Annotated in this window: 39 protein-coding genes; 15 read left to right on the top strand and 24 right to left on the bottom strand. The window is 36.8% G+C overall.

Going from position 1 to position 51,936, the window contains the following annotated elements:
- Positions 1 to 977 precede the first annotated feature (977 nt).
- Positions 978 to 3,884, top strand: coding sequence for an FAD-binding and (Fe-S)-binding domain-containing protein (locus tag GJU43_RS17700; RefSeq protein WP_154342452.1), 2,907 nt, complete (start codon positions 978 to 980; stop codon positions 3,882 to 3,884).
- 618 nt (positions 3,885 to 4,502) lie between these two features.
- Here GJU43_RS17700 and GJU43_RS17695 read toward each other — a convergent pair.
- Positions 4,503 to 5,660: a Gfo/Idh/MocA family protein gene (locus GJU43_RS17695; protein ID WP_154342449.1), complete on the bottom strand. Its 1,158-nt coding sequence runs from the start codon at positions 5,658 to 5,660 to the stop codon at positions 4,503 to 4,505.
- A gap of 456 nt (positions 5,661 to 6,116) precedes the next feature.
- Here GJU43_RS17695 and GJU43_RS17690 point away from each other — a divergent pair, with 456 nt between their 5' ends.
- On the top strand, positions 6,117 to 8,060 hold the full coding sequence (locus GJU43_RS17690) for an amino acid permease (RefSeq protein ID WP_154342448.1): 1,944 nt from the start codon (positions 6,117 to 6,119) through the stop codon (positions 8,058 to 8,060).
- 135 nt (positions 8,061 to 8,195) lie between these two features.
- Entirely contained in the window at positions 8,196 to 9,281 is a 1,086-nt protein-coding gene (locus tag GJU43_RS17685; RefSeq protein WP_154342446.1) for a DUF695 domain-containing protein, read from the top strand.
- Between the two features lie 207 nt (positions 9,282 to 9,488).
- On the opposite strand, the gene GJU43_RS17680 is transcribed toward GJU43_RS17685, so the two are convergent.
- Positions 9,489 to 10,691: an aminotransferase class I/II-fold pyridoxal phosphate-dependent enzyme gene (locus tag GJU43_RS17680; protein WP_154342444.1), complete on the bottom strand. Its 1,203-nt coding sequence runs from the start codon at positions 10,689 to 10,691 to the stop codon at positions 9,489 to 9,491.
- A gap of 355 nt (positions 10,692 to 11,046) precedes the next feature.
- Here GJU43_RS17680 and GJU43_RS17675 point away from each other — a divergent pair, with 355 nt between their 5' ends.
- The 5 genes from GJU43_RS17675 (at position 11,047) to GJU43_RS17655 (ending at position 15,132) form a co-directional block, all read left to right on the top strand.
- Positions 11,047 to 11,502, top strand: a complete 456-nt coding sequence (locus GJU43_RS17675) for an Lrp/AsnC family transcriptional regulator (RefSeq protein ID WP_154342442.1) — start codon at positions 11,047 to 11,049, stop codon at positions 11,500 to 11,502.
- 520 nt (positions 11,503 to 12,022) lie between these two features.
- Positions 12,023 to 12,268, top strand: a complete 246-nt coding sequence (locus GJU43_RS17670) for a hypothetical protein (RefSeq protein WP_154342440.1) — start codon at positions 12,023 to 12,025, stop codon at positions 12,266 to 12,268.
- The gene (locus GJU43_RS17665; RefSeq protein WP_154342438.1) at positions 12,258 to 12,548 is read left to right on the top strand and encodes a type II toxin-antitoxin system RelE/ParE family toxin; all 291 of its coding nucleotides are present in this window, start codon (positions 12,258 to 12,260) and stop codon (positions 12,546 to 12,548) included. The genes GJU43_RS17670 and GJU43_RS17665 overlap by 11 nt, the downstream gene beginning before the upstream one ends.
- Positions 12,549 to 13,021: 473 nt before the next feature.
- Positions 13,022 to 14,425 (top strand): dihydrolipoyl dehydrogenase, encoded by a 1,404-nt coding sequence (gene lpdA, locus GJU43_RS17660; protein WP_154342436.1) that lies wholly within the window; start codon positions 13,022 to 13,024, stop codon positions 14,423 to 14,425.
- Positions 14,426 to 14,589: 164 nt separating this feature from the next.
- Complete coding sequence (locus GJU43_RS17655; RefSeq protein ID WP_154342434.1) at positions 14,590 to 15,132, top strand: lipocalin family protein; 543 nt, start codon at positions 14,590 to 14,592, stop codon at positions 15,130 to 15,132.
- Between the two features lie 59 nt (positions 15,133 to 15,191).
- Here GJU43_RS17655 and GJU43_RS17650 read toward each other — a convergent pair whose 3' ends face one another.
- Complete coding sequence (locus tag GJU43_RS17650) at positions 15,192 to 15,569, bottom strand: DoxX family membrane protein (protein WP_154342432.1); 378 nt, start codon at positions 15,567 to 15,569, stop codon at positions 15,192 to 15,194.
- Between the two features lie 208 nt (positions 15,570 to 15,777).
- A complete protein-coding gene (locus GJU43_RS17645; protein ID WP_154342430.1) occupies positions 15,778 to 16,677 on the bottom strand; it encodes a DUF4349 domain-containing protein in 900 nt (299 codons plus the stop codon).
- Between the two features lie 205 nt (positions 16,678 to 16,882).
- Between GJU43_RS17645 and GJU43_RS17640 the strand changes: the two genes are divergently transcribed.
- The 3 genes from GJU43_RS17640 to GJU43_RS17630 all read left to right on the top strand — a co-directional run bounded on the left by GJU43_RS17640 (position 16,883) and on the right by GJU43_RS17630 (position 21,831).
- Positions 16,883 to 18,169 carry an anthranilate synthase component I family protein gene (locus GJU43_RS17640; protein WP_154342428.1) on the top strand — a complete coding sequence of 429 codons (1,287 nt, stop codon included), beginning with the start codon at positions 16,883 to 16,885 and terminating at the stop codon, positions 18,167 to 18,169.
- A gap of 258 nt (positions 18,170 to 18,427) precedes the next feature.
- Positions 18,428 to 19,738: a tRNA lysidine(34) synthetase TilS gene (gene tilS / locus GJU43_RS17635; protein WP_154342427.1), complete on the top strand. Its 1,311-nt coding sequence runs from the start codon at positions 18,428 to 18,430 to the stop codon at positions 19,736 to 19,738.
- Positions 19,738 to 21,831 carry a cytochrome c biogenesis protein CcdA gene (locus GJU43_RS17630; RefSeq protein ID WP_154342425.1) on the top strand — a complete coding sequence of 698 codons (2,094 nt, stop codon included), beginning with the start codon at positions 19,738 to 19,740 and terminating at the stop codon, positions 21,829 to 21,831. Before tilS ends, GJU43_RS17630 begins: the two co-directional genes overlap by 1 nt.
- A gap of 182 nt (positions 21,832 to 22,013) precedes the next feature.
- Here the strand turns inward: GJU43_RS17630 and GJU43_RS17625 are convergent, their stop codons facing one another.
- The 3 genes from GJU43_RS17625 to GJU43_RS17615 form a co-directional block, all read right to left on the bottom strand.
- Positions 22,014 to 23,330, bottom strand: coding sequence for an ammonium transporter (locus GJU43_RS17625; protein ID WP_154342423.1), 1,317 nt, complete (start codon positions 23,328 to 23,330; stop codon positions 22,014 to 22,016).
- A 339-nt stretch (positions 23,331 to 23,669) separates the two neighbouring features.
- The gene (locus GJU43_RS17620) at positions 23,670 to 24,977 is read right to left on the bottom strand and encodes an amidohydrolase family protein (protein WP_154342421.1); all 1,308 of its coding nucleotides are present in this window, start codon (positions 24,975 to 24,977) and stop codon (positions 23,670 to 23,672) included.
- Positions 24,978 to 25,022: 45 nt separating this feature from the next.
- Positions 25,023 to 28,019 carry an amidohydrolase family protein gene (locus GJU43_RS17615; RefSeq protein WP_154342419.1) on the bottom strand — a complete coding sequence of 999 codons (2,997 nt, stop codon included), beginning with the start codon at positions 28,017 to 28,019 and terminating at the stop codon, positions 25,023 to 25,025.
- 129 nt (positions 28,020 to 28,148) lie between these two features.
- Between GJU43_RS17615 and GJU43_RS17610 the strand changes: the two genes are divergently transcribed.
- Complete coding sequence (locus GJU43_RS17610; RefSeq protein WP_154342417.1) at positions 28,149 to 29,123, top strand: Gfo/Idh/MocA family protein; 975 nt, start codon at positions 28,149 to 28,151, stop codon at positions 29,121 to 29,123.
- A 77-nt stretch (positions 29,124 to 29,200) separates the two neighbouring features.
- Positions 29,201 to 30,736, top strand: a complete 1,536-nt coding sequence (locus tag GJU43_RS17605) for a YifB family Mg chelatase-like AAA ATPase (RefSeq protein ID WP_154342415.1) — start codon at positions 29,201 to 29,203, stop codon at positions 30,734 to 30,736.
- Positions 30,737 to 30,946: 210 nt separating this feature from the next.
- Here the strand turns inward: GJU43_RS17605 and GJU43_RS17600 are convergent, their stop codons facing one another.
- From GJU43_RS17600 to GJU43_RS17555, 10 genes are all read right to left on the bottom strand, one after another.
- Positions 30,947 to 31,621, bottom strand: a complete 675-nt coding sequence (locus GJU43_RS17600) for a GNAT family N-acetyltransferase (protein WP_154342413.1) — start codon at positions 31,619 to 31,621, stop codon at positions 30,947 to 30,949.
- 25 nt (positions 31,622 to 31,646) lie between these two features.
- Complete coding sequence (locus GJU43_RS17595) at positions 31,647 to 32,492, bottom strand: alpha/beta hydrolase (RefSeq protein ID WP_154342411.1); 846 nt, start codon at positions 32,490 to 32,492, stop codon at positions 31,647 to 31,649.
- Positions 32,493 to 32,502: 10 nt separating this feature from the next.
- The gene (locus GJU43_RS17590; protein ID WP_154342409.1) at positions 32,503 to 33,030 is read right to left on the bottom strand and encodes a hypothetical protein; all 528 of its coding nucleotides are present in this window, start codon (positions 33,028 to 33,030) and stop codon (positions 32,503 to 32,505) included.
- 415 nt (positions 33,031 to 33,445) lie between these two features.
- A complete protein-coding gene (locus GJU43_RS17585) occupies positions 33,446 to 33,946 on the bottom strand; it encodes an SRPBCC domain-containing protein (protein WP_154342407.1) in 501 nt (166 codons plus the stop codon).
- A 53-nt stretch (positions 33,947 to 33,999) separates the two neighbouring features.
- Complete coding sequence (locus tag GJU43_RS17580; RefSeq protein WP_154342405.1) at positions 34,000 to 34,503, bottom strand: SRPBCC domain-containing protein; 504 nt, start codon at positions 34,501 to 34,503, stop codon at positions 34,000 to 34,002.
- Entirely contained in the window at positions 34,493 to 34,819 is a 327-nt protein-coding gene (locus tag GJU43_RS17575) for a helix-turn-helix transcriptional regulator (protein ID WP_154342403.1), read from the bottom strand. Before GJU43_RS17575 ends, GJU43_RS17580 begins: the two co-directional genes overlap by 11 nt.
- A 147-nt stretch (positions 34,820 to 34,966) precedes the next feature.
- A complete protein-coding gene (locus GJU43_RS17570; RefSeq protein WP_154342401.1) occupies positions 34,967 to 36,148 on the bottom strand; it encodes a hypothetical protein in 1,182 nt (393 codons plus the stop codon).
- A gap of 374 nt (positions 36,149 to 36,522) precedes the next feature.
- Positions 36,523 to 36,846 carry a GIY-YIG nuclease family protein gene (locus GJU43_RS17565; protein WP_154342399.1) on the bottom strand — a complete coding sequence of 108 codons (324 nt, stop codon included), beginning with the start codon at positions 36,844 to 36,846 and terminating at the stop codon, positions 36,523 to 36,525.
- A 234-nt stretch (positions 36,847 to 37,080) separates the two neighbouring features.
- Positions 37,081 to 37,440 (bottom strand): hypothetical protein, encoded by a 360-nt coding sequence (locus GJU43_RS17560; protein WP_154342398.1) that lies wholly within the window; start codon positions 37,438 to 37,440, stop codon positions 37,081 to 37,083.
- A 106-nt stretch (positions 37,441 to 37,546) separates the two neighbouring features.
- A complete protein-coding gene (locus GJU43_RS17555) occupies positions 37,547 to 37,948 on the bottom strand; it encodes a helix-turn-helix domain-containing protein (protein ID WP_154342396.1) in 402 nt (133 codons plus the stop codon).
- A gap of 617 nt (positions 37,949 to 38,565) precedes the next feature.
- Between GJU43_RS17555 and GJU43_RS17550 the strand changes: the two genes are divergently transcribed.
- Positions 38,566 to 39,825 carry a hypothetical protein gene (locus GJU43_RS17550; protein WP_154342394.1) on the top strand — a complete coding sequence of 420 codons (1,260 nt, stop codon included), beginning with the start codon at positions 38,566 to 38,568 and terminating at the stop codon, positions 39,823 to 39,825.
- Between the two features lie 7 nt (positions 39,826 to 39,832).
- Positions 39,833 to 40,276: a hypothetical protein gene (locus GJU43_RS17545; RefSeq protein ID WP_154342392.1), complete on the top strand. Its 444-nt coding sequence runs from the start codon at positions 39,833 to 39,835 to the stop codon at positions 40,274 to 40,276.
- An 87-nt stretch (positions 40,277 to 40,363) separates the two neighbouring features.
- Here the strand turns inward: GJU43_RS17545 and GJU43_RS17540 are convergent, their stop codons facing one another.
- From GJU43_RS17540 to gltB, 7 genes are all read right to left on the bottom strand, one after another.
- Entirely contained in the window at positions 40,364 to 40,711 is a 348-nt protein-coding gene (locus GJU43_RS17540; protein ID WP_154342390.1) for a hypothetical protein, read from the bottom strand.
- A gap of 26 nt (positions 40,712 to 40,737) precedes the next feature.
- Positions 40,738 to 41,187, bottom strand: a complete 450-nt coding sequence (locus tag GJU43_RS17535) for a hypothetical protein (protein WP_154342388.1) — start codon at positions 41,185 to 41,187, stop codon at positions 40,738 to 40,740.
- A gap of 222 nt (positions 41,188 to 41,409) precedes the next feature.
- Complete coding sequence (locus GJU43_RS17530; protein WP_154342386.1) at positions 41,410 to 42,105, bottom strand: hypothetical protein; 696 nt, start codon at positions 42,103 to 42,105, stop codon at positions 41,410 to 41,412.
- Positions 42,077 to 42,346: a hypothetical protein gene (locus GJU43_RS17525; RefSeq protein ID WP_154342384.1), complete on the bottom strand. Its 270-nt coding sequence runs from the start codon at positions 42,344 to 42,346 to the stop codon at positions 42,077 to 42,079. Before GJU43_RS17525 ends, GJU43_RS17530 begins: the two co-directional genes overlap by 29 nt.
- A 646-nt stretch (positions 42,347 to 42,992) precedes the next feature.
- Complete coding sequence (gene lysA, locus GJU43_RS17520) at positions 42,993 to 44,216, bottom strand: diaminopimelate decarboxylase (RefSeq protein ID WP_127336861.1); 1,224 nt, start codon at positions 44,214 to 44,216, stop codon at positions 42,993 to 42,995.
- Positions 44,217 to 45,443: 1,227 nt separating this feature from the next.
- Entirely contained in the window at positions 45,444 to 46,898 is a 1,455-nt protein-coding gene (locus GJU43_RS17515) for a glutamate synthase subunit beta (RefSeq protein ID WP_154342382.1), read from the bottom strand.
- A gap of 177 nt (positions 46,899 to 47,075) precedes the next feature.
- A complete protein-coding gene (gltB, locus tag GJU43_RS17510) occupies positions 47,076 to 51,593 on the bottom strand; it encodes a glutamate synthase large subunit (RefSeq protein ID WP_154342380.1) in 4,518 nt (1,505 codons plus the stop codon).
- Positions 51,594 to 51,936: the final 343 nt, after the last annotated feature.

Below are 51,936 nucleotides of genomic sequence, written 5' to 3'. Positions count from 1 at the left end.
TTAAAGTTAAAAAAAAATGATGCTGGTTTTATAACCCCATCATTTTTTAACTTACACAGTTAGTGAGATACTACCTTATACAACAACAATATTTTTCATTTATCTAGTAGCGTTATTATCATTTTACAAAAGTTCGTTTTTTAATTTCAATAAGTTTTCAGTTTTTATTGGCTTAGGCTTATCGATTGCCTTCTACGTAAATTCTCAACAAATTCTCAACAAAAATCAATTTACCCAATTCGCTATTGTAAGTTTGATAACACTCCTTTTTAGCTTGATATTATTAATCTTAACGAGTGGTAACCTTCTAGGTTTCATTATTTCAGGATACCCATTATTATATATTATTTATTTTCGTTTATTATTGTTTTTATTTTTTAAAGACTTTACAGATTGTTATAAAAAACCAACTATTCTTTTTGCGTCAAAAGGTAATTGGACCAATGAGAATAACGAATATGGATATGTTCCTTCCAAAAAAGAAATAATATTTTCTAATATACTTTTTTTCGGTTCTTTCGCATTTGCAGGAGGCCTAGCAGTACTTTTGATTTAAAGAGAACTAAAAATAAGTAGTTTTGAAATGTAATTTGGAATAAAGACAACCAATTGTCACCATAGGAAAATGGTTTTTGTATTTGGAATGTTTTGGCAATTCCTAATAATGGGCTTAATTTAGTCCAAACCCGCTCTAGTACAAGAATGTTAGCTGATGTTTTTTGCAGAATCAAGAATCTAACTTAATTTCCAATTTCTAAATTCCCTCGTGTTCCCGTATGTTAAGGTTTTGTTTTCATAAGCCTTCTCCCGATAGCGATCGGGATCGCAGGTGACAATTCGGTTAAATTCCAATAAAAAAAATCCCAAATCCCAATTCCCAAAAACACTATCACAAAAAAACCTTAGAACCTTAGCATCTGAGCACCTTAGAACCTAAAAAAAAACTATTTTTGTAATTCATTTTCAGGTCATAAATAATGTCAATACTTAAGGATTTAGAACAATTATCAGCATCGTTAGAAGGAACACTTTTATACGATGATCTCCATAAAACACTTTATTCGACTGATGCTTCGGTATACCGGATTAAGCCAAAAGCAGTTGCGGTGCCTAAAACCAATGCGGATATTACCAAACTGATCCGGTTTGCAGCCGCACATGGCCTTTCGATTACGCCCCGAACTGCCGGAACGTCTCTGGCCGGACAAACGGTAGGCGACGGAATTGTGGTCGATGTTTCCAAAAACTTTACCAAAATCCTGAATTTTGATCCCATTCAAAAAACCGTTACGGTACAGCCCGGTGTGATTCGCGACGAACTGAATTTATTCCTGAAACCGCACGGCGTATTTTTTGGTCCTAACACTTCGACTTCCAACCGCTGCATGATTGGCGGAATGGTCGGGAATAATTCTTCGGGAACGACTTCGATCCGATATGGGGTAACGCGCGATAAAATTGTGGAGATTAAAGCGATTTTGAGCGATGGTAGTGAAGTTGTTTTTAAGGAACTGACTTCGGCTCAGTTTATCGAAAAAACCAAAGGCGATACTTTAGAAAATAAAATATACAAAAGCGTTTACGACGAATTGTCGGTAAAAGCAACGCAGGACGAAATTGTAAAGGAGTTTCCGAAACCGGAAATTCACCGCAGAAACACCGGTTATGCCGTTGATATTTTACTGAAATCAGATTTGTTTGGCGGAACCGAACCGACTATAAATCTCGGAAAACTCCTTTGCGGCAGCGAAGGAACACTGGCCTTTACAACCGAAGTAACCCTTAAAGTAGACGATTTACCACCAGTGCATAATATAATGGTGGTGGCCCATTATCACAGTATTCACGAATCTTTGGAGTCGGTTGTGGTCGCTATGAAACACCATTTGTATACCTGCGAAATGATCGACGATACGATTTTGGATTGTACGAAAACGAATCGCGAACACATTAAAAACAGGTTCTTTTTGGTGGGCGAACCCAAAGCGATCATGATGTTTGAGGTGGCTTCGAACGATCCCGAAGATGCCGAAAATCAGGCGAATGCCTTGGTGGCCGATTTAGAAAAAAATAACTTTGGTTACGCACTTGTAAAAATTTACGGAGCCGATATAGATAAAGTAAACGAACTCAGAAAAGCAGGATTAGGGCTTTTAGGAAGTATTGTAGGCGATAATAAAGCAGCCGATTCTATTGAAGATACGGCGGTTGAGGTAAACGACCTGCCCGAATATATTGCGGAGTTTTCGGCAATGATGCTTAGCCACGGTCAGGAAGCGATTTATTATGCGCATGCGGGTGCAGGGGAATTGCACCTGCGTCCGGTTTTGAACCTAAAGAAAACTTCGGACTTAAAATTGTTCAGAACCATTGCGACCGATGTGGCGATTTTGGTTAAAAAATACAGAGGTTCTTTAAGCGGGGAACACGGTGATGGAATTGTGCGTGGTGAATTTATTCCGTTTATGATTGGCGAAACGAATTATGAACTGCTGAAACGAATCAAATTGGCATTTGACCCGAATTCGGTTTTGAATATAGGTAAGATTGTCAACGCCCTGAAAATGGACGAAAACCATCGTGTGGTATCAGGAAGGACAGAGCCGGATATTAAAACGTTTCAGGATTTCTCAGACAGTTTAGGGATTTTACGTGCGGCCGAAAAATGCAACGGTTCAGGCGATTGCCGAAAATTGCCATCGGCAGGAGGAGCGATGTGTCCGAGTTATCGTGCCACAAAAAACGAAAAAGAAACCACGCGTGCCAGAGCCAACGCACTGCGTGAATACCTGACCTATTCGGAGAAAGAAAACAAATTTGACCAGAAAGAACTCTACGAAGTTTTTGAGTTATGCGTAAGCTGTAAAGCCTGTGCCAGCGAATGTCCGAGTAATGTAGACGTCGCCACGCTCAAAGCAGAATTTTTATACCAATACCAAAAAGCAAACGGATTTTCGACCCGAAACAAGATTTTTGCGCACAATGCCAAACTGAATAAAATGGGAAGTATTTTTCCGTCGATCACGAATTTTATTTCGAATCAGTCGCTGGTGAAGAAAAGTATGGGTATTGCGGCGGAAAGACAGGTTCCGTTGCTGGCTAAAAAGACTTTTAGAAAATGGTACGATAACCAGAAAAAGCAAAACCATGATTTCCCAAACGGGCAGGTGTATTTGTTTAATGATGAATTTACGAATTACTATGATGTCAACATCGGTATTGATGCTTTCGAACTGTTGACAAAATTAGGCTACGAAGTTTTGGTTGTGGATCACGAAGAAAGCGGCAGAACCTATTTGTCGAAAGGATTTCTGGAAGAAGCCAAAAAGATTGCCAATACCAATGTGGGTATTTTTAAGGATTTGGTTTCCGCAAAAGCACCTTTGATCGGAATCGAACCATCGGCAATTCTGACTTTCAGGGACGAATACCTGCGCCTGGCGGATGATAAGGACGCGGCTGAGAAGTTGTCTCACAGTGCTTTGACCATCGAAGAATTCTTTAAAAGAGAAATTCTTGACGGTAAGATTACACCCGATTCGTTTTCGGAAGAAAAGAGAGAAATTAAAATTCACGGACACTGCCACCAGAAATCGCTGAGTTCTGTAGAAGCGACTTTTGCCATGCTGAATTTACCAACAAACAATTTGGTTACCATTTACAATTCAGGATGTTGCGGAATGGCAGGTTCTTTCGGATATGAAAAAGAGCATTATCAGGTCAGCATGCAAATGGGAGAGGACACCTTATTTCCTAAAGTACGTGCGACTGCCGAAAATGTAAAAATCGCTGCAGCCGGAACCAGCTGCCGTCATCAGATTTTTGACGGTACCAGCAGGGAAGCCCAGCATCCGGTAAGTATTCTGAAAAGCTGTCTGAAGTAGCATAATGACCACGGATAAAGCGGGTCAAACGGATTAATACGGATTTTTTATCAGCTGAATCTGCCAAATCTGCGGGAGTCTATTTCATTTAAGGCAAAAAAAAGATCATTGCAGATCAGTTTAATCCGTGCCATCAGCGTGTAAAAAAAAGTTTAACGACTCCCAATAGTTATCCCGATAAACGAATCAAACGGATTAATACGGATTTTTTATCGGCTGAATCTGCAAAATCTGCGGGAGTTTTATTCCTAAATAGCTATCCTGATACAGGATGTAAAAGATTAAAATGAAAGTAAATCTTTTTAATCAGTAGCAAAAATAATTCGTGCAAATTCGTGCAAATTCGTGCCATTTGTGGCATAAAAAATAACCATTCCAATAGTTATTCCGATAAACTGATCAAATAGATTAACACGGCTTTTTTATCAGCTGAATCTGCCAAATCTGCGGGAGTTTTATTCCTAATAGCTATCCTGATACAGGATGTAAAAGATTAAAATGAAAGTAAATCTTTTTAATCAGTAGCAAAAAATAATTCGTGCAAATTCGTGGCATAAAAAATAACCACTCCCGCAATAGCGCCAAAGAAAAAACGGTAAACAAAAAAATCAGCCGTTTTTATTTTAAGAAAACTTTCTTTCCGGTTTCGGCAGCTTTATAGATCGCATTAATAACTTTAATGTCTTTAAGCCCTTCTTCTCCGGTAATATGATTGGGAAGTTTCTTATTTTCTAAGAGTAACTTGGCAATTTCATCCATTTGCGTTTGCTGTTGATTGATAGCAGCGAATTTTAAAGGGCCGTTAGATGATTTTCCCTCATATGGGCCATAACTCAATGAAGGACTTAATTCAAATGAACCCTCATCGGCAGTAGCGTAAATCCGGTCAATATTATACCCACAGGAAGTATTACAGTTGGCCATTGCGCCACTCGGAAATTCCATCTGCCAGGAGATACTCTCCTCAGTCTCTGAAAATCTGTCTTTATTATTTACAGTACCAAACTGAGCAGTAACAGCAACAGGCTCTTCCCCCAGAATATAACGGCTGGCCTGGATACAATAAATCCCTAAATCCATTAACGGACCGCCACCGGATAATTGCTTGTTGAGTCTCCATTGTGTGGGACTGTTTTTGTCAACAATTGTTTTGGTATCAAGCGTGTCGTATGTTTTATATCCCAATGAAGTTTCTATATAACGGATTTTCCCAAAGACTTTCTCTTGTCCCAATCGTTTAATTTCTAAATGAGTAGGTTCGTAATGTAAACGATAGCCGACTGCCAATTGAACATTATGATCCGCACAGGCTTTTATCATCTCCTCGCAATCCTGCGCAGAAACGGCCATAGGTTTTTCAGTAATAACATGTTTGCCAGCTTTTGCAGCACGGATCACAAAATCTTTGTGCAGGCTATTCGGCAGCACAACATATACTAAGTCAATGTCCTTATTTTTTATAATTTCATCGAAATTCTGGTAATTGTATATGTTTTTTTCAGGTATATTATATTGCGCTTTCCATTTAGCTGCTTTTGATGGTGTTCCTGTAACTATTCCTGCAAGAGTGCAGTATTCAGATACCTGTATTCCTTCTGCTAACTTTAAGGCATAAATTCCCAAACCGCAAAGCGCAACATTTAATTTTTTTCCGGTATAGGGATCTTTATTCTTTTCCGGTGCGGCTAAGAACGAGGGAAGTGTTGAAATAATGACTGAAGCGCCAACTCCCATTCCAAATTTATTTACAAATGTACGTCTTGAAATTTTTCCCATAAAACTTACCTTTAGATTAAATACTAATTTAGTAAACTATTTTTGTAAAATGCTGATTAATATTTAATTAAAAATGAATTGTGCTGAAAAAGTTTGGCCGCTGCCTTTAGCTATCGAGAGCATCAAAAAATAATTGGTGATACTTGGTAGAAGTATGGCAGCAAAAAATCAGCACAAATCTTTTAATCAGTGGCAAAAAACAGGCAGACCGTTTTAATCTGTAAAAATCGCGTGCCAAAAAAGGGACAGAAAAAATAATTCGAGAAAATTGCTTCGCCTATTAAATTCGCTCGGGTCGTAATATAAAAAACTTTACGTTTTATAATGTTCCGGTAAAAATAATTTACAATAAAACAAAATCGTTTTATATATTTGAAATCAGGATAATTTTTGCATTATTTGCAAAATAAAACCACAAAGACTTAAATATATTAATTTATAAAAGCAAAACTACATATGGCATTTTCAAGTTTATTTCGAAAAAAAACCGTACAGGATATCCTGAAGCAAGTTGCAAAAAATGAGGCAGACGGTCATAATGCGTTAGGGAAACACCTGACAGCACGTGATTTAACTGCTTTTGGTATTGCTGCAATTGTTGGAGCAGGAATTTTTAGTACAATCGGTAAAGCCAGTGCCGACGGAGGACCAGCAGTAATCTTTTTGTTCCTTTTTACAGCGGTTGCCTGTAGTTTTGCGGCATTTGCTTATGCAGAATTTGCTTCGATGGTGCCGGTTTCAGGAAGTGCTTATACCTATTCGTATGTGGCTTTTGGAGAAATAATAGCCTGGGTGATTGGCTGGGCGCTGATTATGGAATATTCGGTCGGTAACATAACCGTCGCCATATCGTGGAGTGATTATTTTACGGGACTGCTCGCCAGTGGAGGCATTCAGCTCCCGCAATGGGTTCAGATGGATTACTTAACCGCTTCAAACGGATTTGATAACGCAACAGCCTTAATGCACAGCGGAAAAGCATTCGCAAATTTAGAGCCCGCTTTACAAGCGGCTTATACCGCCTGGACGACTTCACCGGTATTGTTTGGCAGATTTCACTTTGTAGCCGATCTTCCGGCTTTACTAATCATTATCTTAATTACCGCATTGATCTACCGCGGAATGAAAGAATCGCGTAACGCCAGTAACGTAATGGTGGTCGTGAAACTTTGTATTGTACTTTTGGTAATTGCAGTGGGGGTATTTTATGTAGATACAGCCAATTGGGATCCGTTTGCACCAAACGGAGTAAGTGGAGTATTGAAAGGAGTTTCAGCCGTATTTTTTGCTTATATCGGTTTTGATGCTATTTCTACCACGGCAGAAGAATGTAAAAATCCGCAAAGAGATTTACCACGCGGAATGATGTGGGCTATTATCATATGTACTATTTTATATATTGCCATTGCTTTGGTACTGACCGGAATGGTAAGTTATAACCAATTAAATGTTGGTGACCCGTTAGCCTTTGTGTTCGAAAAATTAGATTTGAAATGGATGTCCGGAATTATTGCCGTAAGTGCTGTAATTGCCATGGCAAGTGTTTTACTGGTTTTCCAGATGGGACAGCCGCGTATCTGGATGAGTATGAGTCGTGACGGATTGTTGCCAAAACGTTTCTCTAAAGTACATCCGAAATTTAAAACGCCGTCTTATGCGACGATCGTAACCGGTTTTGTGGTTGCAGTTCCGGCTTTGTTTTTAAATCTTACTATGGTAACCGATTTATGCAGTATCGGAACTTTGTTTGCCTTCGTTTTAGTTTGTGCGGGAGTTTTGGTTTTACAAAACAAACCCGATATACCAAGAGGAAAATTCAAAACGCCTTATGTCAATTCACAATATATCATGCCCGTCTTATTAATCATCGGATTGGTTTTTGCTTTCGGATACAATAAAAAGGCGACAATGAGTTTTGTGACAAATGAAACTCAAATCAATAGTTCAGCAGATATCATTACTTCGCTGGATAAAAACGATTCTGAAAAAGTATTCCGTTATTTAAAAAGTATAGATGTTCAAAATAAGACTTCTGAAACATCAGATTTAGAACATCTGTTAGCACAGTATCAGTCTGACGATACCAAATATGCTGAGGTAGTAAAAGGGCTGCCAATAGACGATTCGTTAAAATACGAAAGCGGATTCAGCTTATTCAAACACAAAATTCCAATGTGGATTTTCTTATTTGTTCTGGTGGGATTAACCGTTTGGGCTTTTAGACAAAAATTATCATTGATTCCGCTTTTGGGCTTAATCTGCTGTTTGTATATGATGGCTGAATTAAGTGTCTGGAACTGGATTTACTTTACGGTCTGGCTGCTTATCGGTCTTTGTATTTACTTTGGCTTCAGCAGGAAAAACAGTAAGCTGAATTTTATTGAAGAAGCTGGGAGTTAAAAGTTAAAAGTTATACAGGAAAGCCGTTTTGAGTAGATCAGAACGGCTTTTTTGTTTTTTATAAAATACCTATGTAGTAATTGAAGGTTTTTTCTTATTTTTGTCGTATAGAATTTTAATTTAATTTTTTAATACATGAGTTTTTTTGGTAATATACTGGGCAAAAAACAATCTTCAGTAGGGTCGTATAGCGATTTTTGGAATTGGTTTCTGAAAAATGAAAAAGAGTTTTTTAATGTTGTTCAAAGGGGAGAAAACATCCCAAAGGGTTTCTTTGATAAGTTGGGGCCAAAATTGGCAGAAATTCACCCTGAGATTTATTTTTTGGCAGGAATGATTGACGATCAAATAGCTGAATTAGTTTTAACGCCCGACGGAGTGATTAAGAATATTTATATAATAGAAGAGTTAGTAAATGCTGCACCAAGAATTGAAGGTTGGAAATTCACTGCACTTAAACCTGCAAAAAATTTTGGAATAAAGTTTGAAAATATTGAACTCAATGCTGATAATTTAAAATTTTATCCTACGATAAATAAAGACTATCCGGATGAAATTGATCTGACGATCGTTTATGATCATTTTACAGAAGATAAGAAGCAGTTAATAACTAAAGGAGTTTATATTTTCCTGGATAATTATTTAGGTGAATTGCAGTCCGTGACCTTAATAGATAATATGAAAGTGTCCGGAAATGAGGGAATTTCTGAAGAATTGATTCCAATAGAAAAATTAAAGGATTATTTAATCTGGAGAGAAAAAGAGTTTGTGGAGAAATATGAAGGAATCAGGCACAATACTGAAGATGATAATTATTCAGGCTTTGAGGGAAATACAAAAGAAGAAGGTGTTCTCTTGGCTGTTGTGAACACATCTCTTTTAGCATGGGATAAAAAGGCATCGCATCCATGGGTAGTTATTATTACTATTCCGTTTGATGGAAGTAATACTAATGGAATGCCTGATGAAGAAACTTATAAAATATTGGATGAAATTGAAGACGAAATAAGTGCTGACCTAAAAGATTTAGAAGGTTATTTAAATATTGGAAGAGAAACAGCCAACGGAAAAAGAGAGATCTTTTTTGCCTGTAAAGAATTTAGAAAACCACCAAAGGTTTTAGACGCGATCATCAAAAAGTACAGCCAGACTTTTGAAATTAGCTATGACATCTATAAAGACAAGTATTGGCAATCGTTTAGGCATTACGAACAAAACTAAATAATAGAAAGCCGTTCCGGAATTATTCGGAACGGCTTTCTTATTTTGAAACAGAGTTATAGGATTGAATAGGATTTTGATTCATTTAATAAACTCAAAAAGAAAATCGGCTATAAATCTGCGTAAAAAAAACTTTGTGTTTCTTTTTTAGAATAAAAACTTTAGTGAACCTCTGTGAAATCTCTTGTGAATCTTTGTGAAATAGCATTACAAAATCCCAAGCTCTACCATACAAGCCTTCATCATCTCGTAAGTACGCTGGATATCATTATCCAGCCCAATAGAAAAACGAATCAAACCATCGGTCAGTCCCATTGCTGCTTGTTCTTCAAGTGGAATCTCACTGGACGTTGAAGTTCCCGGTGCGCTGAACAACGTTTTGTAGAAACCTAAACTCACCGCCAGGTAGCCAAGATTTCTGGCCTGCATTAGTTCCATCAGTTCGTTGGCTTTATCAAGAGTGCCCACATCAATGGTCATCATACCTCCAAAACCATATTCCGGATTAATCATCGTTTTGTACAATTCATGACTCGGATGGCTTTTTAGTCCAGGGTAAACTGTTTTTAAACCATCGGCTTCAAATTGATCGGCCAGGAAATGAGCATTATGGCTGTGTTGTTTTATACGAATGTGAAGTGTACGAAGATTTTTCATCACACTAGCAGAACGTAAACTGTCCATAGTAGGCCCTAAAAGCATGCTCGCCCCGCTGTTTACATTTTTTAAGGAATTGATAAACTCTTTAGAAGCGCAGGTCACACCGCCCACCGTATCGCTGCTTCCGTTGATGTATTTGGTCAGACTATGAATCACAATATCAGCGCCCAGTTTTGCAGGAGAAACCGATAAAGGCGAAAACGTATTGTCAACCACCAATTTCAGATTATGTTTTTTTGCAATTTTAGCCAGACCGGCAATATCCGCCACTTCCAATAACGGATTACTGACCGTTTCGCAATACAGGACTTTTGTGTTGGGCGTAATGGCAGCTTCTACAACATCTAATTTGGTAATGTCTACAAAACTGGTTTCAATGCCAAAACGAGGCGTAAAATTTTTAAGAAAAGCATACGTTCCGCCGTAAATGGTTCTGCTCGAAACAATATGGTCCCCGGCACCGCACAACTGCAGTAGGGTAGGTGTAATCGCGCCCATTCCCGAGGCTGAAACATTTGCCGTTTCGGTTCCTTCCATAGCCGCCAAAGCCTGGTCGAGGTATAAATTACTGGGTGACGAATGGCGTGAATACAGGTAACAGCCTTCCATGTTGCCTTCAAAAGTATCAAACATGGTTTTAGCAGAAAGAAAAGTATAAGTCGATGAATCTGAAATCGACGGGTTTACACCGCCAAATTCACCAAAATATTGTAAATCCTGAATCTTGTCTGCTGGGTTGAAGTTTTTCATAGTGGTTTTTTGAGTTGCTATTTTATTGTTTTTTGTAATGACATTGGAATTTGGAATTTTGTTTTTGAAATTGCCGTCCTGAGCGAAGTCGAAGGCTAAGAAGCTATTTCCTGCTGTCCGCTATATCTTTTATGGCGAACCCCGCCACAAAAGGATGCCGCTTCCATCAGGGCTAGGGCTCTTGTTTTCAAAAGAAATCCTGTTCAAAATAACAGTTTATCAGAAAATTAATCAACCATGTGTCTTCTAATTAGATTTTAAAACTATAATTGATATTTAATTAAGAATATTTATCTAAATTTGATTGGTAAAGCCCAAATCAATAGATTTTCTTTCATTTCCTAAAACCAGCAAAATGACTTTAGACGCCACCGATAAAAAACTCCTTGTTCTATTACAAACCGACAGTAAAAAGACAACGAAGGAATTGTCCTTAAAACTCAATCTCTCGGTAACGGCAGTTTATGAACGCATCAAAAAGCTGGAACGCGAAGGAATTATCAAGAACTACGTGGCATTAGTAGATAAAACTAAAATTGACAAAGGCTTTGTCGTTTTCTGCCACTTAAAATTGATCCAGCATACCAAAGAGTTTCTGACCAAATTCGAAAGCGAAGTTATTCAGCTCAATGAAGTCCTGGAATGCCATCACGTAAGCGGAGATTACGATTATATTCTTAAAGTACTTGTAAAAGACATGGAAGCTTACCGTGAATTTCTGGTAACGAAACTTACAAGTTTACAACACATTGGCAGTACACAAAGTATGTTTATGATTAGTGAAGTGAAGAATTCGACGGTTATTTTTTAAGGGGCTGAGGTTCTGAGATTCTGAGGGGCTAAGTTTTTAGCGGCAAAGGTTCATAGGTGCAAAGGTTCAAAGTTTTTTGAATAGCCTCCAGCTTTAGCTGGAGGTATACAATTTAGATAGAAAAGGGCTTTAGCCAAATGATGTAGATTCGGCTAAAGCCCCTTTAAATTTACTATATTTTCCATCCGGCTAAAGCTGGACGCTATTCAATCTTAAGTTTTCGAAAAACTTTACACCTTCCTGTTTTGCTGATTTTTTAGGCCCAAAGGTACAGAGAGGCAAAAGATCACAGGTTTTTCATGAATCGTCAGATGTAGAAGAAGCCAATAAAACTATACTTTGCAAATAACAAAAATCTGCTTGATCTGCTAAATCTGCGAGATTAAAAAACAAAAACATGGCGAACTCTGCGTAAACTTCATAGCGCTCTTTGCGGTAAAACCTGTAACTTAAATTTCACGCAAAAATATTAACATTATTCAACACCAAAATAGCTTAAATTTGAATCAAATAGCACCAAATGGAAACTAAAGAACTAAGACGTAAACTTATTAAAGATTTTGGAAAATTCATTGAAGATGATTCTAAATTGGAAATTTTAGAAAGTTTTTTTGATGCTATAAATCAGGATGAAGAGAAATCGGTTATTTCTGATTCCCACTACAGTTTAGTAGCGGAAGAAAGAGAAAAATATATTTCAGGAGAAAATGAAACGAGTTCCTGGGAAGAAGTAGAACAGCGTCTGAAAGCTAAATATGACCTATAATATTAAAGTTTTACCTTTAGCAGAAAAGGAAATTGATGCCGCTATTGAATTCTATGAAAGCAGAAGTAAAGGTTTGGGTAAGCGATTTCTAACTTATTTAAAATCATACTTAAAAGTTTTAAAAACAAATCCGGAATTGTTTGAAATAAAAAAGCAACCTCATTATCGCGAGTTAACATTGGTTAAATTTCCCTTTGTCATAATTTATGAAATTTTTGAAAATGAGATCCTTATTCATTCTGTTTTTCATACTTCTAAAAATCCTCAAAAGAAACCTTGATTTTTTAAGTTACTGAGGTTCTGAGATGCTGAGGTGCTAAGTTTTTGGCTGCAAAGGTTCATAGCTGCAAAGGTTCAAAGTTTTTTGAATAGCCTCCAGCTTTAGCTGGAGGTATACAATTTAGATACTAAAGCCTCTTTGAATTTACTATATTTTCGATCCGGCTAAAGCGGAATGCTATTCTGATTTTTTAGGCCCAAAGGTTCAGAGAGGCAAAAGATCACAGGTTTTTCATGAATCGTCAGATGTAGAAGAAGCCAATGAAACGATGCTTTTCAAATAACAAAAATCTGCTTGATCTGCTAAATCTGCGAGATTAAAAAACAAAAACCTGGCGAACCCTTCGTAAACTTCTTAGCGCTCTTTGCGGTAAAACCTGTAACTTAAATTTCACGCAAAAAACATTGAAATTTAAACTTTAAACAAAACTTTATTCCTTAATTTTGTATCGCTAAAAATAAAACAGACAAACTATGAGTTCATTTGACGTAGTCATTATAGGTTCAGGCCCGGGAGGATATGTATCAGCAATTCGTTGCGCACAATTAGGTTTCAAAACAGCACTAGTAGAAAAGTATACTTCTTTAGGAGGAACCTGCCTTAATGTAGGCTGTATTCCATCAAAAGCATTATTGTCTTCTTCTCATCATTATGCAGAGATTGCACATTTCGCGGATCATGGAATCGAGGTTTCCGGAGATGTAAAAATCAATTTAGAGAAAATGATTGCCCGCAAACAAGCAGTTGTAGATCAAACCGTAGGTGGAATCAACTACCTGATGGATAAAAATAAAATTACGGTTTTTAATGGTTTAGGTTCATTCGTAGACGCAACTCACATTGCAGTGGCTAAAGCTGACGGAACTTCTGAAACTATTGAAGCAAAATATACGGTTATTGCAACAGGTTCAAAACCGTCTTCTTTGCCTTTCATTAAGATTGATAAAGAAAGAATCATTACTTCTACAGAAGCTTTGGCTTTAAAAGAAGTGCCAAAACATTTAGTGATTATTGGCGGAGGGGTTATCGGTATCGAATTAGGACAAGTTTATTTACGTTTAGGAGCGCAGGTTTCTGTAGTAGAATTTATGGACAGAATTATTCCGGGAATGGATGCTTCTTTGTCTAAAGAACTGACTAAGGTATTGAAAAAACAAGGAATGAAATTCTACGTTTCCCACAAAGTAAAATCAGTAGAAAGAAACGGTGATGCGGTTGTAGTTCAGGCTGAAAATGCAAAAGGCGAAACCATTACACTTGAAGGAGATTATTCTTTAGTTTCTGTTGGTCGTCGTCCATACACAGACGGATTAAACGCAGACAAAGCCGGAGTAAAAATTTCGGACAGAGGACAAGTAGAAGTAAACGATCACTTACAGACTAATGTACCAAATATTTACGCGATTGGAGACGTTATTCGTGGAGCCATGTTAGCCCACAAGGCGGAAGAAGAAGGAACGATGGTTGCTGAAATCTTAGCGGGTCAAAAACCTCATATCGATTATAACTTAATCCCTGGTGTTGTTTATACCTGGCCGGAAGTGGCTGCCGTTGGACAAACAGAAGAGCAGGTAAAAGCTTCAGGAACAGAATATAAAGTGGGAAGTTTCCCGTTTAAAGCTTTAGGCCGTGCAAGAGCAAGTGGAGATTTAGACGGATTCGTGAAAATTATTGCTGATGCTAAAACAGATGAGGTTTTAGGTGTTCACATGATCGGAGCCCGTACGGCAGATTTAATCGCTGAAGCAGTAACTGCCATGGAATTTAAAGCTTCTGCTGAAGATATTTCAAGAATGAGCCATGCACATCCAACTTTTGCTGAAGCAGTAAAAGAAGCAGCATTAGCCGCTACAGATAACAGGGCACTACACGTATAATTTATACGTAAGATATTTATTGGACCGTCAGAATTTATTCTGGCGGTTTTTTTGTTTTGTAACGTATTGATTCGTAACTTTATAATGTAAAAATCAAAAGTAATTCTGTAAAATAATTTAAGGATTGTGGTGGTAACTTTATAATAAATAGAAAAGATAACACCATGAAAAATAAATATATTGCTCCGGTTTTGTTGGGAGCGGGAATTGCTTTTGCACTGTATTCCTGCGGTTCTGCTATTCCGGACAAAGCAACAGCCGTTACTAATTTTGACAAAACCAAATATCTTGGCAAATGGTATGAAATTGCCAGATTAGATTTTAAATATGAAAAAGGCCTGAACAATGTTACAGCCGAATATTCTTTGAATGATAATGGAACTATAAAAGTAGATAACAGGGGCTATGATGTCAAAAAAGACAAGTGGGAACAAAGTATCGGGAAAGCCAGGTTTGTCAAAAAGGACGACATTGGTATGCTTAAGGTCTCATTTTTTGGTCCTTTTTATGCAGGCTATAATGTCATTGCAGTTGAAGATAATTACAAGTACGCACTTGTGGTCGGAGAAAACCTGAAATACATGTGGATCCTTTCGAGGGAAACGACGATTCCGGAAAGTGTAAAAGCTGATTTCCTGATAAAAGCACAGGAAATAGGGTATAAGGTTTCAGATCTGGTTTGGGTAAAACACGATAAAATAAATTAAAAATAAAAAACCCGGCGATTTTAAAATCGCCGGGTTTTTTATTTTTAATGGAAAATGATTTATACCGTGAAAACACTTTTGTAATTGTTCCAATATCTGTAAATCAGGAAGATATTAGCCAGGAATAGTAATCCGGCAATAGGCAAATGTTCCGGCGACATAAAATAATTGATGAACAGGATGTTAATAGTGATGGGTAAGATCAAAATGTTGGCTAATGTTACATAACGGCCAGATACAAAAGCTAATCCGCATATTAATTCGATTGATTTAGCTAAAGGCATTAAATAAGTAGAGGCGATTAAGCCAACATTAAAAGCTTTGAAATTATCATTAGTAACTGGCTCTGCGGGCATCAAATTGAAAAAGTAACTAATAGAAGCAAAAAGTAATAAAAGACCAATCAAAACTCGGACAATAATGGTAGCAATTTTCATAATACTAGGATTTTTAGGTTAAAAAATATAAATTATTTGCTGATAAACATTACACAATTTGAATCCTGTAATAAAATAAAAATCATTTTCCGCCTGATTTATTAAGAATTCTACAATCAATACAATCCTATTTTGGGATTAATTTAAGCTTATATCAAATATAATGAATTTTTTCTTATTAAATTACTGCTTTATTAACACTTTTAGATTATTTTATGCTATATTTTCTATAAAAGAACCAGCCTGCGATACTTAATAAGATAAACGGCCATAGATTTAGCAGAAATACAAAAATGGCTTCAAGAATATACCAGCCATTCTTTAAAGAATCAATCACCTGAATACCTAAATTAGGTTTGTAGGCACTACTGTCTTTTTCGCTCGCGGTTATTTCCTGTTTAATTGTTTCGTTCTGATACAACTGAAGGGTGATGGTACTAAAGTTAATCTGATCCTGCAGGGATAAATGCTCAATTACAGCATTATCCTGAGCTTCTTTCTGATTGGCCAGTGTATTTTCGGCTTCCATAATATCATTGATTTTTTGGCCTTTAGTATCAATGGCTTTTGCAACTCTTTTTTCGGTAACCCCGCTTCTTTTCTGGGAAAGCTGATTGGATAAAAGCTTTAGCGAAACATCATCGGCTTTGATTACCCTAAAGTCCAGAAAATCAATTTGTCTGGCGATGGTTTTGATTACGGTGTCCAGTTGCGTATTGGGAACACGAATGGTAACATTATTTTCTACGGTATATTTTGTAGTTTCCAAAGTACTGTCCTGACTCACTTTGGTTTTAATTTGCTCCTGAATAGTACTTTGCAGATTGGTATAAGTAACGAAACCCCCAAATTTCTGGACAGCATTTTCAATCGCATAAGTTGATTTTGCAACATTTCGGACTTTAAATTTCAGATCGGCGGTTCGGATGAATTTTTGCTTGCTGTCTTTTTTTTCTACCGCTGCAGAAGACGAAACGGCTGTACTGTCTGCTGTCTCGGCAGCATAATCTGAATTTTGGCCTCCGACAGAGCCATCCGATTTTTTGCAGGAAAAGAGTAAGGCGATTACGGCCATTGAGGCCAGGCTTAATTTTGCAATTGTTTTCATAAAGGGTTAAAAGGTTGATTAATAAGGAAGTGATTTACACGATGTAAATACTTTTTTTGGTATAGCATAATTCTTTATCAAATGGGGAAATAAGTTTATAAGGTTGTTAATCTCGTGTACTAAAAAGCGTGCCAATAATTTTTGAGGATTATTTTATCGAAGGATTTTTTTTGTCGTAATTTTGAAGCTTAAAAATATACCACATTTGAGAGTTACCATCCATAAACATATTGCGGATCCGGAGCAGTTTAAGCAGCAGCTTTTAATTTGGGCACAACAATTTCGGGAGATTGTTTTTCTGGATAGTAATTCCTATCCGCAAGAATATTCAAGTTTCGATTGTATGCTTGCCTTAGATGCTTTTACGTCTTTAAAAACCGATTTTCATAACGCTTTCGACGATTTAAAACAATACCAGTCCAATACAAAAGACTGGCTTTTTGGGTATCTGGCCTATGATCTGAAAAACAATGTCGAACATTTGAAATCCGATAATTTTGACGGATTGAATTTTCCGGATTTGTTTTTCTTCCAGCCTAAAAAAATATTTACTCTCAAAGGGAGTGAACTCGAAATTCAGTATCTGTTTGTTTGCGATGATGAGATCGAAGAGGATTATGATGAAATTATGACGACTCAGTCTGATGCTTTTCAAACGCTGAATAAAATCCTGATTCAACAAAGAATTTCAAAAGAATCCTACATAGAAAAAGTAACTAAAATGTTGGAGCACATTCATATAGGGGATATGTATGAAGCCAATTTTTGTATGGAATTTTTCGCTGAAGATGCCATTATAAATCCGCTGGAGAAATTCCAAAAACTGAATACGATTTCGAAGGCACCATTTTCAGTTTTCTTTAGAAATAACAAGCAGTTTTTACTGTCTGCGTCACCCGAACGTTATCTAAAAAAATCAGGGGAAAATCTGATTTCCCAACCGATCAAAGGAACCTCAAAACGGTTTTCCGATCCCGTTACCGATGAAAAATCGAAACAGGATCTGGAAAACGATGCCAAAGAACGCGCCGAAAATATCATGATTACCGACCTGGTCCGGAATGATTTATCGCATACCGCGCAAAAAGGGTCCGTTGAAGTGAAGGAACTCTGTAAAATTTATTCATTTTTGCAGGTACATCAGATGATTTCTACCGTAACTTCAAAATTGGACTCTCAATATGCACCTGTGGATGTTCTAAAAACGACTTTCCCGATGGGAAGTATGACTGGCGCACCAAAAATTTCGGTAATGAAAATCATTGAGAACCTGGAAGAAACCAAGCGTGGTTTGTACAGTGGCGCCGTGGGCTATTTTACACCGGACGGCGATTTTGATTTTAGTGTGGTGATCAGAAGTATTTTATACAATCACGAAAATCAATATGTTTCTTTTTCAGTAGGAAGCGCCATTACCTCACAATCTGTTCCTGAAAAAGAATACGAAGAATGTCTGCTGAAAGCTAAGGCAATGCATGAGGTATTGCAGTAGATTTTATAAAGAAGGCTGCCGCGAATTGCACGAATTGGCACGATTTTTTTGCCACTCCCGATGGTTACCGGAGCAGATTGAGCAGCTCTTTTGCCACAGATTACAGTATTAAAATGATTTAAAAAAATCTGCTCAATCTGCAGAATCTGCGTGAATAAATAATTAGTGCCAATTCGTGCAATTCGTGGCAAAAAAAAAAATACAACGCTTAACATTTCATTTAAAAATAGATCAAATTTAATTTTTTACATTTATCGAATGTTTTCAAAATTTCAAAATCATCTCCTTTCAAGATTTTCCTTTTTGGAAGATAAGAAGTTATTTCTCGCTGTGAGCGGAGGCCTGGACAGTATGGTTTTGCTGTATTTATTAAAGCATTTGCCTTATGAAATCGCTGTTTTGCATTGCAATTTTCAGCTTCGCGGATTGGAAAGTTTTGGTGACCAGAACTTTGTTAAACAGTATTGCGACGAAAATAATATTCCGGTTTTTATCACTCAATTTGACACGGAAGCTTTTGCGAAAGATTATAAACTATCAACTCAGGTTGCTGCCCGTGAATTACGTTACAGCTGGTTTTATGAACTTCTGGAAACAGAACAGTTTGATTACATTCTGACAGCACATCATGCCGATGATAATCTTGAGACCTTCCTTATCAATTTAACACGAGGCACTGGTCTTGACGGATTAACGGGAATTCCGGAACAGAATGATAAAATTATTCGTCCGCTTTTGCCTTTTTCAAGAGATGAAATCCTTCAGTATGCAGAGGAAAATAACATAGAATGGAGAGAAGACAGCAGTAATGCCTCCAATAAATATCTTCGCAATAAAATCCGCCATGATTTAGTTCCGATTTTAAAAGAGATCAATCCTGGTTTTTTGAGTGCATTTCAAAAAACGCAGTCTTTTTTGCAGGAATCACAGGAAATGGCTGAAGATGCATCGATTATGATTTATCAGCAGGTTGCGAAAGAAGAAGGGGAGGATATTCATTTCGATTTGAATCAGCTTAAAAAGTTACCCAATTATAAATCGTACCTGTATCAATGGCTGAATGAATTTGGATTCCTGGCGTGGAATGATATTTATGATTTGGTTGACGGGCAATCCGGAAAACAAGTGTTTGCTGAAGAATTCCGGTTGTTGAAAAACAGGGATACTTTGATTTTAAGTCCGGTTCCGGAAGTTCACGAAAATGCAGTATATCAAATTAATGAAACGGATTCAGAAGTTAATTTTCCCTTAAGATTGAAGCTTTGTCGGGTAGATGACATTACAATAGAATCAAATAGGACTATATTTGTGGACGAAGAAAAAATCCGTTTTCCTTTGGTTTTACGTAAATGGAAGGAAGGAGATGTTTTTCATCCTTTTGGCATGCAGGGGAAATCTAAAAAAGTGAGTAAGCTTTTCAAAGATGAAAAATTATCCCTCATAGACAAAGAAAAAATCTGGATTTTGTGTTCTGATAAACAGATTGTCTGGGTTATTGGAATTCGACAGGACGAACGCTTTAAAATAGAAAATACTACAAATAAAATACTTAAAATAGAACTACAATAATGAACTTTAATCAATCCCGTCAAACGATTACATCAAAAAATGGTTGGAATAAAACCATTGTATTTTTGTTGTTTTTCATTTTTGCTTTTGCAAAAGGTAATGCCCAAATTCTTGAACCGGTAAAATGGACCGCTAAAATCGAAAAGAAATCAGGAAGCAATGCTGTTCTGATTTTTGATGGAACAATAGAAAAAGAATGGCATATGTATTCCCAATTTACGCCAGACGGAGGTCCGCTTCCTTTGGAAATTGTGTTTAAAAACCAAAAAGGGAATTATAACCTGGTAGGAAAAGCCAAAGAAGGAAAAACCAAGACCGCCTTTAATGATGTTTTTGGTGTTAATGAAACTTTTTTTGAAGGTAAAGCGCACATCGAACAGGAAATTACGATTACAAATCCAAATCTGAAAACTGTTGAAGTAGATTTTGATTTTCAGGTTTGTAAAGAAGTTTGTATCAATTCAAATAAAAAATTCTCGATTGTAGTTCCGTCCTCATTCAAAATGGAGGCCGTTGCTGCGGTTTCAGAAGTGAAACTTGATGAAACAAAAAGACCGGGGCTGGTAGTTGATACTATAGATAAAGCAGTGGTGACTGCTGCATCAGAAAAAGCAAAAGCAGCGGTTGCACAAACTCCCGATAAAGAAGAGATTCCGGTTAAGGCTCCGCAAAGAAGCTTGTGGTCTATCTTTTTTATTGCCTTTTTATCCGGTTTTGCGGCATTGTTAACGCCTTGTGTGTTTCCGATGATCCCGATGACGGTAAGTTTCTTTACCAAGCAAAGCAAAAGCAGGGCAAAGGGAATCAGAAATGCTATTTTTTACGGTTTCTCAATTATTGCTATTTATGTGATATTAGGTTTGATTGTAACCAAAATATTTGGTGCTGACGCCTTAAATGCGTTGTCTACAGATGTCTGGTTTAACCTGATATTCTTTGTGATACTTATTATTTTTGCTACCTCATTTTTGGGAGCTTTTGAAATTATGCTTCCAAATTCATGGGGAAACAAAGTAGATCAGCAGGCAGACAGAGGTGGAATAATAGGAATATTGTTTATGGCTTTAGCGCTGGCGATTGTCTCTTTTTCCTGTACAGGTCCAATTGTCGGAACTTTATTGGTTGAAGCGGCTTCCAATGGCGGAATTGCTCCTGTAATAGGAATGTTGGGCTTTTCATTAGCTTTGGCATTGCCTTTTATGCTGTTTGCGATGTTCCCGGGCTGGTTGAATTCTTTGCCAAAATCCGGTGGCTGGCTGAATACGGTAAAAGTAGTTTTAGGATTTTTAGAATTGGCTTTGGCTTTCAAATTTTTATCCAATGCCGATTTGGTTTTACAATTGCATTTTCTGGAAAGAGAAGTTTTTATAGCGATCTGGATCGCGATATTTGCAGCCCTGACGTTGTACTTATTCGGAAAAATTACCTTACCACACGATAGTCCGCTACAGCATATTTCGGTGGGAAGATTATATCTGGGATTGCTTACGCTGATTTTTACCGTTTACCTGATTCCTGGACTTTGGGGCGCACCTTTGAAATTGATTAGTGCATTCCCGCCACCGCCGCAATATAGTGAAAGTCCGCTTGGTGTGGGAGGTTCAGGTGTTTCAAATGCCGGTTCAGAAAAAGGTTTGCCGGAAGGAGCAGAATTAGGGCCGCATGGCATAATGGTTTTTCATGATTACGAAGATGGACTGGCATTTGCAAAATCGGTCAATAAACCCATTATGCTTGATTTTACCGGTTATGCTTGTGTGAACTGTCGTAAAATGGAAAATAATGTCTGGTCAGACGAGAGCATTTTACCCATATTAAAAAATGATGTGGTATTGATTTCTCTTTATGTTGATGATAAAAGGGAATTGCCGAAAAATGAGCAGTTTAAAACAGCTTCAGGTGATGAAATTATTACGGTTGGTGATAAATGGACCGATTTTATGATCTCAAAATATAAAACGAATACACAGCCTTTATATGTGATAACGGATCTGGAAGGTAAAAATTTAAATACTTCAAAACCTACTATAAGTTATGTTGGCGTTGACGAATATTTGCAATGGCTGAAAGTGGGGATTGGGAATTTTAAATGATTTGAGTGGGGTGTGTAAGAGTCACGAATAAAGAATAAAGAGTCAAGAATAAAAGAGTCAAGAAGAAAGAGTCAAGAATATAGAATATGTATTAGTTAGGTTCGATTTAATTCAAATAAACAGCCCTCTGGTTTTAATCAGAGGGCTGTTTTGTTTTTTGTTATGTTTGAAATTTAAATTTCTTACAGGTATTCTCCGTGTTGAGAGATATCTAAACCTAGTTCTTCTTTTTCTTCAGTAACTCTTAGAGGAGTGATTTTATTTACTACAAAGAATAAGATGTAAGAACCTACGAAAGCGAAGATAGAAACGGCTACCAAAGCAATCAATTGGTTGATAAACAAGGTCGGTGTACCGAAAATCAAACCTTGGTTGTCTCCAACTACAGGGTTGATGGCTTTTGAGGCAAAAACACCAGTTAACAACATTCCTACCATTCCACCAACACCGTGACAGGCAAAAACATCCAAAGCGTCATCAATTTTTCCTTTAGGGAATTTGCTTACTACAAGGTTACTTACGATAGCAGCAAAAGCTCCGATGAAAATAGCATGAGGAATACTTACGAAACCAGCGGCAGGAGTAATAGCAACAAGACCTACAACAGCTCCGATACAAGCGCCAAGAGCTGATAATTTGTGTCCGATTATTTTGTCAAGGAAAACCCATGCCATTGCAGCAGCTGCAGCAGCAACAGTTGTAGTTCCTAAAGCCTGAACAGCTAATCCGTTTGAACCTAAGGCAGAACCTGCATTAAAACCAAACCAGCCGAACCATAATAAACCTGTTCCTAATAATACATAAGTAATTCTTGCAGGATTAACTTTTTGAATTTTTCTTTTTCCTAAGAAGATCGCTCCGGCCAATGCAGCCCAACCAGCACTCATGTGTACTACTGTTCCTCCGGCGAAGTCTAATACTCCCATTTTAAAGAAAACTCCGTCAGGATGCCACGTCATGTGTGCTAAGGGAGCATATATAACTAATATGAATAAAACCATGAATAATAAATAAGCCCAGAAACGAACACGTTCTGCAAAAGCACCAGTGATTAAAGCAGGTGTAATGATGGCGAATTTAGCCTGAAATAATGCGAATAACATGAAAGGAATTGTTGGGGCAAGACTCCATGCAGTATTAGTACCGACACCCTGAAAGAATAAATTAGGAAGAGGGTTTCCGATAATTCCTCCAATCGTAGGTCCAAATGCCAATCCGAAAGCAACTACTACCCATAAAATAGTAACAATTACCATGGCCATAAAACTTTGCAGCATGGTACTGATAACGTTTTTCTTACCTACCATACCTCCGTAGAAAAATCCAAGTCCCGGTGTCATAAGCAGTACAAATGCAGTTGCTACAATCATCCAGGCTGTGTCTCCTGTATCAAACTTTACAGCTTCTGCAGGTATCGGGTTATCTGTTAAGATGAAGTTCGAGACAAAGGTTAGTACCAAAATAGTGATAAGAATCACACTTAAAATAATTTTTCGCATAGTTATTTAGTTTTAAATTTTTGATAAAAATATAAAATCATTCGACACCCCTATAAAAAATAGAGTCTAATGTTTGATTTTTGTTAATTTTTCATTTTAACCCCCATTGTTTTGCGTGTATTTGTTAAAATAGATATAAAATTTACAATTTAGTAATCTTGAAATCATCAGAAAAGGGTTTTTATGTGCTCTGTTAACATAAAACCGGTATAATAATTCTGAATTTAAGAGTAATAACATCTGTATCTTTAATGATCTTATTTAAAATGTAGATTTTTTTCAAATAAAAAGGCGCCAAATGAGTTTTCAATTGGCGCCTTACTTTTATGTTTAATCTACTTATTTCTGATTGTACTTTGCTTTAAACTTATCGTCTAATTTAGTTTGAAAAGTTTCCAGATTAATGGTTCTTCCCTGAATAAAGGCAGCCGTAAGTTTATTTGTTCTCATGTCTAAAGCATCTCCTTCAGAAATAAATAATGTCGCATCTTTACCTGTTTCCAGTGTACCGCAGCTAGAATCAATTCCCAGTAATTTTGCCGTATTTGAGGTTATTAACTGTAAAGCCTTTTCTTTATCTAAACCAAAAGCAGCACAGGTTCCGGCAAGAAATGGTAAATTTCTTGTGCTCATACGCTCATGGTCTCCACTATTCTCAAGACCAACAAGTATACCCTTGTCAGTAAGTATTTTAGCTATTTTATACGGCAGGTTTACATCCTGATCATCACTCGTTGGCATATCATGTACACGTCTAAGTAATACTCCAATAGTATATTTCTGCAGAAGATCGGCACATTTATAGGCTTCAAATCCGCCAATGATTACAATCTTTTTAATCTGATTGTTAACAGCCAATTGTATTCCGTCCATAATTTGTTTCTCTTCATCTGCATGGATATAAAGCGTTTGTGATCCGTCAAAAAGGGATTTTGTAGCTTCCAGTACTATGTTTTTTTCTTTTGCTGCAGTTTGGTTATAGGCTTTGGCATTGGCCAGGAAAGCATTTATTTCTTCCACCTGTTTCGGATAATCTTTATTAGGTTCTACTATTCCGGGTTCAAACCACGATCCGGATCTTCTGAAAGTAGACGGGAAATTAAGATGAATGCCGTCGTTTTCTTTTAAAACAGCATCTTTCCAGCTCCAGGCATCCAGTTGCACTACAGAAGAGGTACCTGATATTCTGCCGCCGCGCGGAGTGATCTGCGCGATTAAAATTCCATTGGGACGTACGGTTTCAACGACCTTTGATTCTGAATTGTAAGCAATGATACTTCTTACATTTGGATTAAAACTCCCAATTTCTTCCTGATCATCCGATGATTTTACGGCATCTATTTCTACCAGACCAAGGGTAGAGTTCGGGGCAATAAATCCGGGATAGATCTGTTTGCCGCTGGCATCAATGGTGGTATCATAGGCACCAGCAGCAAGTCTGATTGTAGTGGCATCCGCAACCAAAGTGATTTTTCCATCCTTAAATCCAATAGCACTGTTTTCAATCACGGTTCCGTTGCCTAAGTGTGCTGTGGCATTTAAAATCAAAATGGATTTGGTTTGTTTCTGAGCCGGTATTTGCTGTGCATTTACTGCAAGTGACGCACAAAACAAGAGCAGCAATATATAGAGGTGTTTGTTTTTCATTTTATCTGTTTTTTTAACTTTGAAAATTAGCTGACGGTGCCATTATTATTGTTCTAAAGTATCGCAGTGATACTCCTTTTTTTCTTTTTTGGCAGGTTTCTGTGTGCTTGCTCCTTTGTTTTTCTCCTGTAGCATCTGACCAATCAGAAGACTTCTTTCTTTGGCAATAGACAGTTGTTTTTCGGCATCTTTTTCAATATCAAAATAAACAACCCCTTCGATAATTGTTTTTTCGGCTTTGGCATAAATAGACAAAGGATTGTCGCTCCATAAGACTACATCGGCATCTTTGCCTACTTTAAGACTTCCTGTTTTATCGTCAATATGTAAAAGCTTGGCAGGATTCAGCGTAACAAATTTCCAGGCTTCTTCCTCAGAGATATTTCCGTATTTTACAGCTTTCGCCGCTTCCTGATTTAATCTTCGGGACATTTCAGCATCATCAGAATTGTAAGCAACCACTAATCCGGCATTGTGCATGATCGGTCCGTTAAACGGAATCGCGTCATTCACTTCAAATTTATAAGCCCACCAGTCTGAAAAGGTAGAAGCTCCTACACCATGTTCTTTCATTTTATCAGCGACTTTGTACCCTTCCAGAATGTGAGTGAATGTGTTTACCCTGAAATTGAATTTTTCAGCAACATTCATCAACATCAAAATCTCGGATTCAATATAGGAGTGGCAGGTAATAAATCTTTCCTTGCTGAGGATTTCAGCTAAGGTCTGCAATTCCAGATCCACTCTTGGTGCTTTTCCTTTTTTGGAACCCGAATTAAATGTTTTCCAGCTTTCGTCATATTCTTTTGCACGTTGAAAATAATCCGTAAAAACCTGTTCAACTCCCATTCTTGTTTGTGGAAAACGGGTTGGATTCTGAATGCCCCAATTGGCTTGTTTTACATTTTCTCCTAAAGCAAATTTGATAAACTTAGGCTGATTTTTATATAACATGTCGTCCGGAGCCGATCCCCATTTCCATTTTACAATCGCCGAGCGCCCGCCAATTGGATTGGCAGATCCGTGTAACAATTGTGAAATCGTTACGCCTCCGGCCAGATCTCTGTAGATATTAATATCCTCAGAATTGACTACATCCTGAATGGTAACTTCTGCTGTCGAGTTGTGACCGCTTTCGTTTACACCCCGGGAAATGGCAATATGCGAATGTTCGTCAATAATACCACTTGTGATATGTTTTCCTTTGGCATCAATTACAACCGCTGACGGATCTGAAAGGTTTTTGCCCACTGCGGCAATTTTTCTATTTTTAATTAAAACATCGGTTTCTGTTAAAATACCTTCTTTTTCATTGGTCCAGACAGTGGCATTTTTGAATAGTAAGGTTTGTGCCGTTAGTTTTTTTGAATCCCCAAAAGCAACGTTAGGATAAGTAGTCGGAAGGATTGGATTTGGTTTTTCTGCTTTAATCGTATCTTTTACTTCCGTAAAAAGACTTGTTCTTTTCGCATTCCAGATCAGTTCGCTTCCGTCTGAAAGCACTGCTTTTCCGGACAGAATTTCCGGTTTTTCTACCAATCCGGTCAAACGCGTAAAATTAGATTTAATCGTGTCGCCGGGTTTTAATACCAGAGAAATCCAGTTTTTAGAAAAGTTAAAAGTACTATTTACTTTTGCAGCAGCTACCGTCGTTATTTCAGATTTCGGAGCTATTTGCGTTCCGTCAATTTTCCATTTATAGGTATCATTTCCAATCGTTAGCTCATAGTTACCACGAATATCTTTCGCCATGATATCATTGACTACATATTTGGTTCCCTGAACCCAGTTCTCGTATAGAACGGTTTTTTCATCGAAAATTTCACCGGACGTAATCACGAAATTGGCATAACTGCCGGTTTTTAAACTTCCGATTTCATTGCTTTTTCCTAAGATCGCAGCCGGAATTGTGGTTAACGATTCCAAAGCTTTCGTTTTGTCAAAACCATATTTTATGGCTTTTAATAAATTAGTTTTAAAGTCTTCCGTTTTCTTCAGTTTATCGGTTGTTAAAGCAAAAACAATTCCGTTATCGGAGAGCACTTTAAGGTTGGCAGGAGCCTGATTCCAAAAACGCATATCGGCCAGTTCGATCTGATTGGATAAGTACGGATTGGAAACATCATACGCTTCAGGGAAACTGATCGGAATAATAAATTGGGCTTTCGTATTTTTGATCTCTTCGATTCTTTCGAATTCATTTCCACTGCCTTTTAAAACGTAGTTTAAACCAAATTCTTTGGCAATTTTAGCCGCTCTTAGGCTGTTCAGTTTGTCTTCAGTAGCAAATATCTGAACCAGTTTTTCGTTGGCAGCCAGCGCTTCCAGCGATAAATCCCTGGTTTCGGAATTCCCTTTTTTATACCAGTCCAGATCCAGATACATCTGACGCAGCAGGGCCATCATCCCCATTAAGGAACTCGGATATGCCTGATTGGTTAGGGAACTTCTGGTAAAAGCAAAATGATTGGTAATTTTGTCTGCTATAATTTGTTTGCTGTTTTCTGTATTATTCAGGGCTACTAACACTCCGGTTCCCTGTGCCACTCCGTCAGCAATATGGGTACCCACAACGCCAAAGCCGGCTTTTAATAATTCTTCGGCTTTTGCAGTGTCATATTTAAAAGTTTCGTATCCGTTTAATTCAGGACGAATACTTTCATTCCAGTAATAGCCCACTCTTTTGGTGTCATATAAAGGACTGCGGTCGCCGTCAGGATTTAGGTTTCTTTTTGGTTTTTCAATTCCGAAACTGGTATAAATATCAATAAAGGAAGGGTAAATAGTTTTTCCTTCAAGATCTATAGTGATACTATTTTTAGGGATAGAAACGGTATTTCCGACCGCCACTACTTTACCGTCCTGAATCAGTAAAGTTCCCTTTTCGATTTTTTGGGTTGGCGAAACATAGATGGTAGCGTTCGTAAAAACAGTGTAATTTTTAGTTTTGTTCTGCACGCTTTCATTAACAGGGAAATAATTTTGTGCCTGTGTTTTTGTTAAAAAAACAGAGAAAAAGAGTAAGAGTAAGGCTTTTTTCATAGGTTATTTGATGATTTGATGCTAAAAATATGAAATATATGTTATACTGCTTTTGTTTTTTTTAAAATGTTTTTTCTTTATTTTACACATTATTAGGTAATCCTTTGATTTAGGGCTTTAAAGAATTTTATGACAAATAAGAACAGGATAAAATGGGGGATTATTGGCCTCGGAAATATTGCCAGCCAGTTTGCGACTGATTTGCTATTGCTGGAGGATGCCGAATTGAAAGCAGTGGCGTCCCGAAATAAGGAAAAAGCAACTGAATTTGCCGAAAAATACCACTGTACAAAAGCCTATGATTCGTATGAAGCGCTTTTTGCAGACGTTCAGGTGGAGATTGTTTACATCGCCACGCCGCATGATTCCCATGCGGAATTAACTATAAAAGCGTTAGAAAGCGGTAAACACGTTTTGTGTGAAAAACCAATGGCACTCTCGTATCAGGATGCCGTTCGTATGACTGAAGCTTCGAAAAAGTACAACAGGTTTTTTATGGAAGCCTTCTGGACCCGTTTTATTCCGTCTGTTCAGGAAGTGTTAGAAAAAGTAAATCAGGGCATAATTGGCGACCTAAAAAGCATACAGGCCGATTTTGCTTTTTATGCCGACGAAGCAGCAGGAGGAAGGCTATTTGATAAAAATCTTGGCGGAGGAGCTTTATTCGATATTGGCGTTTATCCGCTGTTTCTTTCTTATGTGCTCCTTGGACTTCCAAAAGAAATTACAGCCAAATCTCTCCTTCATAAAAACGGAATCGATCTGCAGACCGCTATGCTTTTGCAATACCAAAACGCGCAATCTGTTTTACAGGCTTCTATACTTTATGATGGTGATATAAAAGCTACAATCAACGGAAATCAGGGCCGAATAGAACTTAATACCCCGTGGTTTATGGCGGATGGTTATGCTGTTTTTAAAGACGGAAAGGAAGAAACTTTCTGTTTGCCCAATTTAGGGAAAGGGTATGCACATGAAGCTATAGAATGTCACACCTGTATTCAAAACCATCAAATCGAAAGTAAATTGTGGTCGCATCAGAACAGTCTGGATTTGAGTAAAATGGTGGAAGAAGTGAAAAATCGGATTGGGCTAAATTTTTAAACATTAATATTTTGTAGTAAAAAAGCTATAAATTAAATATTTTTAATTAGTTTTAAAAACATTTAATAAAGAATACTATGTTGATTAAAGTTTACGGCAGCGCTGTTTTTGGAGTAGAAGCCACAACGATTACCATTGAGGTAAATATTGATAAAGGAATTGGGTATCATTTGGTGGGTTTGCCTGATAATGCCATAAAAGAAAGCAGTTACCGGATTGCGGCAGCTTTGAAGAACAATGAATATTCGCTTCCCGGGAAAAAAATAACCATCAATATGGCTCCTGCTGACTTGCGAAAAGAAGGTTCGGCTTATGATTTGCCGTTGGCAATCGGAATTTTGGTAGCGTCCGATCAGATCAAAGCACCAGAAGTGGATCGATACATTATCATGGGGGAACTTTCGCTTGACGGAGGTCTGCAGTCCATAAACGGCGCTTTGCCCATTGCCATAAAAGCCAAAGAAGAAGGTTATAAAGGTTTTTTCCTGCCGAAACAAAATGTAAAAGAAGCCGCGATTGTGGCTGGTCTTGATGTGTACGGAGTTGAAAATTTAAAAGAAGTAATCGCTTTTTTTGAGGGAAAAGGAACTCTGGAACCTACTACCATTGATACCCGAACCGAGTTCTACAAAACACTGGACTTTCCTGAATTTGATTTTTCGGATGTACGCGGACAGGAAAGTATCAAACGTTGCATGGAAATAGCTGCTGCTGGCGGACACAACATCATCCTGATTGGCCCGCCCGGAGCGGGAAAAACGATGCTTGCCAAAAGACTGCCCAGCATTTTACCGCCCATGACGTTGCGGGAAGCTTTGGAAACCACCAAAATTCATAGTGTTGCCGGCAAATTAAAAGAAGTGGGGTTAATGAACCAGCGGCCGTTTCGAAGTCCGCATCATACGATTTCCAATGTCGCTCTGGTAGGCGGAGGGAGTTACCCGCAGCCGGGTGAAATTTCAATGGCACACAACGGCGTTTTATTTTTAGACGAATTGCCGGAATTCAAACGGGATGTTCTCGAGGTGATGCGCCAGCCGCTGGAGGATCGCGAGGTCACTATCTCACGAGCCAAGTTTACGGTCACCTATCCGTCATCGTTTATGCTGGTGGCGAGTATGAATCCGAGTCCGAGTGGCTTTTTTAACGATCCAAGTATGCCCAATACTTCCTCACCACACGAAATGCAGCGTTATATGAGCAAAATCTCCGGGCCTTTATTGGACCGGATCGACATTCATATCGAAGTGACACCGGTTCCTTTCGAAAAATTAGCAGATGACCGAAAAGCCGAAAGCAGTGTTGAAATCCGAAAACGGGTGACTAAAGCCCGTGAAATTCAGACCAGCCGATTCGAAAATATAGAAAATATTCATTACAACGCACAAATGAGCAGCAAGCTCATCCGGGAGTTTTGCGGACTGGACGATCCATCAAAAGAATTGCTCAAAACCGCCATGGAACGACTCAATCTTTCTGCCCGCGCTTACGACAGGATCCTGAAAGTAGCCCGTACAATTGCCGATTTAGATGATTCTGCAAAGATCATTACCTCGCATATTGCCGAGGCCATTCAGTACCGAAGTTTAGACCGCGACGGTTGGCTGGGGTGAGGTTTGATTGTAGATTTTAGAATATAGATTTTAGAATATAGATTTTAGATTGTAGTATTTAGATTTATGTACGATGTCTTCCTGAGCGGAGTCGAAGGATTGTATTTTTTTTCACAAAGTCTAAGAATTGGAATTTGGAATTTCTTTTTTCGTGAAGTTAAAAAAAAAATTGGAATTTGGAATTTTTTGATTGGAATTTCGTTTGAAAAACTAAACAATATTCCAGAAACTTATTTTTCTTCTCGTTACAAAACCAAGTTTTTCATAGAGATAAATGGCTCCGGCATTACTTTCGACCACATGCAAAAACGGAATTTTATGCTGATCAAAAACGGCGTTTACCACATACGCTATCAATTGTTTGGCATATCCTTTTCCGGTGTGGTCGGGATGTGTGATAATGGCGCTAATCTCTGTGAAACCATTCATTTTCATACGCTCTCCGGTGATAGCGACTAATTGGCCTTCTTTGAAAATTCCGAAGTAATCACCCAGTAAAAAGGTTTTATTTTTGAAATAACCGGGCTGCACCAGATTGACCAGTTCGCATAGTGCTTCGTTATGTGCTGGTGTAAGCCTCACAATTTCCAGGTTAATCTGCAAATCAATTTTTTGAAAAATTACCATTTGAAGGCAAATTAGCTCTTTATTAATTTTTAGGGAATCCGGAAGAAGCGGTTTTTCGCCAACGATAAAAAAATTCTCTGTCAATTTCGCATATTGTTTTACGGCATCGGCAGTGTTTTCCGATTCTACAAAACCACCGAAGGGACAATACGCTGGATTGTAAAATTTGACACCATCATAAGCAATGGCAAATTCCTGATGGGTTTCTGCTAAAGCATTCCAAACCGGATTGTCTAATGGATGTTCTGTAGTTTTCATTGTTATCGGATTTATAAAACGTTATCTATTCCTGCACTTTCGGATAAAAGAATTTAAAGGCATTGGAAACCGCAGGATGTAAAATGGTCGCATGGTTTTCCTGAGGAAGATAATCAAAGAATACTTTTATGTTTTTGCTTTTAGAAGCTTTGATTTTTTCGGCAAGTAAATTGGCATCGGCTTCCATCACTCTTGGTATGTCGGTTGGCGTTGGTCCTTCTTTACCCACCGCAATGTAAATAGAAGTTTCCTGCTTAAAGTTCTCCTGAAATAATGGACTGTCCAGATTTAAGATCGAACCATTATCCCACCAGATACTTGGACTCACAATTACATAATGATTAAAAAGGGTTGGCTTTTTCAATAGGATTTCGGTTTCCAGCAATCCGCCTAAAGATTGTCCTATGATGGTTTTGGAAACCGTTGTTTTGTATTTTTTATCGATAAAGGGCTGTAACTCTTTTTCGATAAAGGCAATAAATTTATCAGAATGTCCAGAGGATGCATAACGTTTCTGATCTTTTTCGATGCTGGTCGGAAACGTAAAATCTCTTCTGCGGTCCACAGTGGCAATTCCAACCACAATTGATTTCGGAACCTGATTGATCCATTCGAAACTATTAAACTGTACCAGACCTGCAATGTGAATAAAGTCTTCATCGGCAGAACCATCCAGCAAATAAATCACCGGATATTTTGTGGCATCTTCGGCTTTGTACCCTTCGGGAAGGTAAAGGTTCAGGATTCGATTTTCGCCTAATTCCTTCGATTGTATTTCCTCTATAACCCCAAGGACAAAAGGTTTACTGTTTTGACCAAAAAGTAAAACAGAAGAAAAAAGTAAAAAGATAAGAGTGAAAAATTTATTCATTTTTTGGTATTTAATGACTGCTGTTGTTTGGTTTTCTTTTTGCCTGAAGTAGTTGCTCGAGATCGGTTATACTTTTTTTGCTTTCTATTTTAAAACCCAGAACAACCATGGCTACACCTCCAAAAAGCATTACGAAAGGAATAAATATAAAAGGACCTTCTTTAAGGCCGTTATTATACAGTAAAGTGTACAATGTTCCTAAGCTGGCCAAAAAGACGATTCCAAGCCAAATGCACATAAAGATTTTAACAAGATCAGGAAGCCCCATTTTTACATTTATTTTCGAACCGCTGCTATCGTCCTTAATTTCTCCTTTTATAATGGGTAAAAACGAATTTCGGTAGCTTATGGCCCTTTTGAGTTCAAATGTTGGATTGCTAATTTTACCAATATAAGGTTTGGAATAGGATATTCTCTGAGTGCCAAAACCAAAAGATTTTTCGGCTTCAATTTCATTTTGAAGATGTACCAAAAGGGCTTCTTTTTTTAATGTGGAATGATAGGTTAATTCTTCAAACGGGAGTAATTTTTTAATCATTTGTTCTGAAATCTTTTTTAGGTTATTCTTTTCTGGCGGACTTTTACGTATCGAAAATACAACTTATAATTGTAATTAAAGGTGATGTTTAAATTAAGAATGGCACAAATGTACAGTTACATTTGACTTTTCTTTGAAAAACGTAATGGTAAACCTAAACCCCAAAAAAAAAAAAACAATTCGAAAGAATCGGGATTATAAATTAAAGAGGAAACTTTATGCTTTTGAAATAATTTTCTTTACTCCAAAATCCAAAACGGTCTGCAACAGCAGAAAGGAAGCCAGCCGAGATAGCCAGGCGCAAGAAGGTTTTAATGCATATAATTGTTCTTTTTTAATTAGTATAAAGCCGTCATTATTCAGGACGGCTTTATATTTTATTAAAAGTATTGTTTATCTTTCATTTCGAAAAAAGTTACTTTGCTTCTTCAAAAATTTTATCCAGACCTTCCATCGCAATGGTAAATCCTTCTTTGAAGCCCATTTCAATAATCTTTTCCAGATCGGATAAATTTTCGTGTTTAATGGCCACATCAACAATGGTAGAATTACCCTGTTCAGAAAAAGTAACATTCCAGTCCGAACGCGGAAAATCGGTATTTAAATTTCCTTCGGCATCAGAAAAAGCATCCAGATATTTAAAGTTCGTCTTTGGGCTGATGGATGTGAAATCAGCTATTGCCCAGTGTTCTTCGCCCTGCGGTCCCAGCATCGCATAAAGTCTGCGTCCGCCAACTTTAAAATCCATACTTTTTGTTTTAGATTTCCACGGAGCAGGAGCCCACCACTGATCCAGAATTTCAGGTTCTGTCCAGGCCGACCAAACGTTTGCAATTGAAGCGTTAAATTCACGTTTTACGTTAACGGTACTGTTTTCTTTATCTACCGTAAAATTCATTAAAAGAGTATTTTTCATTTTAGTTTGCTTTTAAATTTATAAATAGTGGCAAGACCGATTTACAGGAGAGATTAGTTACTTTTTTCTTCCAGCAATTTATCCAGATTTTTAAGGATAAGTGTAAATCCTTCTTTGAAACCGGTTTCAATTATTTTTTCTAATTCCGCCAGGCTGTTTCGTTTAATGGCAATAGAAACAATTGTCAAATCGCCTTCTTCGGAGAAAGTCAGATCCCAGTAAGAACTTCCAATATTTGGATCCGGATTCGCTTCGGCATCACAGAAAGTTGAGGAATATTTAAAATTAGTTTTCGGAGAAATGGAACTGTACTCAAAAAAACTCCATCTCTCCTGATTTTCAGGGCCGACCATGGCATAAAATCTTCGTCCGCCAACTTTAAATTCCATGCTTTTTGTTTTAGACAGGAATGGGGCAGGAGCCCACCATTGGTCTAATAGTTCAGGTTCGGTCCAGGCCGACCAGACATGGTCAAGCGATGCATTGAACTCCCGTTTGATGTGTACCGTACTGTTTTCTTTGTCTACGGTAAAATCCATTAAAAGATTACTTTCCATTTTTTTTAGCTTTTAAATTCATTAATACTTGATCCAGTTGACTGAAACGGTTTTCCCAGATTTCTTTAAATTGTGCCAGCCATTGATCTATTTCTTTCATTTTGTCAATTTTAAGTTGATAGTAAATTTCTCTTCCCATCTTTTTTTCCTGCAGTAATTCACACTCATTAAGGATTTTAATGTGTTTTGAAATCGCCTGACGGGTAGTATCAAATTGTTCGGCAATTGCATTAGGGGTCAATGCGGTAGACGAAATCAATACTAAAATCGCTCTGCGGGTCGGGTCGGCAATGGCCTGAAAAATATCTCGTTTCATTTTGATTTTATTTTAATACGCAATCAATCAGTTGCAAATATATGCAACTTTTTGGTTTCGCATTATATTTTTATGATTTTTTTTACAACAGGCAAAAAAAATCCCACCTGCTTGTGGCAAATGGGAGGAAAGTAATGTGTTTGTATCTTACCTGAATCTGTTTCTGACAATGATGTCCTTTAGTTTGGCTTTTAAATCTTCTCCGGTATCAAAAACCATCTGCTCGTTATTCGGAAACGGAACGGCGCGTTTATTAAAATAGCCCAGATAGTTTTCGTCACAGGCATTTCTGTCACCGCGATAGGTAGAATAAATGTTCTCAAAAACAAACTCGCTGGCTACGGGAAAAGATTGTAGCAACTGATTGGTTTTTAAATCCAGGTAATCTACTTTGGCCGTTATCTGACAGGCTTTGTATTGTCTGTATTCGTAAATGTTGATTTTGATGGTTTTAAAATTATCCACTTTCACAGGGCGCCCCAAACTGTCTTTTACAGGATTTCCCTTGCTGTCGAAAAGTGTTTTTACGCCATCTTTAATTTGCTTTTCCTTGATAAATTCCTTCTCTTTTATTTGTTCCGGTGAAATGTAGATTTCCCTGAAATTGAGAATTAAACCATAATCATATTTGACATTTTTTTGTTTGACGCTGTGGTAAACCGTCCATTTATCATTTAATCCGTAGGTGCTGAAATCTAATAAATCGTTCTGCAATTGCTTCGGAATGATCATTTCTGTTTCGTTTGTCGCGTACACATTCACAAAGTCGGTTCCTTTAAACTGAGCGTCGTCCATCAGTTTTTTAGCATTCTTATAATTCGGATTAATGCTTTCGATATACGCCAGATCATCGTATGCTTTTCTGGAATCGAGCTTGTTCGTTGACTTTAAAAGGACTACTGCATTGTCGTATAAATATTTCGATAAAGCATTTTTACTGCTCACGATCTGGTCTGAATAATTGTCAAACGGAAACTGGGCATTTTTTCCTTGTTTTAATAACTGAAGCGGCAATAAAGGCCTGATTTTTTCCTGACGGTTAGTAAGCTGCACATACGTATTGTAGATACGCTCCAGATTGGCCGGATTTTTTTCTTTTTCCATCAGTTCCAGGCTTCGTAAATCGCGGTCTTTGGCTTTTGCGAAAGCTTCTTCGAGCAAATACACATAGTCCTGTTTTCCTTTGGAGTCTTTTTTGGTTTTCAATGCTTCTACGGCGCGGTCTATTGCACCATCATAATTGCCATCGCTTAACAGGGACTGCGTAGTTTTTACACCACATGAAAACGCCAGGAATAAAATAGAAACGAATAAAGTAATTTTTTGCATAAGGCTTGCTTTTGATGGTGTAAATATATCTGTTTTTAGCTAAATTCAGACCATGCAACTTTTAAATTTACGAAGCAGTAATTTTTGTTTTCATCATAAACATCTGTCCCGCTTTCGCCTTTATCTCTTCTCCCGATAGCTATCGGGATTCGAGGATACCGGCTCTATCGGGGCTAGAATAGGAGGTTTGGTTTTTACAATAGATTTAAGCCTGTCATTTCGACGAAGGAGAAATCACATCCCTATATTCCTCAGTCAACATAAAAATATTCTGTTTGGCTTTACTGTGCGTGACTGCTTTATGTGATTTCTCCTTCGTCGAAATGACACAAAACAACTGTAAGTATATAATGGCCATAAAGAATATGATTTTCCTAGACTGTTTCAAACTGATAATTAAGAAACTCAAACGTTGGATTAAAAGCAGTAATTAATGCAATTTTCTTATCTCTCCTCCACTTTTTTAATTCCTTTTCTCTGGCGATCGCTTCCTGAATCCAAACGAATTTTTCATAGTATACTAAAAATTCAAGATTATATTGAGAAGCAAATGTTTTGGTTTTAGTTTCGAGATTTTCTTTGTGTTGCTGTAATCTTAATTTTAAATCATTAGTTACACCTATATAAAAAGTAGAGCGATATTTATTTGTTAAAATATAAATGTAATACGAATGAAAGCCTGTCTGAGGATTTAGCATAGTAAATAATTTTTTGAACTAAATTACTTACGTTTTTTTGTACTGGAAAATTTTGTCGATTATTTAACTCACCTGTGTCATTTCGACGAAGGAGAAATCGCATCCCTATATTCCGAAATCAATATAAAAACATTCTGTTTGGCTGTACTGCGCGTGACTGCTTTATGTGATTTCTCCTTCGTCGAAATGACACGTAAAACGAGGTGCTAAATTATGCTATTAAGTATAGTTTCATTATTTCCTGCTTTTTATCTGATACGCAATTTCCCAGAGCAGAACCGAAAAAATAGCGTTGGCCATTAAAGCAGTTTTAACGCCATACGCATCATATTGTGAAAACAGATGTAAGTCTCCAAACTTTAAAGCCAGAAATAAGGCTAAAGCCGCAATGACAAGGGAAGAAAGGATGCTTAGCAATGGTGTCCACTTTAATACAAAAAGCGAAAAAATAATATTGATTACGAAAAAACCGCAGCCTAAAGTTATAAATCTGTGGTCTTTTAATTTTTCGCCCAGCAAGAGTAAAAATGAAGTCGAAAAACTATAGGTAAGAAATAATATGGAGTAGATCAGGAATCGGATTTGTAGTTTCATTTTGATATTTTTAGGGGGATGTTTGATTTTGGGGTTAAAACAAAAAAAGTACAAAGTCAGAGAAGACATTTGCACATTTTTTATTAGAAGTTCTCTACAGAGACAATTATTTTTCTTTTAGTAATTTTTCTAAATACTCTACTTTTTCTTTTTCGGACTGAACCAAACGTTCGAAAAGTTCAACTACTTTATCAAGAGGATTGAAATTACAGTGATTAGTTGAATGACTTCCTGAGTTAAACACACTATCTTTTGTGTCGTAATAGTTATGAAAATAATTAAAGACCGCTTCTTCCGAAAAATTCTTAATGGCTTCTACACTCACGCCAAGAGCCTTTGCTACTTCAACTAATTTTTCTTCGTCAATGGTTTCGCTGTTTTCCATAATCGAAACCGCCTGCTGATTGGTTCCTAAAGCCTGCGCCAGTGCTTCCTGCTTCATGTCTTTTAGTTCACGAATACGGCTGATTTTTCGCCCTATGTGATTTGGTTTTGTTGCTGTGCTCATAATTCAAAGATATTTAAAATTCTTTAAAAAATAGTAGTTGCTAAAAACAAGTTTTTATAGCGATACTTTTTTTTATTTGGATTTTCCGTGTAACAAATATAGTCTTTTTCTTATATAATTTAATAGATTTATTTAAAATTATAATTTTTTGAGTTTTCTTTTATTGTTGTGATTAGTGTGTTTTTACTAGCATAAAACTTCATCAAGATAGGTTTTTTACTTCTATTCTGCCCTTTTGACATTGTTTTTTTCATACGTCATTCCTCCGTCATCGGTCCGTCACCGATCCGTCACTCCTATATCTGAACTTTATTGGATATTTTTGTTGTTTGTGTTATTTTTCTGTCTTTTTGTCAGGGGTTTTGATGATTTGAATGGATGTTTTTCTTATTTCTTTTCTCTGTATAATTGGCTAGTTCTGTTTTTTTGTTCGTGAGCGGGCATCTCTACCGTCTTGATCTTATCATTTTAGCTCAACAAACCACTTATTGAATCAATCAACCACATAGAACCAATTTTAGCTAGATTATTAATTACAGTCTATTATTGTTTAAAAGTAAGATTAAGTTTACTTAAATAATTCGGGTTTAACTACTATTAACTTAAATAATTTTATCATGCGTAAAATAAATATTTTTTTCTATGTCTTTATTTTTATAGGCACAGCGGTCTTATTCTTGAGATGTCAAACGGAAGAAATGGAATCTAACCCTGAAAATTTTGCTGTTAAAAACGCGAAAAATTGGTTTGAAAATAATGATGTAAATCTGGAAGTCTTAGAATATACAAAAAATATAGATTGGGACAATGCTGTAATAATTGATGAAGAAGGGAGAAAAGCAGTCGAAGTGCCTCTTGTTTTAATAAAAAACACCTCTACAAATGTTATTGAAGATAAAGATTATAAAAACTACATGAGATTACTTTTTATTGAAGACAAAGAGGAAATATACAAAGTATTTAGCATTGATTATACTACTAATAATAAAAGTTTTGACAATAGTAGCAAATTTAGTCTTTATAAAACAGGAACTAATTATTCAGGATATATAACAGTTCAAAACACCAAAAAGAAAGTTTTATATTCAGGAAAATTTGAAAATGGAAAAGAGGTAAGTTTACACAATTATGGCGAAACAAAAAATACAACAAATAGACTTGTTTGTACCTACTATGTTACAGTAGGTAATTATACTAAATGTAGCTCTTGGACTTGGTTTCCTGATTATAGTCCCGGAAGTTTACCTCCTGGATATATGCCAGGCATATCAGGGCCAGTAGTCAGAACATGGTCTAGAAATATTCTATTAAATGCGCCTCAGGAAGCTAAAAAAATATTAAATAGACAAGATTACTTAAAAAGTTTTAATTTAAATTCAGGGGGAACGCTTCATGTATATGTGGATCAACCTATTGCAAATGGATCAGATGCTTACAGTGGAGTTGTAAATCCTGATGTCGGTCATACTTTTTTAGCTATAGAACAGAACGGCGTTGTTAGAGTTATAGGTTTTTACCCTTCTAATGGTGTAAATCCTTTTACTGCGCCAAGTGCAAACCCCGCATATATTAATGATAGTGCACACCCTTATGATGTTAGAATATCTCAAACATTAAATGCCTCACAACTATCTAATGTAATTTCAAATATTGTAAGTTATAAAAGCCCATATAACTTGAATACAAATAACTGCAGTGATTTTGCTCAACAGATTTCAGCAGCAGGCGGTTTGAAATTACCAAATACAGATGGATCTTGGCCAGGTGGTGGTGGTACTAATCCTGGTAATTTAGGGCAGGATATTCGAAATATGGCACTACCTTCGGGTGCTACTATAAAGACAACTGGAGGAATTGCTCTTTCTAATTCAAATTAAACTCACTATGAAATATCTAATAATTAAGTGCCTCATAATTTCCCTTATTAGTTGTAATATTCAAAGTCAGGAGAAAAAAATAATTTTTGATTTTCTTGCTTCATGTAAAGATGAAAACATTGAAATAACTTCTATAAAGGAAAAATACATTTGTGAAAACAAAAGTAATACAGCAAAAAAAGAAGACTCAGATAAATTTATAGAATATAGTATTTCTTTGGTAAGAAAAGAAATGCAATCTAAAGATTTATCAAAATTAAAAATACTACACGTAGCGAATGAAGCACAGGAAGTTAAAAAAGAATTTATAAACGAAGACTTTTCAAAAGTCTTCGTTTTAAAGGACGGGGAAAAGATTATTGAATATTTTTTAATTGAAAATGGAAAAATAAATGCCTTTACGACTATGAAAAAAGGAAGTATTAAAGTTTTTATAATCTTATGTAATTAGATTTTCGGGCTTTTGTTATTGTCCCCCTAGCGAGAGTTCCGCTCGTGCCCAAAAAAAATATATTGGAGGAGTAAATTACCGGGTATATTAATATCGGATATATTTAAATATCTTTTTTGATTGTGCATCCTCCAGATCCATATGATCATCGTCTATACTGACAATTTTATAATTTACATTATAAGATCTGGTTGTAATTTCCAGAGATTTATTTTTTCGATCAAACTTATAAATTCCTTTTATCTCAATCGATTTTCCCTCAGTATCAATTACAGTAATAATCGAATCATCGGTAAAAGTAGTTTTATCAGATACATTTCCATTATTTACCAATTCTTTCATTTTCCAGTCACCTAAAAGAGGATTAAGTGCTGATTTTTTACTACAAGATGATATAGCAAAAATTAGGAGGATAAAAATATATGAGTTTTTCATTATGTTTTTTTTAAATTCGATAAAACTTATTGCAAAATCGCATCAATTTTGGCTTCTGATTTTTCTTTGATCTTACTGTTAGGACGAAAACTCCAGATGATCAGAAATTTTCCTTCTGCAAGATATTCTTCCGGATGCTCGTTTGTTGGTTCTCCGTCTTTTCCCCAAAGCATTCCCTGTAGAAGTCTATCACCTTTAAACCTGTTTTCAAATTCAAAATACATGATAGAACCGCTATCTGTTTTATTTTTGAAACTTTGAACCGCTTTGCTTTTTAAGACTCCCGTCATATTGCTGTACGTTTCAATATCAGTATAAAAAGTGCAGGCCTGAGGAGAAACACAAATATGACCGTCGCTTAAAGTATAACCTTTTGGGATTTCTTTAGGTTTTAGTTTTAAATCAGCAATCGTCTGGCTGGATATATTTGTTGTAAATAGGAGGAATAATAGCGATAGGGTAATTGTAAGTTTCATTTTGTTTTTGGGGTTTGGTTTATTAAGCTAAAAATAAGATTTTTATTTTAGTTGGTTAAATTCATTTGCTTTGAAAGAGCAAAAAAATCTATTGTAATAAATGGTTCTAAAATTTCATTCTATCTCGTGGAATATTAAGTTTAGTTTGTCTCCAACCAATTATAAGTTAATTCTGAATTTGTATTTAGTAAATTGAATGCCTATTAGGGTAAAATATTTCTCTTACAATAAATTGATTTCTCGTTCAGGAAGCTTTTTTGATTTTCTGGAGTCATTTATTATTTTTCTAATTTCCACGATGAAATCCTTACTTTCAATTAAAAATTTAACTTGTGATTGCAAATTTTTTATCCAATCAAATTGAGCTTCTTCATTTAAAATTGCTGAAAAGTGATTTTTCATTTTAGTGGTTTCGCCAAGTATTCCTAAGATTGTTCCTTTATGATAATTTCCCCATAAACTTTCGCTTGTAAATGTATAATTTAAAATAAAATTTTTTCGATTATTATTTTGAAGATTATTTCTAAAGTTAAGTATGATTTCGATGGCTTTATCACAATATAGTTCAACCTCTTTCATAAATTGATTATCGGTTTGATATTCTACAAAACCTGTATCTTGTCTATATCCGATGTCAAATGAGAAATATTCATTATTCAACCAATTAAAATTGATTCCGACATTTAACGTTGTCCCTTTTTTCCGGGTAAACGGTTGAAATTCTATTAAAATGATAAACCAACCTTGATCATCAATCCATAATCGTGATTTTCCTTTTTGAACTATTCCATAAGGTCCTAATTTTTCTTTTGCTACTTTGTTAATTATTTTAGAATGATCGTCTTGAGCCATTTCTTTTTTATTTACTTTATATAAGGTATTGCAAAAATTAGGTATCAATGCTAATTTTTTTGGCAATCTTTAAAATTTCATTTTTGGAAATATTCTTGTCAATACTCAAATCTTTTTCTTGAATCATTTTATCCCCCTCATTTGTTATTATATCTCCATCCTGAACTAAAAACACTCTTGAAATATCTTTATTAAAATAGGAGAAGCCATAAGTCGCCGAAGTAGATTGTATTGTAAAAGAAAAGACTTCTGTATCTAATTCCTCAGATAATTCTTGAAGTAAATCTTCTTTAGTGACAAATACCATTTCTTCATCTATTAAAATTGTCCAGCCATTTTTAAATTATGCCGCTCCTGAAATTTCATTAATAAGATTTTCATCTTCAAAATAATTTAAGATTTCTGAAATTTGACCTATATTTTCAAGTTGATTACCTTTAATTGCTACTATTGCATTTGAAAGTCCCTTAAATCTATATACTAATTAAAACTTTTCAAAAGTAATTATTTGTAATGTAAATCTGTAATTTATTTTAAAAACAATTTGAGTCTGGGATGGAGAAGATCCTTGTGTCCTAGAACGGAGCAAAACATATAGCCGGAATCCGGGCAAGGAGGAAAATATTCAAAATATTAAATTCTAATTTTTGGAGTTAGTAAACCCGACAGGTTTTAAAAACCTGTCGGGTTTGTTGTGCGTAAAGTTTGTCATTTCGACGCAAGGAGAAATCGCATCCAGTATTAGGTAAAGATTGGCGATTTACTTTGCGGAGTTTCTTACGAAGATTTCTTCTTCGTCTAAATGACAAACATTTTGGTTACTTTGCGTGGGCTTCGACTTCGCTCAGCCGGACATACGTTTTTTAATCTAAAATCTAAAGTCTGAAATCTACAATAAAAAAAATCCCGCTTCAAAATGAAACGGGACTTAACAATATTCTCTTTTTTTTATTTTAAACTGTTGCAGCAACTTCTTCTGGCAACGGAATTTGATTTTTAAGCAAATCTTCGAATGTTTCGTGTTGACGAATTAAGATTCCTTTTCCGTCTTTCCATAAAACTTCGGCTGGTTTGTATCTTGAATTGTAGTTCGAAGACATAGAGAAACAATAGGCTCCGGCGTTTCTGAAAGCTAAAATATCACCTTCAGTAATTTCTGAAATTCTGCGGTTGTTGGCAAAAGTATCCGTTTCACAAATGTATCCTACCACAGAATAAAAACGCTCTTTTCCTTTTGGATTGGAAATGTTTTCGATATAATGCTGTGAACCATAAAACATCGGACGGATTAAGTGATTGAAACCACTGTCCACTCCGGCGAAAACTGTTGAGGTTGTTTGTTTTACTACGTTTACTTTGGCTAAGAAGAAACCTGCTTCACTCACCAAAAATTTCCCTGGTTCGAAAATCAGCGTTAAATCCCTGCCATATTCCGCACAGAAAGAATTGAATCTTTTGGATAATTTTTTACCTAATTCTTCGATGTCGGTTTCGATATCGTCTTTTTTGTATGGCACTTTGAATCCACTTCCGAAATCTAAAAATTCTAAATCTTTAAAATGTTTAGCGGTATCAAACAGGATTTCAGCAGCATACAGGAATACTTCGATATCAAGAATATCAGACCCTGTGTGCATGTGAATTCCAACAATACTCATTTTTGTATTCTCCACAATTCGCAAAATATGGGGTATTTGATGTACCGAAATTCCGAATTTACTATCGATATGTCCTACCGAAATATTAGCATTTCCACCCGCCATTACGTGCGGATTGATACGAATGCATACCGGAATCTGAGGATATTTTGTTCCGAATTGCTCCAGAATAGATAAGTTGTCAATATTGATTTGTACACCCATTGCAGCAACTTCTTCGATTTCTTCGAGAGAAACTCCGTTTGGTGTAAAAAAGATTTTGTCAGGATCATAGCCAGCATGAAGTCCTAATAAAACTTCCTGAATCGATACAGTATCTAAACCAGACCCCATGTTCTTTAACAACTGAAGAATCGCAACGTTAGACAATGCCTTCATGGCATAATTAACTCTCAAGTTTTCTACCTTAGAGAAAGCTTTGGTTAACCTGTTGTACTGTGATTGGATTTTTTCGGCATCATAAACATATAATGGACTTCCAAATTGGTCTGCTAACTGCAGTAAATCTTTTGCTTGCATTTTTAAACTATTTTGAGCAAAGTTATTACACTTTTGACTAACAGCAAATTATTTGTAGAAAAATAACAAATTGTAACAAATTGTTTGTTTTTAAACAAAAAGTCGGTTATTTCGAATTTTTATAAAATTCTCTTTTGAGCTTCTAAGGTGCTGAGGCTCTAAGTTACTGAGTTTTTATCACAGATTAAAAGATTAGCATATATTTTATTGTTTTTTTTGCCACTACTTTCACGAATTTTAGCAAATTTTTATTTTGGATTTCCACAAAATGCATAAAACATTTCCTGTGGTTTCAACCCCGGTAAACGTTGCGGATTGGATGTAATGATATTGTGTCCCCGTGGTTGAAACCACGGGTTATGTTTTGAAATAGGAACAGCCAGAAAAGAAATTAGAATAATTCGTGAATTGCTTCGTCTTTTAGCTATCGCCAGGGTCACGAATTTTACAAATTTTTATTTTGTTTTCCCACAAAATGCATAAAACATTTCCCGTGGTTTCAACCACGTTAAACGTTGCGGATTGGATGTAATCATATATTGTTTTCCAGTAGTTGAAACCACGGGTTATGTTTTGAAATGGAAACAGCCAGAAAAGAAATTAGAATAATTCGTGAATTGCTTCGCCTTTTAGCTATCGCCAGGGTCACGAATTTTACAAATTTTTATTTTGTTTTTCCACAAAATGCATAAAACATAGCCCATGGTTTCAACCATGTTAAACGTTGCGGATTGGATGTAATCATATATTGTTTTCCAGTAGTTGAAACCACGGGTTATGTTTTGAAATAGAAACAGCCAGAAAAGAAATTAGAATAATTCGTGAATTGCTTCGCCTGTTAGCTATCGCTCGGGTCACGAATTTTCGCAAATTTTTATTATGGATTTCCACAAAATGTATAAAACATAGTCCGTGGTTTCAACCACGGTAAACGTTGCGGATTGGATGTAATCATATATTGTTTTCTGTGGTTGAAACCACGGGTTATGTTTTGAAATAGAAACAGCCAGAAAAGAAATTAGAATAATTCGTGAATTGCTTCGTCTGTTAGGTATCGCTCTGGTTGTGGTGAAAAAAAAATAATCTGTGGCAAAAAAAAAACAAAACCCTTGAATTTATATTCAAGGGTTTGTTAGTAGTTATGTTGTTTATCGCAATAAAGATTAAATAAAATGCAAAGAAAAAAAATTATTCTCTTAGCGTTTGAGTCTCTTAGTAGCCTAAAAATTACAAACTCGGTAAATCTCCGTTTCCTTTAGTTGGCAGGTTGGTAGAGCCCATTAAGAACAAATCTACTTCTCTTGCTGCTTCGCGACCTTCTGAGATTGCCCATACGATTAAGGATTGCCCTCTTCGCATATCACCGGCTGTGAAGATGTGAGGAACGTTGGTTTGGTAATTTTTAGCTTTATAGTTGCTTCTCATATCAATTTCAAGTCCTAATTGCTCGCTTAAAGTTTTTTCCGGACCTGTAAATCCTAAAGCCAGTAAAGCTAAATCGCATGGCCAGATTTTTTCGGAACCTTCTTTTTCGATTAATTCAGGACGCTGACCCGGAGTCATTTTCCATTGTACTTCCACCGTTTTTAATCCTACCAGTTCTCCTTTATCATTGGATAAGAATTCTTTTGTATTGATTAACCAGTTTCTGTCGCAGCCTTCTTCGTGAGAAGAGGACGTTTTCAACTGCAAGGGCCAGAAAGGCCAAGGTGTTGATTCGCTTCTTCCAACCGGAGGTTTTGGTAAAATTTCGAAATTAGTTACTGATTTTGCTCCGTGTCGGTTGGATGTTCCAACGCAGTCAGAACCTGTATCTCCACCACCAATTACGATGACGTCTTTTCCGGTTGCCTTCACCTGATCCGGAATGGATTCTCCGTATAAAACTTTGGTTTGTTGTGTTAAGAAATCCATTGCCTGAACAACGCCTTTGCTTTCGATTCCTTTAGTTGGCAAACTTCTTCTTTCTGTTGCTCCTCCGCACAATACGATAGAATCGAAAGCATTCAGTTCTTCAACGCTAAAGTTAACACCCACATTTACATTGGTTTTGAAAGTGATTCCTTCAGCCTCAAGGATAGCTACACGTCTGTCGATAATTCCTTTTTCTAATTTGAAATTCGGAATTCCGTAACGCAATAAACCTCCAATAGCATTGTCTCTTTCAAAAACAGTTACCGTGTGACCGGCTCTGTTCAATTGCTGGGCAGCTGCCAGACCGGCAGGACCTGAACCAATAATGGCTACAGTTTTTCCTGTTCTGGTTAATGGTGTTTGTGGTTTGATCCATCCTTCGGCAAAACCTCTTTCGATGATGTTTTTCTCGATGTTTTCGATCGCAACCGGTTCTTTGATGATGCCCAAGACACATGATTTTTCACATGGTGCAGGGCATAAGCGGCCTGTAAATTCCGGAAAGTTATTAGTAGATTGTAAAATCTCCAATGCACCCTGCCATTCTTCCTGATGTACCATGTCGTTGAAGTCAGGAATTAAATTTCCTAACGGACAGGCACTGTGGCAAAAAGGAATACCACAATCCATACATCTTGAACCTTGTTCTTTTTTCTTATCTTCTGCTAACGGAATGGTAAATTCGTTGTAGTTCGAAACACGTTCTGCTACTGCTAAATTACTTTCGTCGGCTCTGTTATATTCTTTAAATCCGCCTATTTTACCCATGACATTTTAATTAAATCTAAATGATGTTTTAAATTCCAATTTTAAAATTCCAAATCCCAATTTTTTTAACCGCAAAGAACGCAAGGTCTCTGTTTTTGCTTTTTTGAAAGTTTTAAGTTCGCAAAGCTTTAAGGTTAAATTTCAATCTAAAATCTGAACTCTAAAATCTAAAATCATTTATCCAGCTATTAATTCTTCTATTTTTTTCTCTTCTGCAATTCGCTGTAATGCTTTTTTGTAATCAGTTGGCATTACTTTTACGAAATTGTTTTGTTGGTTTTCCCAGTCTGCTAAAATTCTTTTTGCTAATGGACTGTTGGTGTACAAAGAGTGGTTTTTGATCAGTTTTCGTAGTTTGGTTACGTCTTCTTCTTCGATAGGATCAAAGGCAACCATTTCCATGTTGCATACTGTTGCATCGAATTGTTGTTTAGGATCGTACACGTAAGCTACACCACCGCTCATTCCGGCTGCGAAGTTTCTTCCTGTTTTTCCTAAAACCACGACTGTACCACCTGTCATATACTCGCATCCGTGATCTCCAATTCCCTCGACAACCGCAGTTGCTCCGGAATTTCTCACACAGAAACGCTCTCCGGCCATTCCATTAATATACGCCTCTCCGGTAATAGCTCCGTAAAGGGCAACGTTCCCGATAATGATATTTTCTTCAGGTTTGAAGGTGGCAGTAGGAGGTACTTTGATAATTAATTTTCCTCCTGAAAGTCCTTTTCCTAAATAATCATTACAGTTTCCGTGAATTTTAAACGACAATCCATTGGTAGCAAATGCACCAAAACTTTGTCCGGCAGAACCTTCAAAATCAACTAAAATAGTGTCTTCAGGTAAACCTTGTGCGCCATATATCTTTGAGATTTCATTACTCAAAATGGCCCCTACAGAACGGTCTGTATTTTTAATTTTAAACGTAACTCTTGTTTTTTCTTTTCTGTAAATAGACGGAATCGCTTCTTTGATGATTTCGAAATCCAAAACGTTTTCCAGGTTGTGATCCTGTTCTGTTGTATTGTGGTTCGGAACTGTTTTTGCTTTTTCCGGTTTGTACAGAATTGATGATAGGTCTAAACCATTGGCTTTGTAATGTTTGATCGCTTTGTTCACATTTAATTTTTGTGACTGACCCACCATTTCTTTCAAAGTTCTGAAACCTAATTGCGCCATGATTCCTCTTAACTCTTCTGCAATAAAATACATGAAGTTGATGACGTGCTCCGGAGTTCCTTTGAAGTTTTTTCTCAATTCAGGATCCTGAGTCGCAATACCAACAGGGCAGGTGTTTAAGTGACAGGCTCTCATCATGATACAGCCTGAAGCGACAAGCGGAGCAGTAGCAAAACCAAATTCTTCAGCACCTAATAAGGCAGCAATCGCCACGTCACGACCGGTTTTCAATTGTCCGTCGCACTCTAAAACGACACGGCTTCTTAAATCATTTAAGATCAAAGTTTGCTGTGCTTCGGCTAAACCAAGTTCCCATGGAATACCTGTATGTTGCAAAGAAGTCAATGGTGCAGCACCGGTTCCTCCGTCATAACCTGAAATCAGGATCACGTCAGCTTTTGCTTTGGCAACACCGGCAGCAATCGTTCCAACGCCCACTTCAGAAACTAATTTCACGTTGACACGTGCGTCACGATTGGCATTTTTCAAGTCGAAAATCAACTGGGATAAATCCTCAATAGAGTAAATATCGTGGTGAGGCGGAGGTGAAATCAAACCTACATAAGGTGTAGAGTTTCTGGTTTCAGCAATCCATGGTACTACTTTTTCTCCCGGAAGCTGTCCGCCTTCTCCTGGTTTAGCACCCTGAGCCATTTTAATCTGAATTTCTTTTGCGTTTGTCAAATAGTTGATCGAAACACCAAAACGCCCTGATGCTACTTGTTTGATGGCACTGTTTCTGGAATCACCGTTGATTTCTTTCTGGAAACGTTTTGGATCTTCTCCACCTTCTCCGGAATTACTTTTTCCGCCAATTCTGTTCATGGCAATCGCTAAATTCTCATGGGCTTCTCTACTGATCGATCCGTAAGACATCGCACCGGTTTTGAATTTCTTCACAATTTCGGTCCATGGTTCTACTTCGTCAATAGAAATAGGATCTAAATTATTGAATTCGAATAAACCTCTGATCGTCATTAAGTTTGAGCTTTGCTCATTGACCATGTCAGAGTATTCTTTATAGCTTTCCGGACTGTTCAGACGAACGGCCTGTTGTAATTTAGAAATCGTGGTCGGGTTGAACATGTGTTTTTCACCGCCTCTTCTCCATCTGTAAATACCACCGATTTCCAAAGGCAATAAATTCGCGATTTTTGAATTTGGAAAGGCTTTCTGGAAACGTTTCTTTACTTCTTTTTCTACTTCTATCAAACCAATTCCTTCGATTCTGGAAGGCGTGTAAGGGAAATATTTAGAAGTAAACGTTTTATTTAAACCTAAAATCTCGAAAATTTGGGCAGCTCTGTACGAATGTAAAGTAGAGATACCAATTTTGTTCATGATTTTAAGGATTCCTTTTGCAATCGCCTTGTTATAATTGATAATAGCGTAATCGGCTTTCACTTTTGTAATGAATCCCTGATTCACCTGATCGTGAATAATCTCGTTTACCATGTATGGATTAATGGCACTGGCACCGTATCCGAACAATAAAGCAAAATGATGCGGTTCGCGAGGCTCTGCAGATTCGATTATGATTCCGAATTTAGAACGAACTTTCAAAATGTTTAAAGAGTGGTGAATATAGGAACAAGCCAGTAACATTGGGATTGGAGCCATTTGCTCGCTTACGCCTCTGTCTGAAAGGATGATAATATTGCAGCCTTCAGAAACCGCTTTGAACGTGGCCTGAACACATTTCTCCAACGCACGCTCCAAACCGTTAACTCCTTTTTCTATTTTGTATAATGTAGAAATGGTAGCCGATTTGAAATCTTCGTGATCAATGTTTCTGATTTTATCTAAATCTTCATTAGAGATAACCGGATTCTGGATTTTTAATTTTTTACATTGTTTTGCTTCAATTTCGAAAATATTAAAATCCCCCCCAATGGCTAAACTGATGTCGGTAATGATTTCCTCGCGAATACCATCCAAAGGAGGATTGGTCACCTGAGCAAATAATTGTTTGAAATAGTTATACAATAATTGTGGCTGATCTGATAAAACGGCCAATGGCGTATCATTACCCATAGAACTGATGGCTTCAGCACCATCTGATCCCATTGGATTGATAATTGTTTTTAAATCTTCGATCGTGTAACCGAATAAACGCTGTCTCGTTTGAAAATCAAGTTTTTCAACAGGAACAGGGTTGTTCGTGTAAGGAACTTTAGCTAACGGTAACAAGTTTGCTTCAACCCATTCTTTGTACGGACGCTTGGTTACAATTGCTTTTTTTATTTCTTCATCTTCAATAATACGGCCTTCGTTCATATCTACCAGAAACATTTTTCCCGGTTCTAAACGACCATGCTGAATTACATCTTCCGGTTCGATATCCAGTACACCAATTTCGGATGACATGATTACGAAACCACTTTTTGTCAACGTGTAACGGGAAGGACGCAATCCGTTTCTGTCCAGTAAGGCACCAATTACGTTTCCGTCTGTAAACGGAATCGAAGCCGGACCATCCCATGGTTCCATGATGCAGGAGTTGAATTCGTAGAACGCTTTCTTTTCCGCCGACATCGTCTGGTGTTTTTCCCAGGCTTCAGGAACCACCATCATCATAGCTTCAGGCAATGAACGGCCGGTCATTAATAAAAGTTCAATAACCATGTCCATAGAAGCAGAATCTGATTTTCCTTCTAAGATAATCGGAAATAATTTTTTGATATCATCACCAAAAATTTTGCTCTCCATTAATTCTTCACGAGCACGCATTCTGCTTACGTTTCCACGAAGCGTATTGATTTCACCATTGTGACACATGTATCGGAATGGCTGCGCCAGGTCCCATGAAGGGAAAGTATTGGTAGAGAAACGCTGGTGTACTAACGCCAGACGCGTCACTAAATCGGGATCTTTTAAGTCGATATAATATCGGCTGATGTCTTCCGGCATCAGTAAGCCTTTATATATTATAGTAGTGGTCGATAAACTGGTAAAATAAAACATGTGACTTTCGGAGGTTTTTGATCCTCTAATCGCGTGTTCTGCAATTTTCCTGGCTGCAAAAAGTTTTGCATTAAATTCCTGTTCCGTTAAATCCTGCCCGTTTTTGCTAACAAAAACCTGTTTAACCGATGGTTCTTTTTCTGCGGCAATCTGCCCTAAATTTTCTACGTCAACGGGTACGTCTCTCCAGCCTAAGACCTTTAAATTCTGGTCTTTGATTGTTGATTCGAAAGCATTCATGCAAAAAGTGACCTGGTTTTTGCTTTTTGGTAAAAAAACCATTCCTACTGCATACTCGCGTGTTTCAGGGATTTCAAAATCACATACTTTTTTGAAAAAGTCATGTGGGATATCAAATAAAATTCCAGCTCCATCTCCAGTTCTTCCATCAGAACTAACTGCACCACGATGTTCCAGCTTTATTAAGATGTCCAATGCTTTGTGAATGATGTCATTAGATTTAATACCATTCAAATTACAAATAAATCCTGCACCACAATTGTCGTGTTCAAATTCAGGCAAATAAAGCCCTTGTTCTTTAACTCTCATTCTTGATATTTTTTCTACAAAAATAAAGATTTCGTTAAACATAATGTATTGAAAATCTAATTTCGCTTACATTTTTGTTGTAATATTAGAAAAATGATTCTTAAATGATAATAATATTACAGAACGCATTGTGAAATGCTAAAATCACAATTTACATTGTAATATATGAAATGAAATTGCGTGTAAGGCTTTGAAATTAGTGAAGTTTTTGTTAAATATCAAACTATTTTGCTGTTTTTAGTTAACATTTTAGAATCGATAGTTTAACAATAACTTTTCTTTGAAAATGAATAACAGTTTAATGTCGGTTTATGGCATTTTTTAATTGAAAAAAGATTTTACT

The sequence above is a fragment of the Flavobacterium sp. LC2016-23 genome, assembly GCF_009674775.1.
In the GTDB taxonomy this organism is placed as follows: domain Bacteria; phylum Bacteroidota; class Bacteroidia; order Flavobacteriales; family Flavobacteriaceae; genus Flavobacterium.
The sequence above is the reverse complement of the archived record's forward strand: the minus strand, read 5'-3'. Positions and strand labels throughout refer to the sequence as shown.

Excerpts from the sequence above, each read along its gene's own strand:
- tilS (WP_154342427.1), top strand. The coding sequence starts at position 18,428 with ATGTTTTCAAAATTTCAAAATCATCTCCTTTCAAGATTTTCCTTTTTG.
- GJU43_RS17535 (WP_154342388.1), bottom strand. The coding sequence starts at position 41,187 with ATGAAACTTACAATTACCCTATCGCTATTATTCCTCCTATTTACAACA.
- GJU43_RS17595 (WP_154342411.1), bottom strand. The coding sequence starts at position 32,492 with ATGAATAAATTTTTCACTCTTATCTTTTTACTTTTTTCTTCTGTTTTA.
- GJU43_RS17590 (WP_154342409.1), bottom strand. The coding sequence starts at position 33,030 with ATGATTAAAAAATTACTCCCGTTTGAAGAATTAACCTATCATTCCACA.
- GJU43_RS17585 (WP_154342407.1), bottom strand. The coding sequence starts at position 33,946 with ATGAAAAATACTCTTTTAATGAATTTTACGGTAGATAAAGAAAACAGT.
- GJU43_RS17675 (WP_154342442.1), top strand. The coding sequence starts at position 11,047 with ATGACTTTAGACGCCACCGATAAAAAACTCCTTGTTCTATTACAAACC.
- lysA (WP_127336861.1), bottom strand. The coding sequence starts at position 44,216 with ATGCAAGCAAAAGATTTACTGCAGTTAGCAGACCAATTTGGAAGTCCA.
- lpdA (WP_154342436.1), top strand. The coding sequence starts at position 13,022 with ATGAGTTCATTTGACGTAGTCATTATAGGTTCAGGCCCGGGAGGATAT.
- GJU43_RS17685 (WP_154342446.1), top strand. The coding sequence starts at position 8,196 with ATGAGTTTTTTTGGTAATATACTGGGCAAAAAACAATCTTCAGTAGGG.
- GJU43_RS17620 (WP_154342421.1), bottom strand. The coding sequence starts at position 24,977 with ATGAAAAACAAACACCTCTATATATTGCTGCTCTTGTTTTGTGCGTCA.
- gltB (WP_154342380.1), bottom strand. The coding sequence starts at position 51,593 with ATGAGAGTTAAAGAACAAGGGCTTTATTTGCCTGAATTTGAACACGAC.
- GJU43_RS17600 (WP_154342413.1), bottom strand. The coding sequence starts at position 31,621 with ATGAAAACTACAGAACATCCATTAGACAATCCGGTTTGGAATGCTTTA.
- GJU43_RS17565 (WP_154342399.1), bottom strand. The coding sequence starts at position 36,846 with ATGCTAAATCCTCAGACAGGCTTTCATTCGTATTACATTTATATTTTA.
- GJU43_RS17670 (WP_154342440.1), top strand. The coding sequence starts at position 12,023 with ATGGAAACTAAAGAACTAAGACGTAAACTTATTAAAGATTTTGGAAAA.
- GJU43_RS17665 (WP_154342438.1), top strand. The coding sequence starts at position 12,258 with ATGACCTATAATATTAAAGTTTTACCTTTAGCAGAAAAGGAAATTGAT.
- GJU43_RS17655 (WP_154342434.1), top strand. The coding sequence starts at position 14,590 with ATGAAAAATAAATATATTGCTCCGGTTTTGTTGGGAGCGGGAATTGCT.
- GJU43_RS17580 (WP_154342405.1), bottom strand. The coding sequence starts at position 34,503 with ATGGAAAGTAATCTTTTAATGGATTTTACCGTAGACAAAGAAAACAGT.
- GJU43_RS17570 (WP_154342401.1), bottom strand. The coding sequence starts at position 36,148 with ATGCAAAAAATTACTTTATTCGTTTCTATTTTATTCCTGGCGTTTTCA.
- GJU43_RS17550 (WP_154342394.1), top strand. The coding sequence starts at position 38,566 with ATGCGTAAAATAAATATTTTTTTCTATGTCTTTATTTTTATAGGCACA.
- GJU43_RS17700 (WP_154342452.1), top strand. The coding sequence starts at position 978 with ATGTCAATACTTAAGGATTTAGAACAATTATCAGCATCGTTAGAAGGA.
- GJU43_RS17575 (WP_154342403.1), bottom strand. The coding sequence starts at position 34,819 with ATGAAACGAGATATTTTTCAGGCCATTGCCGACCCGACCCGCAGAGCG.
- GJU43_RS17610 (WP_154342417.1), top strand. The coding sequence starts at position 28,149 with ATGACAAATAAGAACAGGATAAAATGGGGGATTATTGGCCTCGGAAAT.
- GJU43_RS17645 (WP_154342430.1), bottom strand. The coding sequence starts at position 16,677 with ATGAAAACAATTGCAAAATTAAGCCTGGCCTCAATGGCCGTAATCGCC.
- GJU43_RS17605 (WP_154342415.1), top strand. The coding sequence starts at position 29,201 with ATGTTGATTAAAGTTTACGGCAGCGCTGTTTTTGGAGTAGAAGCCACA.
- GJU43_RS17545 (WP_154342392.1), top strand. The coding sequence starts at position 39,833 with ATGAAATATCTAATAATTAAGTGCCTCATAATTTCCCTTATTAGTTGT.
- GJU43_RS17525 (WP_154342384.1), bottom strand. The coding sequence starts at position 42,346 with ATGGTATTTGTCACTAAAGAAGATTTACTTCAAGAATTATCTGAGGAA.
- GJU43_RS17695 (WP_154342449.1), bottom strand. The coding sequence starts at position 5,660 with ATGGGAAAAATTTCAAGACGTACATTTGTAAATAAATTTGGAATGGGA.
- GJU43_RS17560 (WP_154342398.1), bottom strand. The coding sequence starts at position 37,440 with ATGAAACTACAAATCCGATTCCTGATCTACTCCATATTATTTCTTACC.
- GJU43_RS17515 (WP_154342382.1), bottom strand. The coding sequence starts at position 46,898 with ATGGGTAAAATAGGCGGATTTAAAGAATATAACAGAGCCGACGAAAGT.
- GJU43_RS17540 (WP_154342390.1), bottom strand. The coding sequence starts at position 40,711 with ATGAAAAACTCATATATTTTTATCCTCCTAATTTTTGCTATATCATCT.
- GJU43_RS17680 (WP_154342444.1), bottom strand. The coding sequence starts at position 10,691 with ATGAAAAACTTCAACCCAGCAGACAAGATTCAGGATTTACAATATTTT.
- GJU43_RS17630 (WP_154342425.1), top strand. The coding sequence starts at position 19,738 with ATGAACTTTAATCAATCCCGTCAAACGATTACATCAAAAAATGGTTGG.
- GJU43_RS17615 (WP_154342419.1), bottom strand. The coding sequence starts at position 28,019 with ATGAAAAAAGCCTTACTCTTACTCTTTTTCTCTGTTTTTTTAACAAAA.
- GJU43_RS17625 (WP_154342423.1), bottom strand. The coding sequence starts at position 23,330 with ATGCGAAAAATTATTTTAAGTGTGATTCTTATCACTATTTTGGTACTA.
- GJU43_RS17690 (WP_154342448.1), top strand. The coding sequence starts at position 6,117 with ATGGCATTTTCAAGTTTATTTCGAAAAAAAACCGTACAGGATATCCTG.
- GJU43_RS17650 (WP_154342432.1), bottom strand. The coding sequence starts at position 15,569 with ATGAAAATTGCTACCATTATTGTCCGAGTTTTGATTGGTCTTTTATTA.
- GJU43_RS17555 (WP_154342396.1), bottom strand. The coding sequence starts at position 37,948 with ATGAGCACAGCAACAAAACCAAATCACATAGGGCGAAAAATCAGCCGT.